Origin of the sequence: Helcococcus sueciensis DSM 17243, assembly GCF_000423145.1 — a bacterium.
In the GTDB taxonomy this organism is placed as follows: Bacteria; Bacillota; Clostridia; order Tissierellales; family Peptoniphilaceae; genus Helcococcus; species Helcococcus sueciensis.
Map to the genome: position 1 here is coordinate 1 of NZ_AUHK01000017.1, position 45,518 is coordinate 45,518.

Here is a 45,518-nt window from a genome sequence, read left to right on the forward strand (position 1 = left end):
TTTCAATATCTCTTGATGAAAATATTTTTTCTGAATAACAAAATATTAGAATTTGAAGCATTGTTAGAGGGTTAACTTTAGGTTTTCTGCCAAAATGTGAGTAGACTTGATGAAGTTTAGATAAATCCATCCTTTCAATGATATTTTTTACAAGCCTTAACTTTACATCATCTTGAACATACACATCTATGTTAAAATTTAACTTTAATTGAATCGTATCGTTAATTAGTGTAGAATTAATGAGTAACGATGTAGGTTTATTAATGTTTTCCATACTTACATTGTACCAAAAAAAGACGAGGACTTTTTAAGTTTCTCGTCTTTTTTGTGATTGGGACTTATGCAACAGCCCCTTTAAATTTAATATAGTTTAAGTAATTATTTATATCATATAAACTTTTCTAAACATAAAAATCCATTATAATATTTCTTTATGTATTTGAATAACTTCATCAAACAAATCTAAATATTCATTATCCCTATTATGAGTTATTAGAATTACTGTTTTCTCAGATTCTATAAGCTTTTTTGTTAGTTCTAATTCACTTTTTTCATCTACATTTGCAAAAATTTCATCAAGTATAATTATCTCTTTATCAGAATTTAAAGCTCTGGATAGAGCAATTTTTGCCTTTTGACCAAAACTGAAATTATTTCCAAAATATTCTATATTTCTATCACTAAAATCATCAACAATCTTTATATATTCTTTATCTACAAGATTATTCTTATTAGAAATATTTATATTATCTAAAACACTTCCCTTAAATACAATTGCAGAAGATGAATAAAATATTAAATCGCTTATATCCAAATCCAATATATCTACACCATTAATAAAAATCTCTTGTTCATTTGGTTTTAATTCTAAGGATATCAACTTTGCTAGAGTGGATTTCCCTGAGCCATTGTCACCAACAATAGCATATTTGCATGATTTATTAAATATCATATTTATGTCATTTAAACTAAATTTATCTTTAGTATAATTTAAGTTTTTTATCCTCATATATTTAAATTCATCTATAGTTTCTCTATTTTTAGATTTATCATTAAAATAAAATTCAAATTTTTCAATCAATTTTCTTGAAGATTTTATTGTAATAACTTGATATATTAAATCTCTTATAGGAATAACTATTAAATCTATGTAAGCAATTATAGCGATTAACGAAGACATTGATATATAGCCTAGTGAGATAAATATTATCCCACATACAAACGTCACTATATTGATAAAGTACAGGGATAGTCCAGACAATATATTTGTGTAAGATATATAGTTTGCTAAATCCAATTGCATGTCTTCATAAATTTCATTATTCTCATCAAAAGTTTTCAAAAACTTTTTACTTGTATCCTTATTAAATAGTTCACTAGCATTTAATAAATCTGAAGTTAACTCAATAAATTCTCCATTTTTATCACTAAAATTTTTCCTTTTTATATTTATTTTATCCCCAGTAATTCTAGGAATAAAAAATCCAATAAAAGAAGCAATGATAATAATTACAGATAAAAATAAATTCATATTTATCATATATATTAAATAGACAGCAGCTGTAACTAAACTGATTAATAATTGAATACTACATAAAATGTAATTTTCATACACTGTATCTATATCTTTAGTTAAATTGTTTATATATTCACCTTTTTTCTTTGAATTGATATCAATATGATCCATCAAAGTTATGGATTTAAAAATATTATGTTTAATAAAAACTCCGTATTCTTTTTTTAATCTATTCAAATTAATCTTTTTTAATAGTTCAAATAATAAATATAAAATAATTGATAATGCATATCCCAAAGAATATATTATTATCGTATTTTTTGACAAATTTTTATAATTATCGATTATCATTTTTGTAAATACTGGTATTAAAGATATGAAAGATATACTAATAAATGTAAATAATAAAATTTTAAAAATTAATAATATATTTTTTCTAAAAAACTTTTTAAAAATCATTCTTCTCTCCATTTTTCTTTAACTTTATCACTTTAAATAAAGTTAAAAAATTAAATAACTTGAATAAATTTTAATTTTTTCTATTTTTATACCAATTTATAAATCCTCATCTTTATTCATTATTTCATCTCTTTCTTCTTCAAAGTCCTTATATATTTGGTCAAGTTGATCTATATAGGATTTGTTTGTCATAGCATCCTTACATTCTTCATAACAATATATAAAGAACTTTTCTATCTCTTCATGAACTGACTGATCTGATACATAATAAATCATAAATATACTTAATAAAATCGCCTTTGCTACTTCAGGGTCAGCTTTTCCATAGTGAAGAATTTGATTATAGGACAAACTTAGTTCTTCTTTTGCTGAATAGTTATTATATATTATTTTACTATTTTCATCTTCATCAAGTATTTGGTAAAAGTTTTTAGACGAAAATAGTTTCCCCAATAAAATTCCTATTTTATTAATAGCCTCTGAAGCTGTGTTTGGATCGTTTATTCCTGGACTAAGTGCTCTTAGAGCAATTTCTACAATATTTGTAATTTCATGATGATAATCTCTTGTATCATTTTTTCTTATATTGATAATAATATTATCCGATATTTTTTTTAGTAATTTTTCTTTTTCTTCTTTATCAATATCTAATTTTTTTGATACATTTAATTCTCCAATATACATATTTTCTAATACATAGTCCCCTATCCTCTTATTTATAATTATCTCATACTCTGAGTCTTCTATTATTTTTATCATTTTATTTGCATTAATACTGTATAAATAGCCAGACTTGTTAGCATAAATTTTATGAGATTCTTCCCAGTTATCAATAGAAAATCTTTCTGCTAATCTTCTTCTTTCAGACTCTTTATCTATAAGCTTAGAAGCATTTGTATATAAGTTTTCAATTACACTATCTACTTTAATGTCTTTTAATACTCTTTTTACGAATAATATAAAAGATATCATAGTAACAATTGCATAAAATATTCCAATTGTACCAGAAATTAATGGTAGTTCACTTTCTATATTTTGAATCATAAATAATGAAAGAACAGTATAGAAAAAACCTCCAATAAATACTCCAAAAAGGCTTAGGACATTTGGTTTATCTATAAAGTCTTGGACTATCCTAGGAGTAAATGAATCAGAATATTTATTTAAAACAGTTAAAATTGTAGTAAAAGTAAAAGTTGATACAGTTAAAAATGTTCCACTTAAGTTAGATAAAAAAGATGATGTAACTTCTGGAGACAATAACAATATATTGGGCAGATTTAATTTTAATTCTGGATTTTTGTAGTCAAAAAACCAAGTAATAATCAAAAGAACAATAGATAAAAATATATATCTTGTAATTCTAATAATATTTCTATTGTTATCATATAATAGTCTTATTTTTTTCATATAACCTCTACCCTTCAGTTGGTCCTATTTATTCCCATTGCTATATATTTTTGGATAAAATGAAACAACTTACCTTTTCCTCTTATATTCCTTAATTTTATTAATCTATCAATACCATTTTAACATTTAAATAACATTTATTATTAGAAAATTTCATAAGGTTTTAATTAATCAAATAAAAAACGAGTTATATTCTAATAAATCTATAATAAATTTATATAAAAAGACTGCTGCAAAAATACTTTAGTATATTGCAACAGTCTCTCCTTTTTTGTTCATAAATATATTAAGGATTTATCGTTCCTTAGATATTGATTAATATTTATTATATTTATTTTTAAAATAGTCTATAAATAGTTGTGAAATATCTGAATCTATTTTTTTTACTAGTTTAAGACCTTTATACATATCAAAACCTGAAACTCCTGTAGAGCGATAGTTATTTAATACGATAGTTAGTATCTCTTCATCTTTGATAACTCTACCATCTTTATATATATTTCCTATTCTAGAGTCGAATGGTTTATCAAAGTCGATATCGTAAGTGATACCATCGTAAAAATCGAAATTGTAGTGAGATAGTTTTGGAATTATATAGTCTTCATTTATACTATATCCATTTGTATCCTTTACAATGTATTCGAAGTTTTTATTTAATCCTCTTCTAAGAGTTTTTCCATCTATTTCATAAACTTCCAATGTATTTGGATATCTTAAAGTATTTAATATTTGTCTGATTGTTAAATCTTTTTTGAATCCTGAAACTTCATTTGCTAGGGCGTTCATTGATACATCAGCTCCGGTTAATTCTAGTTGAATTTTATTTATAAAAGAAGCCAGTTCACTTCCATTTAAAGCCATTTCCAACCTATCTTTTGGTAGATAATCTTTATCTAAAGTGGAAATTTTTCTATCGATATATTCATTAATCTTATTGTTAAGAAGGACTTCTTCAGAGAATTTTTCTTCATCGAAATTTCCATCTATATTGCGTAATTTAACTTTTAAATCTTTTTTTTCTAAATTTATGTCTATTTCTGCATATTTCCCACCAAAAAATGATGGTTCAATAACTTTTGTACCTTTATAATCCACACCTAAGATTTCAAGATGTTGATGACCACAAAGAATTAAGTCAATATCAATTGCATCAATAATTCGACTTGCAATATTTTCTCCAGAGTTTTCTACTATTTCTTTTGTAATTGGATCAAAATCTATTCCACCATGATATAGGCAGATTTTATAATCACAGTCTTTGATATTTTCGTATGCTTTGACTAAGGAAGATAATGTGTCTTTTATCTCAAATCCAACTAAATTTTTCTCTTGTTCCCATACATTTACCCAGTCAGTTACTGCTCCGATAATACCAATTTTTTTACCTTCAATTTCGACAATTGCATGGTCTATTAAGTTAGTAATTTCTCCTTTTTTATCCAATAAATTGGCACAAATACATTTAGCATTCACATTATTTAAATAGTTTTTTAGATAATCATAACCGTAGTTAAAATCATGATTTCCTACAGTTATAAAATCTATACCAATTTTATTGACAATATCTGCAACTGCCTTTGAATTATTATTTTCGCTTAAGTAGTAAGCAAAGACAGAACCTTGCAGAATATCACCACAGTCTATAAATAGATTATGTTTTGATTTTACATAGTTATTGCTAGCATTAAACCCATTGGCTTAGTTTCCATGTCCATATAATCTGTTGGCATAAAATAACCATGAATATCAGATGTATAAAAGATTTTCATATTAATATCCTTTTACAAGTTTTGATCTGAATTTAGATGAGAAGTACTCAATTGTAAGTACTAAAACCATTAAACCTATAAGTATAGCTCCAACTTGTTTCCATTTATATCCATTGATTGCAAATATAAGTGGAGCACCGATACCGCCGGCACCAACTAGCCCAAGTATTGTAGCATCTCTAATATTTATATCAAATCTGTAAATAATTGTTGATAAGAACATCGCTGAAAGTTGCGGTAGTATACCAAAACGTATTTTTTCAAATGTAGTCATTCCTAAGGCTGAAAGAGATTCTAATATATCTTTATTGATATCTAAAATCGCTTCAGTAAATAGCTTAGCAAGCATCCCAATTGAAGTCATCGCCATAGTTAATATACCGGCAAAGGCTCCAGGACCAACAACCCTAATAAAGATTAGTCCGTATACTAGTGTTGGAATTGTTCTTACCAAGATTAAAAATAGTCTTGTAATATATGCAATCCACTTTGGAACAATATTTGAAGCCTGTAAAAAACTAAAAGGTATTGCAAGTATTGCACCCATAAGTGTCCCTAACAAACCAATTGCAAGCGTTTCGACTAGTAGGAATGGTATTCCTTGTTCTGTAAGATTAAATAATGACCAGTCCGGTGAAAATATCCCACTAAAGATATTTCCAACGATTCCCCATCCATTTATATTACTTTCAGAAGGTTGAATTCCTAAAAATGACCAAACTAAAAGACCAACAATAATGATGATATTTACAGCTGTTTTGAATCCAGTTTTCGGCTCATTTTCTAACTTTTTTAATATTTCTTCATTCATTTTGTTATCCTTAATTCAATTTTTTTCTAAAGTAAATGCTGACATTTTCTATAATTACAATAGTTATTAAGATGCATAATAAAACTGCCCCAAGATTATCATATTGTCTTAATCCGATATTATGTTTAATTAATATACCAATACCACCAGCACCAACATAACCAAGAATTGCAGCATATCTAACATTACCTTCAAAATTATATAATAAAGTTGAGATGAAGGTTGGTAATATTTGAGGCATGACCGATTTTGTAAATGCGATAGGTCTTGTATAACCCATAGACATTAAAGCCTCAAAAGCACCTAAATTAACATTTTCGATTTGTTCATAAGTTAATTTTCCTACATATGAAAATGAGTAAAGAAAAATAGCTACAGTACCTGCAAGTGCACCAATGCCAAAAATAAATGTAGCTATAAGTGCATTTACAATCGTAGGGATGGTACGCATTATAGAAAATACCAATCTAACTATCCAGTTTACAAAATTATTTTGCATCATATTAGATGCAGCAAGATATGCGAACGGCAAGGAAATTATTCCACCTAAAAATGAGCCCAGTAAACTCATCTTAACTGTTTCTAAAAGAGGATTTATTACTTTTGGTAAATAATTAAAGTTTGGACTAAATATTTGTGACAGTATAAAGCTAAATTGTTTAAAATTCTTTATTAGAACTGATAGATCAAACTTTGTAGCCTTAATTGATAAATAGATTAAAACTAATAAAATAGGCACTATCACTAAGGCTTTACTTCTCTTTTCATAAACAATAGTGTCATCTTTTAACATGTATTTTTTAGGAGGAAAAATTTTATCAAAAATATTCATTATAATCCCTCGTTTGTTTTTTCTTCTTTATTTTCATTTAGAATAACATCATCAATGACTTCTTCTACAGTTTCATCATTTTTAATTTCAACGTCATCTAATTCAATTTCACTAAGTTTTTCGCCATAAATATTTTTCAAAACATCATTATCTACTTTATCAGCAGGACCATCATAAACTATTACACCATCTTTTATACCAATAACTCTAGTTGCATAATCCAATGCTAAATCTACATGGTGAATATTTATCAATATAGCGATATTTTGCTCTCTATTAATTTTTGTAAAATAGTCCATTACTTGTGTTGCTGTTACAGGGTCTAAGCTTGCAACAGGTTCATCAGCAAGTATAATGTCTGGACTTTGTGCCAATGTCCTAGCTAGCGCCACTCTTTGTTGTTGACCACCGGACAATTGATCAGCTCGATTATATGCTTTATCTAAAATATCTACTTGTCTTAAAGCTTCTAACGCTTTTAATTTATTTTCTTTCGGATAAATTCCAAATATTCTTTGAAACATATTTAAATCAGGTACAAAACCTGCAAGTACATTTTTTATAACAGTCATTCTATCAACAAGATTAAACTGTTGAAATATCATACCTATATTTCTTCTAAATTTTCTTAAATCTTTTCCATTTAATTGACTAACATTTTTACCTTTTACAGTTAATGTTCCTTCATTTATGTCAATCATTTTATTAATTGTTCTAATTAGTGTTGATTTACCTGCACCAGATCTTCCAATAATCGCGATAAATTCACCTTCATGAATGGTTAAGTTAACATCTTTAAGCGCAGTAAAACCACCAGGATATACTTTACTTACATTTTTAAATTCTATCATTTTGATCACCATCTCTTAAATTAATAAGGCCCAGAGCAGATAACTGTCCAGGCCGTATAGAAATTGAGAAGCCTCGTATTCTATTATTGATTTAATTCTTTCATAATTTGTTGTGCTTGTCTTTCTTTATCGTAATCTTCTGATTTAGCTTTTTCATAACCTTCGTGATTGTAAATCTTGATTACTTCTTTACCTTCATCTGTTTTAGCTAATTCGATAAATGAATTCGCAATAGCTTCTTTTAATTCTTCTGTCATTTTAGGAGATTTCTTTGATACTGAAACTGTATCATTATAGATTGGATCAGTTACACCGATAACATTTGTATCTTCCCAAATTGTGTTTTTACCTTGATATTCTGCTTGCCATTTAGGTTCATTATCCATTCTTGCATCTGCGAAAGCAACTATAACGTCTAATTGACCTGTAGCTAATTGAGCCATTGAAGTATTGTAGTTATCCATTTCAACTACTGATTTTAAATCAGGTATTGTGTTACCGAATTTATCTTTTAGGTATAGATATGGGTAGATATAACCAGCTGATGAAGAAATTCCTCTTACACCCCATTTTGCATCTTTAATATCATCCCATGTTAATTCTTCACCAGAATTAACTTTTTTAGCTAATTCTTGACCTTTTTCAGATGGACCAGCGATAATAAGTGATCTGTAATATGTTACTTGTTTATCAGTTAATTCTGTAGGTTTATTTTCATTCCAGTCTTTTGCATTTTCAGAATCATTACTTAAACCTTTTCTTGTAGCTGTAAGTAATACTTCAGCTCCATCATCATACAATACATATGTTCCACCAGGGATTAAACCAACATCTACTGTACCAGATGATAATGCTTCACCTGTTGCTTCATATGTTGTACCAACACTGATATCAATTTTTTCAACTTCAAAACCTTGATCTTTAAGATGTTTTTTTAATAAATCACCTAAAGGTTTTGTTGCACTCATAATTTCTTCAGGATCTCTTGAAGGTACAAATTGTACTGAAATTTCATCAACTTTAGTTAATTCTCCTTCTTTATTTGAAGTGTCTTGAGGTTCATTGTTAGATGGACCACAAGCTACTAGTGAGAAAACCATAGCTAATGCTAGTAATAAACTGATTATTTTTTTTGACATATTCATTCTTTCCTCCGAATTTTTTTTGACAAATTATTTTTATTTGCCAAATAAAGTATAACATTAATTATAGTTTTTTTCATTTTTAATTTTTCTTAATTATGAAAATTAGTATGAATATTTTTTTTACTAGTTTTAAGATTTTCTACATAAAAAAGCACCTACTTTTGTAGATGCTTTTTATGGTTATTTTATAGTCTAAATGCTCAGATAATATGTTATTGTGTATTATATATTTTTCTAAATATAAAAGTTTTTTATATTAACAAAAAGAACTTAATTAATTACTTGAATTTATAAAAATATTAATATATTTATAATTAATATTACACCTAAATCCAGATATTCTTTTATTTATTATCAAATAAATATAATAAATCATTTTTATTTAAATTATTTGAAATATACATTTTATCATTTAAATAAATTCTATTTTCTGCAATCGAAAAGTAAATATCTTTATCAGACTTTATTTTTATAAAATAATTCCATCCTTTTAGATTAAGTAATTCTTTTTCTGAAATATCATAAGATAAAATCTTATCTAAAAATTTTTTATATTCTTTCTTTTCAAGTATAACATCTGATTTTTCTTTGGTCATAGTTGTTTCTACAATTATTTGATTTATACTATCTTCTTTAAGATTCAAAACATCACCTAATTTTAGATTGTTTTTTTTATCTTGACAAGCTATTAGTATAAGTAGTGTAAATATAACAGTAGCTATATATATTATCTTTTTCATATAATACCTCTATTTTTCAAAATATATTAATCCATCAAATGATGCTGATTTTATATTTACCCAAACATCATTATTTCTCCAACCATCATTCACAATTATATATTTTGTACTCTCAATATCACCATAATTTATTTCTGCATAGCCATGAGCAATTATCCAATGAAAACCAAATTTATTATCATTTGATGTTCCTACAATTACAGGTCTATTTCTATCTATCCTATTTACTAATCTAGAATATCGGAAATAATCTAATGATACTACTGAATTATTTATACCTTTATCTCTAAAATATCTATTTAACCCTTTTTTTAAATCTGAATATCCAGTAAAGCCATGCCCTACATATTTTTGCATTAAACTAATTAAATTATTTTCTGATATTTTTGAAGAACTTACATAGGCTTTATCTACATAATCATAATAGTATCGCATTGTAATTGCACTTGCAATTGCTCCACAATTATTTCCATCTATATACCATGCTTTTAATTTACCTGGCAATTTCTTTATTGTATTTAAATTACCATATGGCACTATATCATTATTATAATTTTTTGTGATAGTATTTATAATAACATAAATATTAAAATCAGAATAGTTTTCATCATTCTTTTTATAATTATAACAAAAGAATAAACAATATTTTTCACAATATCGATATGTTTATAGTTGCATGATTCAAAGTTCATATAAACTCGTTAAAAACTCATAATTTTTATATAGTTTATCTAGATTCATTATCTTAGTCTTAATAGTCTTTCCATTGGATCAGACTCTACTTCTTCAAATGGTGTTGTACAATTTTCTTTTACAATGTCATAAATCTCATACCACAATAGATTGGCTGTTTTTTGAAACTGACTAGACATCTGTACAAACGGTGATGCTATAACTCCACCAGTTGTAGGATGTTTTCCTAAAAGTCCAAATTGACTTATTGCCTCTTCACATTGAATGTATCTTGCAAATGCCTGAGAGTATGATTCTAGTAATCTTGAATTTACTAAATTTTTACAGTTTCTTTGTTTTAACCACTGCCAGGTTTCTTTATATATTTCATCAGCTCCAAGTGGTATTCTATTTTTTTGTTTTGCAGATAAATAATCACTAGGTGCTGGCATATCTGAACCATCAAGAACAGCTCCATCTGGTAAGTCTACTGCATCTATTTCTTCTGGAGTAAATGTTGGTATATCATTCATCAATATTTCTACTTCTTTTCCTTTTTGTATTTTTTCTATTGCAGGCTGTGGTTTACCTCCTGCTTTTACTCTTCTTCCTCCTCTATATGTTCCATCTTTAGCGATAGTATCACCTCCTAATACTTAAATATAAAATCTCCCTTCAATAAACAATATTGTTTACTGTAGGGAGATTTTTAGTTTAACTATGTTTGTCTAAAAATAGAAAAGATCCTCAAATTTCTTTTCTAAAGCAATGCAAAGTATCAAAGCTAACTTAGCAGTTGGGTTAAATTGACCAGTTTCAATCGAGCTAATTGTATTTCTTGAAACACCCACCTCATCAGCTAATTGTTGTTGTGAATAACCTTTTTCTTTTCTAACTTCTTTTAAATGATTTTTAAGAACTAGTTTATCATCCATAATCAATCACTACTTCAATGTTATAAGGTTAGCTGCAAATAAAGCAATTCCTATAATCGCCATAAGTATCCCCATTAACAATTGATTTCTTTCTTTTAATTTTGCATACTTTACAAGTTCTTTTGTTGATTCGATACTAAAATAAATACTTAGTATTCCATAATTAAAAGAATTGAAGAAAAAAGCTTCAATTCCAAATAAGATAGCAGTAACAGCTAGTCCGATTTGGCTGGAAACTTCACCTGCTTTTTTAAAAATATCAACCATCATCTCATCATGATGTTTATATTCTTCACGACTTCTTGCTAAAACTTCATCTCTCTTCATATTCATTCTCCTTTATAGTTTTGCCAAGTTTACTTGGTATTTATATTGTATCATGCCAAGTTTTATTGTCAATAGGTTAGAATAAATATTTTGTTTTTGATGACATTCTTTAATACCCCCTTTGAACCCGAGTTTTTGTGTGTGCTTGCCCCGCTCCGTTCCCATGGGACCTAGTCGTAGAGATTTTATCCCCCCTAGGGTCTATTAAATCTATCTCCATCTAAAACACTAATTCTTGAATGGCAGGATTTACAAAGTGCCATTAAGTTTGACTCATCATGATTTCCTCCACGTCTTAAAGGTAAAATATGATGTACTTCTTCTGCTTTAGTAAACCTCCCATCTTTTAAACACTGTTCACACAAAGGGTTATTGTTTATATATCTATTTCTAATTTTTCTCCACTTAGATCCATACCTTTTCTTTGTTAGTGGGTCTCTTCTATATTTTTCATAGTATCTATTAACATCTCTTTGATGTTTTTTACAATAACTACCATCTTCTATTAACTCAGGACAGCCTGGATATGAACATGGTTTCTTTGGTTTTCTTGGCATTATTATTCTCCATAAAAAAAGTCTTAAGGATAAAAATTCCCCAAGACTTAAATAATTATTATTTTCTACTCTAATACTACTACACTTAGCTACTATTATTCTATCAACTTTACTATATATTTTAGTATACAGTTAAATCATTATACAGTTTCTTATCAATTATTTCTTCAATTGACAAATCTTTTATTCTTACAGAATTTAATAAATCATTATATGAACTAAAGATACAGTAAACTTGCTCTTATACGTCAGTAAAGATATATCCTTCTTCTGAATAGCTTAAAGAATACATTTTGTCCAAGTAATAAAATTCGAATTCATGATTCATTGATATATCTTCTAAAAAAGATTGTAAATTATATTCATTAAATCTAGAATAATTTCCATATTTTTTATATGAACTAATAGTATGTCATTTTTTTCTAATAATAATTCTTCCATTTTATTTTCGATATCCATACCACTTTTTTACAATATTACTATTTCATAGAATAATCTACCCTAGTTTTATGATTTATCCATAAATAGTTCTAATTTAATTTACTTTTATATAAAATATCCAAATATTCTGGTAGATTATAAGGAGATACAATAAGAGATTTTAACCTGTATGCATTAACATTACCAGCAGATGGTGTATTGAATCTTTTAAATGCCTTTTCCCCAACTCCAAATTTATATGCTTGAAAGACAATTTTTGAGCAATAAGTTTCTTTTGTTGAGTTTATATCAAAAGAAATTCTATAAACTGATTTTGAATTTCTATATTTTCTATCTGCCCAGTTTGCCGCACTTTTACCCCAACTAGCATATCTTGGTCTATATACTTTTATCCAACCAGATGAATATTGCTTCTTAAATCTTAAGGGTGAAATAGTTCTAACGTAGCTATCTTTATTTGGTATATCCAATATAGTTCTGCTATTTAATGCAATCGCGGCATGTCCTGTTAAACCAAAAGAACTAGTCGAATTAGTAATTAAGACATCACCAGGATTCAACGTAAATGATGAACTGCTTTTATTACTATATTTATTAGCAACCTTAGAGTCATAGACTTTATAAAAAATATCACTATTATCTAGTTTTTTTTTCTAAAATTGCACTTTCATTTATTAACTTTAATACATCTTCGTATTTTACATCTTCGGCAATATATCCATCTTCAACATTCTTTATATATTCTTGATATGTAAATCCACCTTCAGCGAATACATTCGTTGAAAAAATAAATAAATATAATGCTAAAAGTACTAAACTTATTTTTCCTAAACTAAATTTAAATTTTCTCATGACATCTCCTTTTAAATTCAAATCTCTACTAAAAATATATTTTTTTTCTTTTATAACTTTTACTATGCAATAAACACAGAATTATAAGTCCGTGTTTTCCCTTTTAATTCTCAATAAAATAAATTGGTTTTTCTAAGACTTTACTTATAGTATATTCTGCATTTTCATTGTCATATATAGAAATATTTATATTGTTATAATCAAAATATTTCAACGGATTATATCCATGCAGTTCAAAAATATAATTGTAGTTTCTATCCTTCTTAAACCTTATTTTTGCAATATATCCTCCCTGCTTACTATCTCTATATATTTTCTTTTCTATTATCTCTTCTGCACTTATTCCTTCACTTGATATGTATTTGTCTACATTCTTTTCAAATAGAATTTTTGAAATAAATAAAATATATATAAGTATTAAAATAATAATTGCAATTATTGAGCCTGTTATCCATTTTTTCATAATTAATATTCCTTTTCTTCTTCATAATATTATATTTGAATTCGAGATTTCATTTTCCCAACTAAATTCCATATTTCTTTATCCATTAGTGCAACAACGTTTTTATTTGAATGTATATCTATACTATTGTTATGCATTTTTATATCCTGATTCTTTTTTAAATGAGTTTGTTTTCTTTGATTTTTAATCCTCTAAGTGTTTTATATATATTTGGCTGAGCTTCCACTTGTCTCATAAGTCTGGGAAAACTTCTAATTCTTTGTAGTCCATTAAAAGATAGAAAGAATTTGTAATATCATATTCTCTGTAATGCCCTGATTGGAAAATTTTTACTTGTGGATATGTGAAGTCTCTTTCCTTGGCTAGCTAATTATTTTATTCTATATTTAGTTCCTCGGCCTTGTCCAAATTTTTCTATATATCCTAAGTGAATTAAATTTTTAATAAGCTCTAAAACTTTATTTTTCCCAAATCCTGTCATTTCCATAAGGTCAGAGCTTGCTAGTTCTTTTTTTACTAGTGCGTTATATATTAGATTTTCATCAGTTGTTAATCCTTCTAAACCTGAAAAAATTGGTAATGTTATTTCTATAGAGTTATCATAAATTTTAAATTTTGGTTTTCTATTACTATTTCTATAAGCGTTTTTTATTCTTCTTATTCCTGTTCCAAAGCTTTCTATAATATCTAATCTAAAAAATACATTTCCAATGACAGGATTACGCATAATAGAAATTTGACTGTCTAGAAACTCTTTTTCCGATAGTTCTTTTGGCAGCCCTCCTGGTGATGATATAACAATCTGATTGTCAGTCATTGATATTTGTATGTATGATTGTCTCATCCAATCTCTGTGGACTAAGGCATTTGCAATAGTTTCTCGAAAAGCATTTTCTGGTATTTTCTCTTTTTTTTCTCTATATGCTCCATTAATTAATTCAAATTGATAATATTCTCTATATCTTTCAACAGCAAGGTCATATGCTTCTAAAATAGAAATTCCTTTTATTTGCTTTCTACTTAAGATAGTATCTTGGTCTTCTCCAAAACGTACAATATCAATTATATTAAATTCATTTTCATCAGCCAGCAAAGATCCTGCATTTGTAAAGTTTTCTTCTTTATCCATTAATTCAAGTGTCTTCAAAATATCTTTGTTTATATTTTGTATGCCTAACGTTTTTTGAAGCTTTTTTTCTAGATAAGAAAATTTTAAATTTTTATCCTGAGATGTTAAAATATCAAATGATTGGTTTTTCCCTAGTAATATTAAATTTTTTAACTCATGGCTATCAACTTCTACCGTTGAAGAATCATATCTCTTATATGTTTTTGATTTATAAAAATATGGGACTTGTAGTCCTGGTAAAATTACTAACTCTACTATCTTTTTCTTTTCGTCTATATTTATTAAGTAGTCTACTTTTGGTGAAATAGAGTCATTAATTTTATTCTCTATGTCTAAAGCTGCTTGGATTGGATTTTGTATTTCCTTTACATTGTCATTATCATCAATTCCAAAAATTATTCTACCACCATCATAATTAGCAAAAGCAGTAACTGTTTTTAAAAATGAATTTGTGATTTTTTCTTTTAATTCTAAATTAAATGTTTCTCACATTTTTTCCTCCTATTTGAATTATAACAAAAACAAACGCAAAAACAAACGCAAAATTTTACGTTTATTTTTGCGTTTGTTTTAAATCGTAAATTATTTAAAATATATTTTAAATGCATCTGCCTTAACTTGCTTAAAGGCGCAATTTATACTCTCGATATTAATCACGATAATACCTTCATATATTCCTAATTTCCTCTTCTATTTTAAATAGTCTACTGTATTTTATGAGTCGTCTTAGATTTTTGTTTGATGATTTAAATTATCTTTTTATGGCTTCTGTAAGAATTTGCTTATCTATTTTTTCTCCATCTATTATTATGTCACAAATTGTTCGGTCAATATCGTATACTGGGATAAAATTTCCTTACGGTAATTTTATTTCTCTCTGTCCTAGTTCGTATAAATATTTTTTTACATTGTAAACTTGTCGATCTTCATACCTCTTTTTGATATGGCTTGAATTTTAGCCTTAGGGTACAGATATGTGAAATACATTCGGAGTCCTATCTGATAGGTCGTGGTAGTATAGGGATGTTTGATGGGAAAATATTATCTTGTTACTATTTGATCATATTAAAACAAAATCGTCTATTACTTTTCCTTTTAATTGATATAGTCCTGGTCTTAATCTTTCTAAATGTCCAATTTTCGGAAGTCTGGACTTTTGCTTTTCGGAATTCAGATTTTGTATTATTAGTTATATTTTAAATTTATATATACTCCCTTCAATAAAAAAATAGCAGCCTTGTAAGCTACTATTATAGAAAGTACAAAATGAGTTAATTATATATTTTACGTTTTCACAAACATATCATTAGCTTTTTTAGCATTTCTCTAGTATTGGTAAACATATCATAGGGGGATTTATACTAATACGTATTCAGAAAAATATTATTTATTATATGGGAGATCATATGAAAAAAAAAACAGAATAATAACTTTATATGACTCTGATCATAAAATACTAAAAGAGATAAAATTAAATTTTTTAAATAAAGTTATTTTAATAGTTTTAATTTTCTCCATTAAAAAAGCACCTACTTGACTGAACCCCTCCATCCGTATTCCGGATTTTTGGTTCATGTCAACTTATGTAGATGCCTTACTTTTATTTTATCCATCCCAATTACTGTAACCTGCATTCTTAGAAAGTTCAATTTCTAAATAATTTGTTTTAACTTTATCATTTTTTTCATTAAAAAGAATCATAAATTTAATTAATTTTTTCATTTGAAATATAACACTCCATAATTTAGTGTTAAACACCATCAATCCTCAAATTTCCAAAATCCGGTGCCTGTTTCTGAATCATATTTTCTTTTAATTACCCCATCAATAACAGGTCTTAACTCAATCTCTGCAGTATATGACACAGTAAGCGATTTAATATGACCTCCTGCAATGCAGTGTTTTCCGTCCTCTTTGTAGGAAACTATAGCGTGTGTATGTTGATAGATTTCTCCATCTTCGTCAGAAATAACATTTCCAGTCATAGATACAAGTTCAAGCATACCACGAATTGTTCTAGTCTCAAACTCGTTATCTTCTGGTATAAGTGTCTGTATTTCAGCCTCACCTAGCCCTCCAATACCACTGAAGATAGCAGACATGATTTTTTCCTTCCTGCAGACATCTAAAATGCATCCTATAATTTCATCGCCTTTGTCCATTCTGATGTATACTGTGTCGTTTATTTTTCTGTAGTCCATGAGCTTATCCTCCATAAATTTTATCTCTTATAATCTCATTATACTTTATCTTATATTTCTTTTAATAATTTTAAAGCTAAATACAACTTTCCAAGATCATGATTAGCACTATGGAGACCTTCAACTTCATAAGAACTCTCATTTAAAACATCACCTGCTTCCAGAAAGTTATAAAGCTCAAATCCATAAAAATCACAAGCCGCTTGAACACCTGCAAGCTCCATCTCTACTGCTATACATCCCTCAGACTTTCTCTTTGAGACAAGTCCACGAGTTTCACGAATCATAACATCTGTAGTCCATACCTTTCCCTTGGTATAGGGAGCCTTCTCCTTGATAACAAACTCTTCAAGTTTATCGTGATTTTTAATATCAAGGTAATCTGAAGGAGCTACATAATAATAAGATGCTCCCTCACCCCTATAAGCTTCTGTGGGGATAATGTACTTTCCAAAAGTCTTGTCTTTATCAAGGCTACCACAAGATCCAAACATAATAAATTTATTTGCACCTGTAATCCAATTGACTTCTACACAATCTGTTGAGGCAAGGGCTGAACCAATCATTGTTAGGTAAAATGCAAATTCTTGACCTTCAAAGCTACTTTTATATACTGCCCTTGATCCATTTGCAGCCTCTATATTACCAATTTCTTGGCATTCAAAGTTATCAAGTAAATAATCTAGAAGTTTTTTTGAAAATATTATCAAGCATTTTTCTGCAATGTGTTTTTTTTTCACCATAAAAGTCTTTTAGACTTATAACTGGCTCTGTGTCTTTATCAAAACTGTCTATTATCATAATTTTACCTATTAATTTATTTAACCTTTCAAATTTTTATTAATCTTTCTCATACTTCTTGCTAAATCTTCATTCAACTAACTCTTTCCAATTTTGATAAGAACAACGGTCTCTGGTTTTCTTGGCATGATTCCTTAATAAAAAGGTCCATGATTTTTCCCCACAGGATTATAGATGTTATTTGTTACTATAAAAAAACATTTTTCAATATAAAAATCCTAGGCCATTTAATAACACCTTTTATTATTTTATTAATTTATTGTTGCGTAATTAAAATGTACAAGGAGGGTTTATGAATATATTATTAAATATTAAAAATTCTATTTTTTCATTTATTAATGTTCTTGGTAATCCATACCAGATTCCCTATATTTTAAGACCCCATTTTTGGCATCTTCTAAAGTATCATAGCCAAAGAAATACTGAGTTAGTTTATGATTAGCTGGGACTTCTATCATTTCACCCCTATATATAGAACTTGCATATACTAAAGCTAAAGGATCTTGTCTAATTATAACCTGGTTGTATTCTTGGACATAGTATTTTGTCGATTTATTACCGTCTATATGATCGAAGTCGACTTGTAGGATTTCATATACCTTGCTTTTTTCTTTTTTGTTTGTTACTAGACAGGTTAGAACACTCTTTGCCTGATAAGATGAAAGATTGCTATCGACTCCAAAGCTTTTAATTGACTTATCTAAATACCCCAGGCTCTTTTTTTCAAGCAAATCTAATGCTTCTTGGTCTAATAACTTTAAATCATATAGATATACTTCTAAACCTTTAACCTTATAACTTTTATTTTTCTTAGAGAGTCTATATTTTTCAGATTCAGCTTCAACTATTACAGATTCTCCCTCAATAAGATTTGAGTGTTTATCCAGCCTATAGCCTATATTTGATGGGCTGATGTCATCATCCCCTATATCTTTTTTGATAATTTCTGCCTCGCCATCCCCTGTCATACCAGTAAACTTTACATCTATATATTCAAAAGGATCAACGAGTGGTCTTGAATTAAGCTCAAACGAAACTAAAATCCAACCGATTACTGAAAGTATTAAAACTACAAAGATAGTTGTAGCAAAGCCTGATAAGGTCGATCTTCTTTGATGCTGCCTTTTAGCTCTTAATTCTCCCTTTGTCTTAGCATATGATTCTTCTTCTACCATCCTGACATTGAACTCTTCATTCTTATCTTCAACAAGGATGGCCTCATATCCACAATATCGACATTTAACTCTGGTTTGCTTTTCATTTATATCTACTTTACCCCCACATTTAGGGCAAATTAATTCAATTTTATCCATCGTCCCTCCTAGCCTATACTTATTTTATCAAATAAATAACAGTATTTGGGAAGGAAAAATGCATTTCACCCTATTTATAGGTAAAATCCTTGTAAAATCTACATTATTTTATTTTTGAGTACACTTTCCTTTGATATCTCAATTTATTTTTAAAATCATTGGCATGTTTTTCTATACTATGTCTTAATTTAATTGTTGTATGAAAAATGGAAGGGTAGAATTTTAGCAGATTTAAAACTTTCGTAAAAGTGATTTGCATCTTCATTGGTGGCTCTTATTAATCTAATTTCATCAATATTATGTACAACACAATCTCTAGTCATTTCATTAATATTTTCTTTAAAATCAAGAACATAAACCTTAAAATTTAATTTTTTTAAATGGCCTTATTCTTTTTTTGAATTGGTCTTGGTTCTCTTCCATGTCTTTTTGTTTCAATAAATTCAATCTTTGCTTTTGGCAGAAGTATTATCCTATCTGGTATTCCTATCATTAATGGGGATGTAAATTTAAGACAAATCCCTCTATTCACTTTTATCTTATCAACTAAACTTGATTCTATCACCATTTTTTAAATTGATATCTTCATGCTTTATAGTTATTGTGTGAAGATTTCTCCTATAACCTTCATATAAAGACAAATTTTAAATTTATGACTATATATTTAGCAAAACAATAAATTCAGAAAAGGTATCATCATATTTATCATATTTAACATATTATTAAAATAAGGGATTAAAAAAGCGATAAATGTAAATCAATGATAACATTATAAAACGTACTCGGAAGAAATTAGAAAAAAACGCAATAATCGTTGCTTACATTTATTAAAAATACTTGACAAGATAAGTTTACAAGTGTAAACTTATTTTAAGTGTTAGGTCTACAATTGTAAACGATAAGGAGAGAAAGACAATGGGTGTAATAGCATATAATACTTATATCACAGATGCTGAATGGGAGGTCATGCGTGTAGTTTGGTCAAATGATCGAGTAACTAGTAAAAAAGTCATCTCCATATTGCAAGAAAAAATGGACTGGACACAATCCACTATCAAAACGATTTTAGGTCGATTAGTTGAAAAAGGCGTACTAAATACAAAGAAAGAAGGTAGAAAGTTTATTTACACTGCCAATATTGAAGAGAAAGAAGCCGTAAGGGATTATGCAGAAGATATTTTTAACCGTATTTGCAATAAGAAAGTCGGAAATGTAATAGGAAGCATCATTGAAGATTATGTTTTAAGCTTCGATGATATAGATCGACTAGAAAAAATATTAGAGATGAAAAAATCTTCCGCAGTAGAAGAAGTGGATTGCAATTGTCCAGAAGGACAATGCCAATGTCATTTACATCATCATTACGAATAAGGAGGAATTTAAAATGAACAATAACAACAAACATTCATCCCACAGTAACCATAATCATGGCGACATGGATCATTCAAAACATGAGCACGTAAGCACGGAAGAACATGGAGAGCATAAGAATCAACATCAAGAACATCATGCTGGGCATGATCACAGCGGGCACAATGGGCATGATCACAGCGGACACAGTGGACATGACCACCATCATCACGGTAACTTTAAGGAACTTTTCTTAAAATCATTGCCAATAGGAATCATTATTATGCTCTTATCCCCTATGGCTGGGTTTGACCTACCATTCCAGTTTACTTTTCCATATTCTGATATTGTAGTAGCTATTTTATCTACTATATTAATTATTTATGGTGGACGTCCATTCTATCAAGGGGCAGTTGACGAATTTAAACAAAAAGAACCTGGAATGATGGCTCTCGTTTCTTTAGGTTTAAGTGTTTCATATTTATATAGTATTTATACTGTAATAGCAAGCTACGTAATGGGTGAACACGTGATGGACTTTTTCTTTGAATTTGCTTCATTACTATTAATCATGCTATTAGGTCACTGGATTGAGATGAAAGCTATTGGAGAAGCAGGAGACGCACAAGCAGAATTAGCTAAGTTAGTGCCGAAAGATGCTCATGTAGTATTAGATGACGATTCAATAGAAACACGACCAGTTGCTGACTTAAAGGTAGGTGATTTAATTCGTGTTCAAGCCGGAGAAAATGTGCCGGCAGACGGGATTATCGAGCGTGGCGAATCACGTTTAAATGAAGCTCTTCTAACTGGGGAGTCAAAAGCAGTAAAAAAAGGCCCTGGCGATGAAGTAATCGGAGGCTCAACAAATGGAGAAGGGGTTCTTTATATTAAAGTGAATGAGACAGGTGATCAATCCTTCATCTCTCAAGTTCAGAATTTAATCAGCCAAGCTCAAAGTCAGCCTTCCAGAGCAGAAAATATTGCGCAAAAGGTTGCAGGATGGCTCTTCTATATTGCAATCATTGTCGCACTAATAGCTTTTGTAGTATGGACGCTTATAGCGGACATCCCAACGGCAGTAAAATTTGCTATCACAACATTAGTTATAGCTTGTCCTCACGCTTTGGGTCTAGCTATTCCATTGGTTACCGCTCGTAGCACAAGCTTAGGAGCTAGCCGTGGCCTACTAGTAAAAGACCGCCAAGCCTTAGAAATAGCTCAAGATGCAGATGTGATGATTTTAGATAAGACAGGTACTTTAACAACAGGTGAGTTTAAAGTATTAAATGTTGAACTTTTTAATAACAAATATAATAAAGAGGAAATCATTGCCTTACTGGCAGGTATTGAAGGAGGCTCTAGCCACCCGATTGCTCAATCAATTATAAGCTTCGCCGACCAAGAAGGTATAAGTCCAGTATCTTTTGATTCAATTGATGTGATTTCCGGTGCTGGCGTAGAAGGCAAAGCCAAGGGCCATAGTTACCAATTAATCAGCCAAAAAGCATATGGACGTAATCTAGATATGGATATTCCAAAAGGAGCAACCCTCAGTGTCTTAGTAGAAAACGATGATGCTATTGGTGCTGTAGCTTTAGGGGATGAATTAAAAGCAACCAGTAAAGAGTTAATAGAAGCTCTTAAAAAGAACAATATTCAACCAATTATGGCAACAGGTGATAATGAAAAAGCAGCTCAAGGAGCGGCAGAAGACTTAGGGATTGAATATAGATCAAATCAATCTCCACAAGACAAATATGAGTTAGTAAAAACACTTAAAGAAGAAGGAAAAAAAGTTATCATGGTAGGTGACGGTGTCAATGATGCCCCTTCTCTTGCCTTGGCAGATGTTGGTATAGCTGTAGGTGCAGGAACCCAAGTGGCATTAGATTCAGCTGATGTCATCTTGACTCAATCTGATCCAGGAGATATTGAATCATTTATTGAATTAGCACACAAAACAACTCGTAAAATGAAACAAAACCTCTTTTGGGGAGCTGGTTATAACTTTATAGCTATTCCTCTAGCTGCTGGAATTTTGGCCCCTTTTGGCTTCACATTAAGTCCTGCAGTAGGAGCAATTCTAATGTCTGTGTCAACAGTCTTAGTTGCAATTAATGCTATTTTATTAAGATTAGATCCGAAAAAATGACAATTAACAGATCGAATGATTGAAACTCCTTAAAGTATCAAGATACAATAGTTTTACAGGATAAAAAGAGATGTAAGTACTGGCTCTTTGTAAAATCGTGTTGGTAGAAGTAGACGATTTTTCTACCAACACGATTTTTAATTTATTATAGAACTAATTTCTTTTAATATCCTAAAAGCCACCTATTTCGACAGTTTTATAGCTTGTTATTCTATTTTCTTGACATCATTACTAGAGCCTCCGCCGTAGCTTTCACCAAGTAATGCTTAACTGTAGACCCAATTCCCGTAGGGAATTGTTGGTCGAAGTTATACATGCAGCTCCCAAATCTATGATTTGGTGAGCGTGTCGTATACTCAATCTCATTTCATTGGGAAAACTTGGCATACCCATAGGGCACAAGTGAGACCTACCTCTGCTTCGCATCGATTAGCTTCGCTAATCACGTGATAGCAGGATTAGGGCTTCACCGAGTAGGGGACACATTTGCTATTGCTTCACTTCACTTTGTTCGTGAAAGCAATGCAACTGCCTCCACGTGCCTCGAGTCGACACCATGGATAAAAAGCCCATTTTTACGTTTCAGCAAACATATCAAGTTTTTTGTTCTGTTTAGTCCTTAATACTATTTATCTTCTTTGTAAACGCATCAAAATCAGAGTTAATATTTTGTGTCTTATTAAATATATCATATTCCTTTGCTGCTTTATCTTTAGCAGTTTTTGAAGAAATACTTCCTTTATTATTATCTGGAAGTACTTCATATCTTCTAAATTCTAAGAATTCATTGATACTTTGTGAGAACTCCTGCATTGTGAAAGTATTTTCTCTCTCTAACAAGTCTTCAATATAATCAAAGTAACCTGAAACATTTCTCTCCAATGCTTTGATTTCTTTTTCTGTAAGATAATTTTTTGCAACATAAGCATCCGACTTCAAAATCCTTCCATCTGGAGCTGACTTCCAAGTTTTTAGTCCCATATTTTCTTTGGTATGGTCTGCTGATGTGTTAATAATCTCGGCTGCTGTCTTACCAGTTATTGCATAATGAAACTTGTTTTGGACCATAGCATAGAAATTCCTAGTAATTTGAGATTTTTTATCATAATCAATTGAAACTTCAGCAAAAATATCGGTGATTTGTTGCCAAATTCTTCTTTCACTAGCCCTAATAGACCTAACACGTTCTATTAATTCTTTAAAGTAGTCTTTTCCAAAAGACTTTCCATTCTTTAACATTTCATCATTTAGTACAAAGCCTTTTATTATGTATTCTCTTAGGGTAGTGGTTGCCCAAATTCTGAATTTAGTAGCTTTTTTTGAGTTTACTCTATAGCCAACGGCGATGATGGCATCAAGGTTATAGAAATTGGTTAAGGTAGTTTGAGTTTTCCCCTTAATTGCGCCATGTTGAGTGGTATTTGCAATTTTTGCAATAACCACTTTTTCATCAAGCTCTTCTTCCTCAAAAATATTTGAAAGATGCCTACTAATCGTTGAAATATTAACTTCAAACAATTCAGCCATCGATTTTTGAGTAAGCCAAAATGTCTCGTCACTGTAAACTACATCAACTGAAATATTCTTATCATCTTCTCTATATAAAATAATCTTATCTTTTTCCATATTTTTCTCCTTATTTTGTATTGAAGCTATCAAGATAATTGTAGCATAAAAACATTTGTTCTTATACAAAAATAAGCCCTCAGACTTCACTCTGTAGGCTTATTAAAATAACGTATAAAAATGGAACTTCTAGCTTTTTACACCTTTAAAACTTTCATAAAATTGATTTGCATTTTCATTTGTGGCTCTTATTAATCTAATTTCATCAATATTATGTTCAACACAATCTCTGGTCATTTGATTAAATAATTGTTTTGCTATTCCGTTATTTCTATTCTCCGGTAATACATATAACCAATCAACATAACATATTCTATATCCATCTTGAAAACAAGAATAAAAATGATATTCTATTCTTCCGACAACTTTATCTTCATACATAGCCAATATTGAAGTACTTCTTTTTGTTAATTCATCATCTAATCTTTCATAAAGTTCTTCTTTATTTACATCTGATGAACACATAAGTTCTGGTTCCAATTTAATAGCCAATAATAAATAATCAAAATACTTATTAAAATTATCTTTGTTTAGCTTTGCAAAAGTATATTCCATAATTCGCCTCATCGATATCAATTGAACTTATATATTTATTTTTAATACCTTTCATCGGTAATGATATGACGAACTCCGATATGATTAGATTGAAGGTATTCTTTCATAAAAGAAGGATAGGCATTATATTTTTCAAGCTCATCAATTGTTATCCAGTGCATAGACTCTTTTACCCCACCCTTAGTAAGACTCTGGCTATTAAGATCCTTATTGCCCTTTGGTTTCATCATGTAATAAAAGGCAATCTCATGGCAATCGACGCCTATTAAATCAGAACTTCCAACAAAGAAATTCTCATGTATCACGGCAAGATGGTCTACCTCATATTCAACACCTGTTTCCTCAAAAACTTCCCTTTTTACAGCTTCTTCCGATGTTTCTCCTAAATGAACTCCTCCACCTATGGAGTAGTAATAATCATCAACGTCATTTCCCGCAAACAATACGCAATTATCTTCGACTATAATTGCTGCAGCCCTATATCTGAACCACTTATTTTCTTTTCTAAAACCACAATCATGCTCCACATTTATCTCCTTTAAAATCTAATTTATCTTATCTAATATCTCATTCTTCCCATTAATCTATTTGCTATTGTTTCATCTCACTTTGTTCGTGAAAGCAATGCAACTGCCTCCACGTGGATTGAGTGGTCAGTATGGATAAAATTTAATATTTTAAGTAATCGTCGTATATGAGAATATATTCATAAATATATTTATTATGTTTTAAATTATCTCTAAATTAAAATTTACTTATAATGTATAATTATTATTTGTATAAATAAAATACCATAAATATAGTATACAAGATTTATCGAAATTTATTTATTATTTTTGGTTTTGCTAACACATAGTCTTTTAAGTGTTCTTCAAATAAAACTTCTTTTTTCTTATCCAGTTTTTCTATTCGCATAATTTACATGCCATATAACAGGCAAGAAAATAACACTTATTTTCAACATTTTACACAATTCTTGCTTCTCATATTCCTTGGTACATATAAGAAAGTTTAAGTAAACAAAAAAGACCTACTAAAGATTTACTTTAATAGGTCTGAAATATAAAACTAGACTATTAACTTGTTATTAAGGATATTAAATAATTAATAGTTCCATTTTCAATCAATATATAGAGACCTAGTCCAATAAACACGACTGGTACAATTATTTTTTCGTACTTTTCTACAGTCTCTCCGATAGCAGATATTGAGGCGAGACTTTGAGATAATTTGCATAGAATCAAAATTCCTAACGCAAATATTACTAAACTTATACTAATCTCAATCAAACTCTTTCCTGTAAAATAAGGGATATAAATTCCTAAATTATCGCCCCCCATCGCCACTGTTAAGCTTGTAAATGATAAGATTTTTGATCCCTTTCCGGTAATTTTATCCTCAATGTCTTCTTCATCAATATCTTCATCCACAAAAATTGCTCTTATACCAAGACCTAGTGGAATTAGTCCAAGAAGCCCTATAATCCAATCTTGTGGAATAAAATTTAAAAAGTAAGCGGCAATAAGACTAACCAGTACAAGCAGTCCTGTACCTATATACTGTCCTGCATAAATTGATTTCAAGCCTTCCTTGCCTTGACTGGCGAATAAAATAGTCAAAACAACTAAGTAGTCAATTGATGTAGAGACAAAAACTAATAAAGCTGATACTATTGTTTCCATTATTTCTCCTTTCAAAATATTTAATTTTTATAGACAATCAAAATTGATTGCACACACATTGTGCCATGGCAGTTGCCAATGGAGACATTTGAAGAAATAATTTCACAATTTTCCCATCTTTCTTTTAAGTATTATTTAAACTCTACTTAAATTATCAAATTTTGTCAAGTATAATAATAGATATCCACTCGAACTACGAAGATTGTATATACATAAGATTAGATAGAACAAAAATTATTTAACTAATATTGAATCATCTCATTCACTATTTTAAAAGCTGCGTAGTCTTTTAATAAAAAATTAGTCAGATAATTATCTAGTTCAAACTTCATAAACTTGTTAATTTCAAGCTATTTCGAACCCTTAGACACCCATTCCCTTGGTCGTATCTTTCACCGAGTAGGGGACGCATTTGCTATTGTTTCACTTCACTTTGTTCGTGAAAGTAGGGTTAAGGCTTCCGCCGTCGAATCTTTCCAATCAAAGCTTAACTATAGACCCAATTCCCGTAGGGAATTATTGGTCGAAGTTATACATGCAACTCCCAAATCTATGATTTGGTGAGCATGTCGTATATTCGCTCGCATTTCTTTGGGAAAGCCTGGCATGAGACCTACCTCTGCTTCACATGATTAGTTTTGCTAATCACGTGATAGCAGGGTTAGGGCTTCAGTGGTCCGGACTTAACCGCTCAGCTACGGCTTCGCCTTGCTTTGCAGAGCCCTCTCACATGGACGTTGCTATATTGATTGTTGCGCGACTAGTCCCTTACAATCAATGCAACCGTCTCAACGTGCCTCGAGTCGACACTATGAATAAAATGTACATTTTTGCGTTTTGCAAACTTATCATAGATTTTTTTAGTGTTTCCTCGTATTAGCAAACATACCATGTGGGTCTATTGCCATAGTGTCATTTTTAGAAAAATATCGAGTTTTATATTTGTCTATATAATACAGTTTCATAAAATTTCTAACTTTATTTTGACATGAGAAAACCCCTCCATCCTTTTGTCCGGATTTTGGGGTTCACTTCAAACTTTTAGATTCTTTATTAAATAATATATATACTATCGTATTTTGATTAACATCAGAATTCTTCTAATGATGGGGGCAGTCCAGACCCAAAATACCAAGAAATTATAAAATTATAGTTTTTTATAAATTTAGTTTTTGAATCATTAGGAAATTTATTTTTATTTTCCTCCGTAATTATTCCCCAAATAAGCCAATGATTATCATCATTTTTTAAATACGCTATCATAGGACCAGGAAAATTAGAAGTAATTTTACCACTAGTTCTTAATATTTTATATCCTAAAAGCGTATTTTGTAATATACTACAATTTAATTCTCCCATATTATCAATGAAAAATATAATTGTTTTATTTTTCCCAATATCCTCCGAATAAATTACTTCATTAACTTCTTCATTAATACTTAAAATATATTTCTCAGGGGTATTTATTTTATGAAGTTTCCATAAAATAAATGCCACAAAAACTATTAATAATATTATAAATATTTTCTTTTCTTTTTTTGTCATTTTATTTTACCTTTTAAATTCTATCTTATGTTAATCTTTGCCATCTATACCGTTAAGCAATTTTCATAATTTTCGCAAGCAAAGCGAAGCGGAGATTATAGAAAATGCTTACCTACTTAGTGACACGACATACCAAAATATCTAAAGTGTTAAGCAATTTTCTTATTTCACATCGATTAGCTTTGCTAATCAAGTGATAGCAGGGTTAGGGCTTCACCGAGTAGGGGACGCATTTGATATTGTTTCACTTCACTTTGTTCGTGAAAGCAATGTTAGGGCTTCAGTGGTCCGGACTTAACCGCTCAGCTACGGCTTCGCCTTGCTTTGCGGAGTCCTCTCACATGGACGTTGCTATATTGATTGTTGCGGGACTAGTCCCTTACAATCAATGCAACCGTCTCAACATGGCTTGAGTTGACACTATGGATAAAAAGTCTATTTTTTCGTTTTCACAAACATATCATAGACTTTTTTAGTATTTTTGTCGTATTGGCAAACATATCATGGGGTTTTTGGTCATGGTATCGTATTAATAAACATGTCAATATATTCAATCTTTGAATTTAGAGCGATAAAACTAGTATAACTTTTTAATTTCGTTATAGCTAATTTTCTCTAAAGACATCAGCTACTTCCTTGCTAAATTTCTCAATTCTATCATTCTATTTTTTGACCCATTCCCTTTTCAATCAAAATTGCATTATAACTTTCCATATTAACTAATACCAATAATTCTTCCAAACTAGCATAATCTCTCATATTTCCTTTAAAATCAGGATTTTCTTCTCGCCACTCTTTAGCTCTTTTATTGAATAAAGACACATTAAGCATATCAGCCTCACTTGCATATTTAAAAGCCAACTGTGAATCAGTTAAGTCTTCCAAAAGATACTCCTTGATTGCATCTGTATGAATCTTATAATTTATTTTTGAGATCTCTCTATGTAAATTCCAATTGCATTGGTTGTTTCAATCCACTTTTTAGGTGTCATTGTAAATCTATTTAAACCTGCTTCACTTCTAAAAGTGTCGAATTGCACACGGTTAAAATTTGAATTATTTAGAAGTTCCCATAGGCCAATGAATTCTAAGGTATTTCTATTTATCATCCAGTTTTGAATTAAAAATCTAGGATCATCATCGTTTTTATACTTGGAAATATCAGTTAAAATAATATAATCATTTTTAAAGTCTTCGGTGTAGACTTCTATCGAAAATCCCTGAGCTTGAATAGTATCTTTTTTTATCTTTGACATTTTTTCCTCCATTATTATAAAACAATTTCTTACCTTTTATTTGAACTGTTTCAATTTCCAAAATAGTTGGAGCTGTCAATAATATTATATCATTTATAAAACATTTGTTCTTGGGAAATGCTTTTGACAATTCGATTTAATAAAATAAAAAATTGGCACCATTTATAAATCTAACTTAAAAATGATGCCAATACAAAATATAATTAGTTATTAAATATTTTATTAAGTTCAGCTTTTAGCTTCTCTTTTAATGCCATTAATTCAGTATCTGATGGACGATTCAAATCACTATACATTAATTCCATAGGATACCACCAAACTGGACCTTTTCCTTTATTACCATAGTTTTCTATATCTCCCGCTACCCTTGGAAACAAATGCCAGTGTAGATGTGAATCTCCATTACCAAGTAGTTCATAGTTAATTTTATCTGCATTAAAACTTTTATATACAGCCTCCCCTACTAATGACATTTCTTCTAAGAATTTCAATTTAAAATTTTTTTCTAATTCAAAAAGTTCTGTCTTATGTTGTTTACATAAAAAAATCGTATATCCCTTAAAATGTTGATTATCTCCTAACACAACATAACCGGTTTCTAATTCTTTTACGAAATATTGATTCTCATTATTATTAATCATTTCTATTCTTTCACATATTAAGCACATATTTTTCCCCCAAACAATTTCTAATTTGTCCTTGTCATCAATACCAGAGCCTCCGCCGTAGCTTTCACCAAGCAATGCTTAACTGTAGACCCAATTCCTGTAGGGAATTGTTGGTCGAAGTTATACATGCAGCTCCCAAATCTATGATTTGGTGAGCGTGTCGGATACCCACTCGCATTTCCTTGGGAAATCCTGGCATACCCATAGGGCACAAGTGAGACCTACCTCTGCTTCACATGATTAGCTTTGCTAATCACGTGATAGCAGGGTTAGGGCTTCAACATGCGTTGTCTTTTGCTTGGGTACATAATTTTTTATCCTCGTCATTCTTGTAGGAACACAATTTATTAATGTCATTGTCTTTGGCATTTTTTCTTTTATCTTTGAAATTATTAGAATCTTGACTATCTTTAACTCCTGTTTTGAAATAGAATGTTAAGTCATAAGGATGAACTTTTCCGTCTTTATCAATTCTTCCCGCCACGACTTTATCAACTATGCTTTCAAATACTGTTCTATTAATTTCCTCTATAATTTCTTTATTTTCTAAGACCTTTTTAAATTGCTTTAATCTTTCTTTAATAGAGTTTTCATCTTTGATAGTTAGCTCTAGTGTTTTCTTTTCATCAAGTAATTCTTCTTTTTGTTTTGTAAGTTTTTTATACTTTTTAGCATAAACTTCTTCGTCTATACTATCTTCTAAATGAAGATCAACTAACTTTCTTTCTTGACTAATGATTCTGTTTAATTGGTTTTCTAACTTTTTCAAATCTTTGACTAAAGTATTATCATTTATTTCTTCTTCTACAATTTTTAAAAAGTCATCTATTACTGTTGAATCTGCATGGCATAATTGCCTATAGCTTTCAACAAATGCTTTTTCTATTGCTGCTTCTTGTATTCCTTTTGAATGAGGACAATATTTTTTACCTTTTTTTGTTGACTTTACACATTGCCAGTTAATTTTTTTGTAAATTGAACTTGTGTGCCAAGTTCTTCTTGAAAGTATTTCTCCACAAAATCCACATTCCAGCATACTTGAAAAAGCGTATTGTCTTGATAGTTTCTCTCTTTTTCTATCCTTATTAGCAATGGTGTTTCTGTTTTGTGCTCTCCTGAGTCTAATCTCTTGTGCCTTTTCAAAATCTTCTCTTGATATAATTGGCTCGTGATGATTTTCAATATGATATTTATCAGATTCACCAAAGTTTGCTAGTCTTCTTTTTGTTATGGGATCAACTGTGAAGGTCTTTCCCATTAGTATATCGCCAATATACTTTTCATTTTTAATTACTCCTAACACTGTAGTGTCAGACCATTTTGTTTTACCTCTAGGAGTGAGATATCCTTGTTCTTCTAATTCCCTGCCAATGACTGAACCACCATTGCCCTCTAAATATCTTTTAAAAATATATCTGACAATTTTAGCTTCTTCTTCATTTATAGAGATGCTTTTTGTTATAGGGTCATAATCATATCCAAGGCAACCTTGAAAGCCAATAAGCTCCCCTTTTTCCATTTTCATTTTCAGTCCTTTTTTTACATGGGCTGAGGTATTTTCTACTTCTTGTTGAGCTACTGAACTTAATATTGTTAGTAATAGCTCTCCATCCATTGTCAAAGTATCTATATTCTCTTCTTCAAATACTACACCAACATTATTTTCCTTTAGAAGCCTTACATATTTCAAAGTATCTAATGTGTTTCTAGCAAATCTTGATATAGATTTAGTAATTATCATGTCTATATCTCCATTTTGACAATCACTAATTAGCCTCATGAAATCTACTCTTTTAGTAGCAGTTGTTCCTGTTGTTGCTTCATCTGCATATATACCAGCTAAAGTCCAGTTTTTATTATTTTTTATTAGATTTGTGTAATAATCAACTTGCGATTTATATGATTCAAGTTGGTCTTTACTATCTGTACTTACTCGACAATATGCTGCAACTCGTTTTAAATCTAAATGCAGTGCATTTCTATTTCTTGCTCCTGTATTTGAAGCTTTTATTACTTTTACTTTAGTATTCATTTTACCTCCTTCCCATTTTGTATCTTTCTACAGTGTTATTATATCACAAGATTAACTACTTTCTATCCATATTCTTATAATCATTTTCTAACCTGTTCTTAATTTTTCTATATTCCTTATCATTAATTAATTTAAGATCATAAAGTCTACATAACATAGCAACTCTCATACTATAAATGTTTATTGCTTGCATTTTAACCTCCTATGTAAGTTATTTTTTTACCTTGATAAGTGGATTAAATTTAAAAAATGCTAATCTCACATAATCAATTTCAAGAATATTCACACTTCAAAGTATTTTTATTTTTATAGAAAGATGACAAAATACCCCTTACTTTATAAAGTGAAATTTGCCCTCTTTGGTAACCAAAATTTTTATTTTTTATAGTATTTTTGAGTTTTAATGATTAATTTGAACATAAAAAGAGGACTTATGCTACTAGGCATAAATCCTCTAATCTAAATTTTCCTGCTCAAAGACTTTAATATTTCTTTCCATCAATTATTTAATTTCCATGATTCCGCTTTAGCTTTTGCATTGATAAGGTCAGAATAAAGTCCATTATTTTCAATCAATTTTTCATGATTTCCACATTCTACTATTTCTCCATCTTTTAAGACTAAAATCTGATCTGCATTTCTAATGGTTTTTAGTCTGTGGGCAATCATAATGACTGTTTTATTTTTTGTTAATGTTTCTATTGCTTCTTTAAGTTTATCTTCATTTTCTGGGTCAATATTTGCTGTCGCCTCATCAAAAATAATTATGTCTGCATCTTTTAGCATAGCTCTTGCAATGGAAATTCTTTGTTTTTCTCCACCTGAAAGACTTGCTCCACCTTCTCCGATGATAGTGTTATATCCTTCTGGTAAAGCTTCTATAAATTCATGACATCTTGCTTTTTTTGCAGCTTGAACTACTTCTTCATGGCTTGCATTTTGTTTTCCAAATTTTATATTATTTTCAATTGTATCTTCAAATAGGTATACATCCTGAAAGACCATTGAAATAGAATTCATTAAGTTTTCTATCTTATAGTCTTCTATATTTTTTCCACCAATTAAAATCTCGCCAGAATTTACATCCCAAAATCTTGCAATAAGATTACAAAATGTTGTCTTACCAGATCCAGATGGTCCAACAATAGCAGTCATAGTATTTTCTTTTATCTCTGCTGATACATTTTTTAAAATTGGTCTATCATCATAGGAAAATGATACATTTTTAAAGACTATGTTGTGATTTTTTATTGGCTCTGTAATACTTCCTTCTTTCATATCTTCCATATCATTTACATAAGAATAAGAATCTATTGCATTCTCAACCATTCTTAGCATTGCCATAGCAGATCCAGATGTAATAAGCCCGTCAAATATTACAAAACTTGCTATAAGTATCATAATAGTATTGACTATTTGACCATTTTCAACAAAATATAATCTTATTGAAATAAACAACATCAAACAAATTGTTATAGCTATTATGATTTTAGCTAATAAACTATATGGCATTATAGTTTTTTCTAAATCAAAAGAATATTCACTAGCACTATCAAAGCTCTTGTCAAGTTTTTTATTATTACTTCCTCGTAGATTATATGATTTTATAATTTGCATTCCTTGCAATGTTGATAAGACTTCTTTGGTAAGTGATACCTGAATCTCATGAATCTTATCTGCATTTTTACTTGACCTTTTTTGCATACGAGCAATGATCATTAAAAATACAATAGAACCAACTATTGCTACAATACCTACCTTATAAGAAAACAAAAATAAGGATAAGATAAAAACAATAGCATTAAGCATGCCACCGAAAACCATAATACACAAAGTTGGAACCCAAGTCTCTACATTATCTAAGTTAGTAGTCGCAATAGTTGTTAAATTTCCTAAACTTAAACTTGAGAAGAATCCCATGGGAACTTTTTTTATTTTTTCACCTAATTCAATTCTCTTGTGTCCAGCCATAAAATATCCAGCATGTGTTTGTTTGAGCATAGAGGAATTTTTTGAAATAATTACTCCGGCTATACTAATTAATAAAAATAAACTTGATATTCCTATTGTTTTAAAGCTTATATCCTTGTTTACTATCCCAAAAAACGCATAATAAATGGCTGCAAATTGTAGAGCATTAAAAATAGAACCGAAAAAATTAGCAAAGATTGATTTTTTTAGATACACTTGTTCTTCAATAGAAAAATTCCATATTTTTTTAAAAACACTAAGCATTTTCTTCTCCTTTCAAGGCAGTTTCCCAAAGATTGTGATAATCTTTTGATTCCTTCAAAAGATCTTCATGACTTCCTTTACATGCAAGTTCTCCATTTTTAATTACAAATATATTATCTACATCTGTTATTGTCTTTAAACGATGGGCAATTATAATTAGAGTTTTCCCTTTGACAAGTTCTGATATTGCATCTTGAATCAAGGCTTCATTTTCAGGATCGATATAAGAGGTCGCCTCATCTAAAATAACTATTGGAGCATTCTTTATCATAGCTCTTGCAATTGATATTCTTTGCCTTTCTCCTCCAGATAAATGTTTACCAGCTTCACCTACTCTTGTATCATATCCATCTGACAGCTTCATTATAAAATCATGGCAGGCTGATTTCTTACATACTTCAATTATTTCCTCATCACTAGCATTTTTATTTCCTATTCTGATGTTATCTTTAATTGACATATCAAAAAGAAAATTATCTTGTGCTACATAGGAAATGATAGTAGATAGCTTTTCAAGGGACATGTCTTTAATATTTACATTTCCTATACTTATAGAACCACTATCTACATCCCAAAATCCTGAAATTAGTTTTGCAATAGTCGACTTTCCCGAACCCGATTCACCTACTAAAGCATTCACAGATCCTTCTTCTATATTTATATTTATATTATTTAGGACTTGCTTATCTTTTTCATAAGAAAAATCTACGTTTTTTATCTCTATATTATAATTTTTTATATCCAAATTTTCATTTTTATGAGATAATTCTCTCGCAGAAAGTATATTTTTAATCTCTTCGAAAATAGTTGACATTCTTCCAATATCATCTTCAAAAGTCATTACTCTCATAATATTTTGGATAGTCCCAAAAGAAAGGATTATCAATGTTAAAAATACACCACCATCTAGTGAACCATTCATACAGAAATATAAACCAAATGGTATAATTGTCAAAATACCAACTGGAGCAATAGACATACTTATCGCATAGTCTCTTGTATTTTCTCCCATCCAATTATAATAGTAATTTGCCTTTTTATACACATTGTCCCTGTATTTTCTATAAGATTTTTCGCCTTGATTAAATGTTTTAATAACCTCTATTCCATTTATATATTCAACCACGGAATTATTCATATCTTGGCCAATTTTAACTGCTTGTGGAAACTTTACCTTCATTCTTTTCATGGGCCCTGCCATAAAAAATCCACCAATAACTAATGGAATTAAAGATATTAAACTTAGTCTATAATCTAAAATTAACATGTAAACAAATAATATTATAGGTCCGATTAAATTAGCTGTCATCTCAGGTATCATATGAGCCAATGTTGTTTCAGTATTATCGACTTGATTTACAATTATGTCTTTTAACTTACCAGTAGATTCATTCAATATATCTCCTAATGGCATATTAAATAATTTTTCCATAAGGCTTCTTCTTATATCTCGTATTATTTTATAGGCTGTTTTATGAGAAATCATTGTTGACAAAAACATAAACACTTCTTTGATTATAAGACATAAAAGTATAAAGAAAATTTTATTTATATAGTAATAAAAATCTTGGCTACCATCAATTAATGATATAATCATCTTACTTAGAATAATATATACAAAAAGATTTGAAATTACTCCAAGTATTGCAAACAATACAGAAATAAAATATGGTGCTTTATTTTTCTTAATGTAATTTTTTAATAGATCCATAAATTTAACTCCTTTCATCATCTTTTTTCATTACATTTGTAAAATAAGTCTCTACCATTTCAGTTAGATATATCTTATTTTTTGTAAAATTCTCACGTGCATTCAAAATTTCGCAAGCTATCAATCCAGAATTTATAATATTAATCATAAATTCAAATGTATCATCAGAAGGTAACTCGTTAAACAAAGTAGAAAACAATTCTTTAAATACTTGTATGGACTCTTTTTTTATTTTCATATATAGTTCTTTCAGATCATCATTTTCTTTTAACTCACATAAAAACATAACATAAAGCTTTACATAATCATTATCTGCAAGTATCTTGTCTATAATCATTCTTGAAAACAACTGTGGACTTAATATTAATCCTTCATCATAACTTGATTTTTGAATAATATCTTTTCTATTTAAATTACCTTCCATCATAATGTCGTATAAGATTTCATGCGTAGAACCATAATGATGATACAAGCCACCTCTAGAAAGCCCAGTAGCTTCCATAATGTCATTCATAACTGTATTTCTAAATCCCTTATCCAAAAAGACTTTAATAGCTGCTTGTCTAATCTGCTTTTTTCTTTCATCAGCTTCCATTTTCATTTCATAAATAACCTCCAAACCGACACTCTTGCCGGTATTATTGTATCAACTCTGATAATCATTGTCAATAGCTTCGCTTATACTTCTTTATTAATTTTTTTTAATGCGGTATAATTAATAAAACCTAATAAACGCTTAACGCTTATAACTTTAATAGCAAGCACAGTAAGTGAGTACCCACTTACGAAAAATTGATGAAGCAGAACCTTTATGGACTGCTTCTTTTTTTATCAATTTTACCTTGTTAGGGAGAACCCTAAGACCCCAATATTTTATAATAAGGAGATATACTATGGATAATAGAAAAAGAAAAAAGCAACTTAAAATATATTTAACAGATGAAGAGAAAAAATTTTTTGAAAAGAAAATGAAACTTGCTAATTGCAAAACTATGTCCCATTTTCTTAGAAAATGTGTATTAGAGAAAGAAATTTATGTAGTAGACCTAGAACCATTTAGAGATCTCCAATGGCTACTTTCAAATGCAACAAATAATATAAACCAGATTGCAAAAGCTACTAATACAACTGGTGTTATTTACAAGAATGAAATTGAATCTATGAATAAGCAGATAGAAAAGTTATCAAGAGAAATATGGCAGATCCATTCCCTACTTCTTAATAAATCAAAATGAAAGTTCTGGTGATTAGTATGGCAATTACAAAAATACATCCTATAAAATCAACTCTAAATTTGGCAATAGACTATATAACTAAGAGTGAAAAAACTGATGAAAAAATTTTAGTATCTTCATTTAAATGTCACCCATCTACTGCCCATATTCAATTTTTGAAAACTCGAGAAGATAATGATACTAAGGGTACAGTTTTGGCTAGACATTTAATCCAATCTTTTCTACCAGGAGAGGTTGATCCTATAAAAGCTCACGAAATTGGAATGGAATTATGTAAGAAAATTTTAAAAGAAGATTATGAATTTGTTCTTGCAACTCATATAGATAGAGGACATATTTAGCAATTAAAAATAAAGCTAATCCTACTAAAAAGCGTGTAGGAAATGTTATTGATATATCTACAAATTAAAAAGCACAATCTTCTAAAGGCTATGAAGTTTGGGCAAGAAAACATAATATCAAAACAATGGCTGACTCGATAATTAAGCTTAGAGAACAAGGAATTAACTCTATCACACAACTCGATGATCTAATCAAAAAATCTGCTGATGATAGACAAGACTTGTTAGATAAAATAAAGAAAATTGAAACTGAGATGAAGAGTTTATCCCAAGATATGGAAAATATAAATACTATAAATAAGTATCGTGAAATCTACAATAACATAAGAAAAATCCTGATGATAAACAATTTGCAGAAGAGTATTATAGTGAACTTTCCGTCTATAAAATAGCCGCTAAAGAAATTTTAGAAAACTATAAAAAGCTTCCAAATACAAAAGAAATATTAACCAAACTCGATAAATTGCAAGAAAAAAAGAACACCTTTATGCAAGAGTATTCTTTAAATAAAGAACAATTTTCTGACCTTGTTCAGTATAGGAAAAACTATGAAAATTATTATGGAAAAGAACTGGATAGGTAACATCTTCACTTCTTTCTCTTATAAATTTTTACTATTTTCGATTTCTCTAAAAGAATCCCAAAGATATCTAGTCAATGTTATGCTAGCACCTACAGAAAGTTCTGCATGCTTTTTACTCAAAGCTTTAAAATTCCTTTCTCTTCCATGTCCGCTTCCATAATGATTTCTAAGATCGTTAATTCCGGAAGCAAGTCCATTTAAACTCCCTGTAATTTGCTTTACTATTTTGTCTTCAGTTTCGTCAATTATCATGCTTTCATTTGGAATTTTTAAACACCTAAAGGTTTCTTTAACTAATTGTGTTAATTTTAAGTTATCTTTTTTATTCTCTCCTAAATTATTACAAATTTCCTTACAACAACTTTCAAGTAATTCCTTTGATTTCCCTATTGCTTCTGTGGGATTTCTATCCACCATTTCTAGCATTAAATCAATTTGAGAATTAATATATTCAGATGAGAATTTAATTTTCAAAACTTCTGCTTCTGACATAAGATTTGAGCTATTTGATAATTCTCGATTAATAATATCTTTACACTTAATGTATAGAGATTTGAATGAAGTTCCTCTATTATTTTTTTTATTTTCTTCTATCTCATCACTAAAATAAACAGAGTAAAACTCTAAAAGATCTTTATATAGTTTAGCAATTTTATAAGAATCACCCTCGTTTGTAAATTCTCTAAGTGACTTTCCTTTTGACAAATGATATTTTTCACATAATCTTATCCCTATACTTTGAAATGTAAACTCATCAAAATCATTCGTAGAAAAATCTAGAACATAGCCACCTCTATTAAATAATTCATCAAGATATCCTTTTTCTATATAACTAAGCATAGTTAAACCTACTTTATAATTCCTAGTAATGAACCTAATTTGTTTATACCTTCAATAAAATCTGGAAGTGTTGCTATGGAGCCGATCATAAATTTTAACGAATTAAAGCTCGTTTTTAATAGATTTTTATTAGGATTTGCTTTGACTACTTCTCCTTTTATCAACTCCATATTTCCCATTAAAATACTTCGTTTATCTTCGTCATCTATATTTTCCAATAGGATTTCCAATTTTGATATTTCTTCATCAATTTCATTCTTATTTAAGTAATTATTTTGTATTGCATCTATAGATGAATTATCACTAGCTAAATTTACCTGAACACCAGAACTATTTATGTTAATTTCATATTTATTATTGTCATCGTAACCCATATCAGTTGCTATATCTTTAATATATTCTTCAATCCCTGAAATAAATGGACAAACCATTCTATTCCCAAAGCTTTGTGCCATATCTTGATACTTGTTGCTATTAGCGTAAAACCACCCAAAGTTAATGGTGTTTAAATTATTTTCTAAAATGTATTTAAAAGTAGAGTATAAAAGATACAATCTTCTTCCAGTATTACTTCCCAAATCTAAACATTGTCTACCATAAGATGAATATACATTATTTATACTTTCCTCTAAATCACCTATATCATATTTGAAACTTTCAATATAATTTTTTATCAAAGATGTCTTATCTACATAATCTATAAATTCTCTTAGGAGGTCGATTTGTTCCCTATAATCTGCATTAATTACATCTGAACCTAATCCTCTAAATTTTCTACTGATTTTTCTTAGTTCTTTCTTATTAATCTCCATCTACAATCTCCCCACAAAAAGGACAATATCCACCCTCAAGTTTTTTTATGCTACTAATTTTTGCTTTTTTCTTGCAACACTCATAATATTTTTCTTCAAAATCTCCAGTTTTTCGTCCTATAGGTATCTCTGGCTGCTTTTTAATTTTCTCGGTTTTAATTCTAATTTCTGAGTTTTTGAAACTTTTTTTCATAGTGGCTGAAAATTCATTTAATATATCAGCTACTTTGTTCTCTATCATCCTCTCCGCTAGATTTATTGTTTCATCATCCAAATAGTCTTGGTGTTTTAAACCACAGTTCGGACACCAAATATCTAAATTTGTGTCATCTTCTATATCATCTACAAGAAGCATAAATCTCTCTCCACAAGATGGGCACTTTAATAAAACATAACCATCAGAATCCGCTGGAATACTTATTTCTAGCGTTTCAAAATCTTTCATCATTAACTACCTCTACTAATTAAATTTTAATAACTTTCTATTATCAAAAGCACATTCTAAATCATATTCAAGATTTATATTAAGATATATCTCTATCATTTCTCCTATATTCAATAATATCTCCAATATCACATTGAAAATACTCACAAATCTTCCCTAATGTTTCTAAACTTACATTTTCATCTTTTCCCATCTTGGCTATTGTCTTGGGAGTTGTTGCTATTGCACATTGTAAGTCTGTTTTTTTCATATTTTTATCTATTAATAACTTCCATAATTTATTATATGAAAATCCCATATCATTCTCCAATTCTATATTTTATCTTTCTAAAGGTATAGATTAACTACCTAATTATAGCATATAACACAGATTCATTTCAATTATATGATTCACTGCGTTAAACTGATTAAAAAAATAAGGGCAGTCCGAAGACTACCAATGTTCACCTCTCTGCACCTTTGCTGTGGTCTTTCTTATTTGATTTAGTTTTATCGTCTGTCTTAAAGCTTTTTATTTGCCCTAATATGGACTTTTTATCCTTGTCTTGACTCTTTACTTGTTCTTTTGCTTTTAAGAGCTTAGAAGACAAAATACGAACATTTTTATGTTCTTTCCCGTTGTTATCAATACTTGTTTTTTCTTGCCCAAATATTTTAACAAAATCTCCTTGTTTTAGGTTCTCTAGATCTTTTGTCTTGTCTATAATATTCCAGACAGTGTCTGGAATATTACATCTCATTAATTCTATTTGATAAAATTACAACTACACCAAGAACCTTATCAAACTTCAGATCTCCAATATACTTATTTTCACTGAGATATACATCCCACAAGGATCTTAGGTATGAATCTTCTTTTATGTCCTCGATTATTTCCTCAGAGTCTTGCATTATCTCATCACTTCCTCTTTTGTCGGAAGTTCTTTCTATTGCTTCTTTTAAAATTTTATAATCTATCTCATCTTTTTTCAGCTTGTAGAGGGTGTATAGGTCGTAAAAGTCTCTCATTCGTGTCGTTGCTATATTTCTTCTAATTATGGTTTCATATTTTTCTGCTAAAATTGTTTCTAATGGATATGCCATTATTTTTATAGCGTCTTTGCTAAAGATACATGGATAGGTGTATTCTATTTCCCTTGGTGTTATTGCATCTCCCGTTGTTAGATCAAGTTTCATTGGGTTTTTAGTTTTTCCAACATTTGCTATTAGTGAAATTCTAAAGTTTTCGTACTCATCTTCTTCTCTTATATAAGAGATGTCTTTTATTTCAAATCTTATTCCATCATCTACATTTATATTTATAATTTCTTCTACGATTTCTTTTATTTTTTCTTCTTTTAGGGGTATGCCTTTTATGGTTGTGTCCATATCCATAGTTGTTCTATTCTCAATTCCAATTAAGGAAGATATTAGGAATCCTCCCTTTATTACAAAATTACTTTTGTATTGTGATTTAGAAAGTCTTTCTAAAAATCTTTCAAAGAAATATATTTGCAGAACTTCTTGGGATTTCAAATTTTTCTTTTTTGCCAGACTTCTTATCTTGCCCTTTATACTCTCGATATTAATCACGATAATACCTCCATATATTTCCTAATTTCATCTTCTATCTTAAATAGTCTACTGTATTTTATGAGCCGTCTCAGATTTTTATTTGATGATTTAAAGTATCTTTTCATGGCTTCTGTAAAAATCTGCTTATCTATTTTTTCCCTATCGATTATGATGTCGCAAATTGTTCTTTCGATATCGTAAACTGGTATGAGATTGCCTTGTGGTGATTTTATTTCTATCTTTCCTAGTTCGTATAAATCTTTTTTTACATAGTGAACTTGTAGGTCTTCGTACCTCTTTTTGATATGGCTGGCATTATAGCCTTGAGGTACAGATATATGAAATACATTTGGAGTTCTGTCTGATAGGTCATGAAGGTATAGGGCTGTTTGATGGGAAAATATAATTCGATTACTATTTGATGATATTAAAACAAAATCGTCTATTACTTTTCCTTTTAATTGATATAGTCCTGGTCTTAATCTTTCTAGTTGTCCGATTTTTGTTAATTCTGATAAATTATGCCTAGTATATCCAAGTTCTTCTGCTTCTTTGTTGGTAATCACTACATTTTCTTGTATGTAATTTTTTAATGTATCCATAGTCCGCCTCCTCTCATTTATGCTTTTATTATATGTTATAAAAGCGAATATGTAAAGTTGCTTTTGAGTTTTCCATTTTTTGAAAAAGGATGTAACGAAACATTACTTCCTTTAATAAAAAAAGAGCAGCCTTTTAAGCTACTCTTGTAGAAAGTACAAAATGAGTTAATTATATTTTTTGTGTTTCCTCATACCAGTTGTAAAACTACTCTTACGTCCATGTAGTTTTTTTGAGTCTTTTTGACGTATCCTTCTTCATCTTTATCGAAGACAAAATGCTTATAAAACTGCTTAAAATGCAAGATTTCTAAATTTACATCTTTTGTATCAACGCTATAGCTTCAACGTGCGCAGTTTTAGGGAATTGGTCAAAAGCTTCTATCTTTTCGATTTTATATCCATACTCTCTGAATAGTTGTAAGTCTTCAACTTGAGTTACTGGATTACATGATATATAAATGATTTTGTTTGCTCCCATTTTTGCAATTTTGGATATAGCTTCTTGATGAATTCCAGCTCTTGGTGGGTCAACAACAACTATGTCTGGAGATTGTGTTAATGAATCTATTTCCTTTAATACATCATTTGCTCTAAATTCAACATTTGTGAGATTGTTGATTTCAGCATTTTCTTTAGCTTTTTGAACCGCTTCTTCAACTATTTCTACTCCTATAACATGTGAAGCTTTTTTTGCAAATATTTGAGAAATAGTTCCTGTTCCGCTATAAAGGTCAAATACTGTTTTACCTGAAATATTTCCAGCAAATTCTACTGCTCTATTGTAAAGTTTTTCTGCACCTTTTGGATTTGGTTGAAAGAATGAAAATGGACTAATATTGAATTTTAATCTATTTATTTCTTCTGTTAAATGGTCTTCTCCCCAAATATGATTTATTTTATCAGGAACTATTGCATCTGCAATGGAGTCTGAAATTGTGTGGAAAAATGAAATTATTCTACCATTTAGATTTAGTTCTAAAGCCTCTTTAATATATTTTTCTAATAAATTATCGGTGATTTCATCACTACTTTTTGTAACCAAGTTTAGCATAAATGCATTTTCATAAAATGAATATTTTATTACGAAGAATTTTAAAGATCCTTCTCCCTTAGTTTTATGATATTGTTTTAATCCTTGGTCTCTAAAAAACGTCTGTGTAAATTCTCTTATTATGTTGAAATCATCATTTACTATACTTCCACCGTCATAGTCAGCTATTTCATAAAATTTACCTAATTTATGCATACCTAAAACTAATGGTCCACCTAGATATGAATCTCCAAATGTGTATTCCATTTTATTTCTATATCCATTTATAACTGGAGAGGGATTCAATGGAATTTCTTTTTCCCAATGTAATTCTTCATAGACTTTATTTACCATCTTTTTTTTGAGTTCTAACTCTGTTTCATATTCTAAATTTTCAAATTTATTCCCACTCATTTCATCTGGATTTACTCCATTGTCAAGTGTTTCAAGCGGTGATTTTTTAGTTATTTCTATAAGTTTAGCTTTGTAGTAGTCTCCTTTTAACTTACCTGTACGAATGACTACTTCCTGACCTTCAACTCCACCTTTAAATCTATATAGTTTTCCATTTTCCCCTTTTGCAATGGAGTAATTTGGCATAGTGTTTTTTTCAATAATTACTTTTTCTATCCCCATACTATTTCTCTTCTAAATATTTTTTTACATCAGGACCTACAAATATTTTATCTCCATCAAAAAGTATTGGTCTTTTTACAAGCATTCCATTAGTTGATAAGAGTTCGTATTTTTCCTCTAAATCCATATCTTCAAGCTTATCTTTTAGATTATTTTCTCTATAAATAGTTCCTGAAGTATTGAAAAATCTTTTTATATCAAGACCTGATTTTTCATGCCAGTTCTTAAGCTCTTCTTTTGTTGGATTTTCAGTATCTATATTTCTATATTCATATTCTATATTTTTTTCTTGTAATATTTTTTCTACACCTTTACATGTTGTACATCTTTTATAACAAATAAGTTTCATAATTTACCTACCATTTATTTCCTTTATCAAATTGTTCTTTTATTTCTTCTCTTGAGTCGTCTACCAATTTAACATGGCAATAGTTTATTGGTATATTTTTTGATCTCCATTTTTCTTCATACTCAGTAATGATATTGTCCGGTTTTTCATCCATAGTTAAATCATAAGAATAATCCAAAATTTCATATCCCATTTCCTTAAAATATTCTAAAGAATCTATGAAAAATTCTCTGTCATCTGTTTTAAACTCTATTTCTCCACCTTTTTTTAAATAGTATTTATACATATTTAAAAATCTAGGATGCGTAAGTCTTCTTTTATGCTGTCTCTTTTTAGGCCATGGATTACAAAAATTGATATATATTTTAGATATTTCATCTTCTTCAAAATATTGAGGAGCATTTTGAGCAAGAGCTCTTACACCTCTTATATTCTTCATTTCACTATCTTTAAAATCTCTAGCTGCATATACAAATACATTTGAATCCATTTCAAGACAAATAAAATTTTTATTTGGTTCTCTTTTTGCCTTTTCTACAATAAAAGCACCATAACCACCACCTATTTCAAGCTCAATTTCATTGTCATTTCCAAATATTTCTTTCCATTTTCCTTTATTTTCTTTTGGGGATAAATATATTAATTCATTTTCTTCAAGCTCTGGTATCGCCCACTCTTTATATCTTAATCTCATATAATTCTCCTTATTTAGATATTATATCAGATTTAAATTTAGATAATATAAAAAGAAGGATAGAATTGACCTGAACCCCAAAATCCGGAATATGGATGGAGGGGTTTTTGTATGCCAAAATACACAAAAGAATTTAAAATAAAATTAGTTATGGAGTACTTGACAGGTGAGTCTGGAGGTTATGAAAATGTAGCTAAAAAATATGATATTCCATATTCAACTATGAGAAACTGGATAGATAAATATAAAACAGGAGGTTTTGATAAATTATCTAAAAAATCAAAAAATAATAGATTTACTAGTGAATTTAAGCTATCTGTAATACAATATAGGCAAATCAATAATACTACGCTTAGAG

At 29.2% G+C, this 45,518-nt stretch carries 48 protein-coding genes and 5 pseudogenes; 5 read left to right on the top strand and 48 right to left on the bottom strand.

Annotation, left to right across the window (positions count from 1 at the left end):
* From G534_RS0104700 to G534_RS07965, 26 genes and pseudogenes are all read right to left on the bottom strand, one after another.
* Nucleotides 1-274 (bottom strand): transposase (locus tag G534_RS0104700; protein WP_169513547.1); only part of this gene is annotated, 274 nt, incomplete at its 3' end.
* 144 nt (nt 275-418) lie between these two features.
* Complete coding sequence (locus tag G534_RS0104705) at nt 419-1,975, bottom strand: ATP-binding cassette domain-containing protein (protein ID WP_027348105.1); 1,557 nt, start codon at nt 1,973-1,975, stop codon at nt 419-421.
* 96 nt (nt 1,976-2,071) lie between these two features.
* Nucleotides 2,072-3,385: a DUF2254 domain-containing protein gene (locus tag G534_RS0104710; RefSeq protein WP_034596007.1), complete on the bottom strand. Its 1,314-nt coding sequence runs from the start codon at nt 3,383-3,385 to the stop codon at nt 2,072-2,074.
* Nucleotides 3,386-3,700: 315 nt separating this feature from the next.
* A complete protein-coding gene (locus G534_RS08880; protein WP_276196097.1) occupies nt 3,701-4,246 on the bottom strand; it encodes a 5'-nucleotidase C-terminal domain-containing protein in 546 nt (181 codons plus the stop codon).
* A 261-nt stretch (nt 4,247-4,507) separates the two neighbouring features.
* Nucleotides 4,508-5,038 (bottom strand): annotated as a pseudogene (locus G534_RS08885) (metallophosphoesterase); the annotation flags it as partial.
* A gap of 117 nt (nt 5,039-5,155) precedes the next feature.
* A complete protein-coding gene (gene phnE / locus G534_RS0104720) occupies nt 5,156-5,965 on the bottom strand; it encodes a phosphonate ABC transporter, permease protein PhnE (RefSeq protein WP_027348107.1) in 810 nt (269 codons plus the stop codon).
* Nucleotides 5,966-5,975: 10 nt separating this feature from the next.
* Nucleotides 5,976-6,797: a phosphonate ABC transporter, permease protein PhnE gene (gene phnE, locus G534_RS0104725; protein ID WP_027348108.1), complete on the bottom strand. Its 822-nt coding sequence runs from the start codon at nt 6,795-6,797 to the stop codon at nt 5,976-5,978.
* Nucleotides 6,797-7,648 (bottom strand): phosphonate ABC transporter ATP-binding protein, encoded by an 852-nt coding sequence (gene phnC / locus G534_RS0104730; protein WP_027348109.1) that lies wholly within the window; start codon nt 7,646-7,648, stop codon nt 6,797-6,799. Before phnC ends, phnE (G534_RS0104725) begins: the two co-directional genes overlap by 1 nt.
* A gap of 83 nt (nt 7,649-7,731) precedes the next feature.
* Nucleotides 7,732-8,793 carry a PhnD/SsuA/transferrin family substrate-binding protein gene (locus tag G534_RS0104735; protein ID WP_205617659.1) on the bottom strand — a complete coding sequence of 354 codons (1,062 nt, stop codon included), beginning with the start codon at nt 8,791-8,793 and terminating at the stop codon, nt 7,732-7,734.
* A gap of 344 nt (nt 8,794-9,137) precedes the next feature.
* Nucleotides 9,138-9,533 (bottom strand): hypothetical protein, encoded by a 396-nt coding sequence (locus G534_RS0104740; protein ID WP_027348111.1) that lies wholly within the window; start codon nt 9,531-9,533, stop codon nt 9,138-9,140.
* Between the two features lie 9 nt (nt 9,534-9,542).
* Complete coding sequence (locus tag G534_RS0104745; protein WP_027348112.1) at nt 9,543-10,070, bottom strand: cysteine peptidase family C39 domain-containing protein; 528 nt, start codon at nt 10,068-10,070, stop codon at nt 9,543-9,545.
* Between the two features lie 203 nt (nt 10,071-10,273).
* Nucleotides 10,274-10,738 (bottom strand): P27 family phage terminase small subunit, encoded by a 465-nt coding sequence (locus tag G534_RS0104750; protein ID WP_457076142.1) that lies wholly within the window; start codon nt 10,736-10,738, stop codon nt 10,274-10,276.
* A 195-nt stretch (nt 10,739-10,933) separates the two neighbouring features.
* Entirely contained in the window at nt 10,934-11,140 is a 207-nt protein-coding gene (locus G534_RS0104755) for a helix-turn-helix transcriptional regulator (protein ID WP_004816384.1), read from the bottom strand.
* A 9-nt stretch (nt 11,141-11,149) separates the two neighbouring features.
* Nucleotides 11,150-11,467 (bottom strand): DUF6442 family protein, encoded by a 318-nt coding sequence (locus tag G534_RS0104760; RefSeq protein WP_027348114.1) that lies wholly within the window; start codon nt 11,465-11,467, stop codon nt 11,150-11,152.
* 194 nt (nt 11,468-11,661) lie between these two features.
* The gene (locus G534_RS0104770) at nt 11,662-12,024 is read right to left on the bottom strand and encodes an HNH endonuclease (protein ID WP_027348115.1); all 363 of its coding nucleotides are present in this window, start codon (nt 12,022-12,024) and stop codon (nt 11,662-11,664) included.
* A gap of 530 nt (nt 12,025-12,554) precedes the next feature.
* On the bottom strand, nt 12,555-13,025 hold the full coding sequence (locus G534_RS07945) for a hypothetical protein (protein ID WP_051177432.1): 471 nt from the start codon (nt 13,023-13,025) through the stop codon (nt 12,555-12,557).
* A gap of 76 nt (nt 13,026-13,101) precedes the next feature.
* A complete protein-coding gene (locus tag G534_RS0104785) occupies nt 13,102-13,317 on the bottom strand; it encodes a hypothetical protein (protein WP_027348116.1) in 216 nt (71 codons plus the stop codon).
* Nucleotides 13,318-13,420: 103 nt separating this feature from the next.
* Nucleotides 13,421-13,780, bottom strand: a complete 360-nt coding sequence (locus G534_RS0104790; protein WP_027348117.1) for a DUF3139 domain-containing protein — start codon at nt 13,778-13,780, stop codon at nt 13,421-13,423.
* Nucleotides 13,781-14,150: 370 nt separating this feature from the next.
* The gene (locus G534_RS08810; protein ID WP_205617660.1) at nt 14,151-14,909 is read right to left on the bottom strand and encodes an ATP-binding protein; all 759 of its coding nucleotides are present in this window, start codon (nt 14,907-14,909) and stop codon (nt 14,151-14,153) included.
* Between the two features lie 177 nt (nt 14,910-15,086).
* A pseudogene (locus tag G534_RS08930) lies at nt 15,087-15,374 on the bottom strand (AlbA family DNA-binding domain-containing protein); the annotation flags it as partial.
* Nucleotides 15,375-15,562: 188 nt separating this feature from the next.
* Nucleotides 15,563-16,095: pseudogene (locus tag G534_RS08545) on the bottom strand (type IV toxin-antitoxin system AbiEi family antitoxin domain-containing protein).
* A gap of 574 nt (nt 16,096-16,669) precedes the next feature.
* The gene (locus G534_RS0104810; protein WP_027348118.1) at nt 16,670-17,110 is read right to left on the bottom strand and encodes a PPC domain-containing DNA-binding protein; all 441 of its coding nucleotides are present in this window, start codon (nt 17,108-17,110) and stop codon (nt 16,670-16,672) included.
* Nucleotides 17,111-17,160: 50 nt separating this feature from the next.
* The gene (locus G534_RS07955) at nt 17,161-17,853 is read right to left on the bottom strand and encodes a nucleoside phosphorylase (RefSeq protein ID WP_240470418.1); all 693 of its coding nucleotides are present in this window, start codon (nt 17,851-17,853) and stop codon (nt 17,161-17,163) included.
* A 393-nt stretch (nt 17,854-18,246) separates the two neighbouring features.
* A complete protein-coding gene (locus G534_RS07960; RefSeq protein WP_034596010.1) occupies nt 18,247-19,224 on the bottom strand; it encodes a TFIIB-type zinc ribbon-containing protein in 978 nt (325 codons plus the stop codon).
* A 188-nt stretch (nt 19,225-19,412) separates the two neighbouring features.
* Nucleotides 19,413-19,547 carry a hypothetical protein gene (locus G534_RS08890; RefSeq protein WP_276196096.1) on the bottom strand — a complete coding sequence of 45 codons (135 nt, stop codon included), beginning with the start codon at nt 19,545-19,547 and terminating at the stop codon, nt 19,413-19,415.
* A gap of 53 nt (nt 19,548-19,600) precedes the next feature.
* On the bottom strand, nt 19,601-19,792 hold the full coding sequence (locus tag G534_RS07965; protein ID WP_240470419.1) for a VRR-NUC domain-containing protein: 192 nt from the start codon (nt 19,790-19,792) through the stop codon (nt 19,601-19,603).
* Between the two features lie 347 nt (nt 19,793-20,139).
* Between G534_RS07965 and G534_RS0104830 the strand changes: the two genes are divergently transcribed.
* The gene (locus tag G534_RS0104830) at nt 20,140-20,595 is read left to right on the top strand and encodes a CopY/TcrY family copper transport repressor (RefSeq protein ID WP_027348119.1); all 456 of its coding nucleotides are present in this window, start codon (nt 20,140-20,142) and stop codon (nt 20,593-20,595) included.
* A gap of 13 nt (nt 20,596-20,608) precedes the next feature.
* The gene (locus G534_RS0104835) at nt 20,609-22,729 is read left to right on the top strand and encodes a heavy metal translocating P-type ATPase (RefSeq protein WP_027348120.1); all 2,121 of its coding nucleotides are present in this window, start codon (nt 20,609-20,611) and stop codon (nt 22,727-22,729) included.
* Between the two features lie 612 nt (nt 22,730-23,341).
* Here the strand turns inward: G534_RS0104835 and G534_RS0104845 are convergent.
* The 12 genes and pseudogenes from G534_RS0104845 to G534_RS0104900 all read right to left on the bottom strand — a co-directional run bounded on the left by G534_RS0104845 (nt 23,342) and on the right by G534_RS0104900 (nt 36,640).
* Complete coding sequence (locus G534_RS0104845; RefSeq protein WP_027348121.1) at nt 23,342-24,355, bottom strand: virulence RhuM family protein; 1,014 nt, start codon at nt 24,353-24,355, stop codon at nt 23,342-23,344.
* 129 nt (nt 24,356-24,484) lie between these two features.
* Nucleotides 24,485-24,910, bottom strand: coding sequence for a GNAT family N-acetyltransferase (locus G534_RS0104850; protein ID WP_027348122.1), 426 nt, complete (start codon nt 24,908-24,910; stop codon nt 24,485-24,487).
* A gap of 41 nt (nt 24,911-24,951) precedes the next feature.
* Complete coding sequence (locus tag G534_RS0104855) at nt 24,952-25,437, bottom strand: NUDIX hydrolase (protein ID WP_027348123.1); 486 nt, start codon at nt 25,435-25,437, stop codon at nt 24,952-24,954.
* A 549-nt stretch (nt 25,438-25,986) separates the two neighbouring features.
* Complete coding sequence (locus G534_RS0104860) at nt 25,987-26,592, bottom strand: CadD family cadmium resistance transporter (protein ID WP_027348124.1); 606 nt, start codon at nt 26,590-26,592, stop codon at nt 25,987-25,989.
* 1,089 nt (nt 26,593-27,681) lie between these two features.
* Nucleotides 27,682-28,137, bottom strand: a complete 456-nt coding sequence (locus G534_RS0104865; protein ID WP_027348125.1) for a hypothetical protein — start codon at nt 28,135-28,137, stop codon at nt 27,682-27,684.
* A gap of 628 nt (nt 28,138-28,765) precedes the next feature.
* Nucleotides 28,766-29,393 (bottom strand): annotated as a pseudogene (locus tag G534_RS07970) (KilA-N domain-containing protein).
* A 203-nt stretch (nt 29,394-29,596) separates the two neighbouring features.
* Entirely contained in the window at nt 29,597-30,061 is a 465-nt protein-coding gene (locus tag G534_RS0104875) for an HIT family protein (RefSeq protein WP_027348126.1), read from the bottom strand.
* Nucleotides 30,062-30,338: 277 nt separating this feature from the next.
* Complete coding sequence (locus G534_RS0104880) at nt 30,339-32,093, bottom strand: recombinase family protein (RefSeq protein WP_027348127.1); 1,755 nt, start codon at nt 32,091-32,093, stop codon at nt 30,339-30,341.
* A 55-nt stretch (nt 32,094-32,148) separates the two neighbouring features.
* Nucleotides 32,149-32,286, bottom strand: a complete 138-nt coding sequence (locus G534_RS08755) for a hypothetical protein (RefSeq protein WP_169513548.1) — start codon at nt 32,284-32,286, stop codon at nt 32,149-32,151.
* A 305-nt stretch (nt 32,287-32,591) separates the two neighbouring features.
* Complete coding sequence (locus G534_RS0104890) at nt 32,592-34,328, bottom strand: ABC transporter ATP-binding protein (protein WP_027348128.1); 1,737 nt, start codon at nt 34,326-34,328, stop codon at nt 32,592-32,594.
* Nucleotides 34,321-36,039: an ABC transporter ATP-binding protein gene (locus G534_RS0104895; protein ID WP_027348129.1), complete on the bottom strand. Its 1,719-nt coding sequence runs from the start codon at nt 36,037-36,039 to the stop codon at nt 34,321-34,323. Before G534_RS0104895 ends, G534_RS0104890 begins: the two co-directional genes overlap by 8 nt.
* 4 nt (nt 36,040-36,043) lie before the next feature.
* Nucleotides 36,044-36,640 (bottom strand): TetR/AcrR family transcriptional regulator, encoded by a 597-nt coding sequence (locus tag G534_RS0104900; RefSeq protein WP_027348130.1) that lies wholly within the window; start codon nt 36,638-36,640, stop codon nt 36,044-36,046.
* Nucleotides 36,641-36,932: 292 nt separating this feature from the next.
* Here G534_RS0104900 and G534_RS0104905 point away from each other — a divergent pair, with 292 nt between their 5' ends.
* Together G534_RS0104905 and G534_RS08550 are read left to right on the top strand one after the other, a co-directional pair.
* Nucleotides 36,933-37,274, top strand: a complete 342-nt coding sequence (locus G534_RS0104905; protein ID WP_027348131.1) for a plasmid mobilization protein — start codon at nt 36,933-36,935, stop codon at nt 37,272-37,274.
* A 17-nt stretch (nt 37,275-37,291) separates the two neighbouring features.
* Nucleotides 37,292-38,198, top strand: a pseudogene (locus tag G534_RS08550) (relaxase/mobilization nuclease domain-containing protein).
* A gap of 18 nt (nt 38,199-38,216) precedes the next feature.
* Here G534_RS08550 and G534_RS0104920 read toward each other — a convergent pair.
* The 10 genes from G534_RS0104920 to trmB all read right to left on the bottom strand — a co-directional run bounded on the left by G534_RS0104920 (nt 38,217) and on the right by trmB (nt 45,160).
* Nucleotides 38,217-39,038: an abortive infection family protein gene (locus tag G534_RS0104920; RefSeq protein ID WP_027348132.1), complete on the bottom strand. Its 822-nt coding sequence runs from the start codon at nt 39,036-39,038 to the stop codon at nt 38,217-38,219.
* Nucleotides 39,039-39,046: 8 nt separating this feature from the next.
* Nucleotides 39,047-39,850 (bottom strand): hypothetical protein, encoded by an 804-nt coding sequence (locus G534_RS0104925; protein ID WP_027348133.1) that lies wholly within the window; start codon nt 39,848-39,850, stop codon nt 39,047-39,049.
* Nucleotides 39,840-40,298 (bottom strand): hypothetical protein, encoded by a 459-nt coding sequence (locus G534_RS0104930; RefSeq protein ID WP_034596012.1) that lies wholly within the window; start codon nt 40,296-40,298, stop codon nt 39,840-39,842. Before G534_RS0104930 ends, G534_RS0104925 begins: the two co-directional genes overlap by 11 nt.
* Before the next feature lie 76 nt (nt 40,299-40,374).
* The gene (locus G534_RS0104940) at nt 40,375-40,593 is read right to left on the bottom strand and encodes a helix-turn-helix domain-containing protein (protein WP_027348135.1); all 219 of its coding nucleotides are present in this window, start codon (nt 40,591-40,593) and stop codon (nt 40,375-40,377) included.
* 145 nt (nt 40,594-40,738) lie between these two features.
* Complete coding sequence (locus tag G534_RS0104945; RefSeq protein ID WP_051177433.1) at nt 40,739-41,035, bottom strand: hypothetical protein; 297 nt, start codon at nt 41,033-41,035, stop codon at nt 40,739-40,741.
* Complete coding sequence (locus G534_RS0104950; protein WP_027348137.1) at nt 41,025-41,867, bottom strand: nucleotidyl transferase AbiEii/AbiGii toxin family protein; 843 nt, start codon at nt 41,865-41,867, stop codon at nt 41,025-41,027. The genes G534_RS0104945 and G534_RS0104950 overlap by 11 nt, the downstream gene beginning before the upstream one ends.
* Nucleotides 41,864-42,451 carry a type IV toxin-antitoxin system AbiEi family antitoxin domain-containing protein gene (locus G534_RS0104955; RefSeq protein ID WP_027348138.1) on the bottom strand — a complete coding sequence of 196 codons (588 nt, stop codon included), beginning with the start codon at nt 42,449-42,451 and terminating at the stop codon, nt 41,864-41,866. Before G534_RS0104955 ends, G534_RS0104950 begins: the two co-directional genes overlap by 4 nt.
* Nucleotides 42,452-42,764: 313 nt before the next feature.
* A complete protein-coding gene (rlmD, locus tag G534_RS0104960; protein ID WP_051177434.1) occupies nt 42,765-44,117 on the bottom strand; it encodes a 23S rRNA (uracil(1939)-C(5))-methyltransferase RlmD in 1,353 nt (450 codons plus the stop codon).
* A gap of 1 nt (nt 44,118) precedes the next feature.
* On the bottom strand, nt 44,119-44,466 hold the full coding sequence (locus tag G534_RS0104965) for a Spx/MgsR family RNA polymerase-binding regulatory protein (protein ID WP_027348140.1): 348 nt from the start codon (nt 44,464-44,466) through the stop codon (nt 44,119-44,121).
* Nucleotides 44,467-44,473: 7 nt separating this feature from the next.
* Nucleotides 44,474-45,160, bottom strand: coding sequence for a tRNA (guanosine(46)-N7)-methyltransferase TrmB (trmB, locus tag G534_RS07985; protein ID WP_051177435.1), 687 nt, complete (start codon nt 45,158-45,160; stop codon nt 44,474-44,476).
* Between the two features lie 111 nt (nt 45,161-45,271).
* On the opposite strand from trmB, the gene G534_RS0104975 reads away from it, so the two are divergent.
* Nucleotides 45,272-45,518 (top strand): transposase (locus tag G534_RS0104975; RefSeq protein WP_027348141.1); only part of this gene is annotated, 247 nt, incomplete at its 3' end.

Excerpts from the sequence above, each read along its gene's own strand:
- G534_RS0104705 (WP_027348105.1), bottom strand. The coding sequence starts at position 1,975 with ATGATTTTTAAAAAGTTTTTTAGAAAAAATATATTATTAATTTTTAAA.
- G534_RS0104710 (WP_034596007.1), bottom strand. The coding sequence starts at position 3,385 with ATGAAAAAAATAAGACTATTATATGATAACAATAGAAATATTATTAGA.
- G534_RS08880 (WP_276196097.1), bottom strand. The coding sequence starts at position 4,246 with ATGGCTTTAAATGGAAGTGAACTGGCTTCTTTTATAAATAAAATTCAA.
- phnE (WP_027348107.1), bottom strand. The coding sequence starts at position 5,965 with ATGAATGAAGAAATATTAAAAAAGTTAGAAAATGAGCCGAAAACTGGA.
- phnE (WP_027348108.1), bottom strand. The coding sequence starts at position 6,797 with ATGAATATTTTTGATAAAATTTTTCCTCCTAAAAAATACATGTTAAAA.
- phnC (WP_027348109.1), bottom strand. The coding sequence starts at position 7,648 with ATGATAGAATTTAAAAATGTAAGTAAAGTATATCCTGGTGGTTTTACT.
- G534_RS0104735 (WP_205617659.1), bottom strand. The coding sequence starts at position 8,793 with ATGAATATGTCAAAAAAAATAATCAGTTTATTACTAGCATTAGCTATG.
- G534_RS0104740 (WP_027348111.1), bottom strand. The coding sequence starts at position 9,533 with ATGAAAAAGATAATATATATAGCTACTGTTATATTTACACTACTTATA.
- G534_RS0104750 (WP_457076142.1), bottom strand. The coding sequence starts at position 10,738 with ATGAATGATATACCAACATTTACTCCAGAAGAAATAGATGCAGTAGAC.
- G534_RS0104755 (WP_004816384.1), bottom strand. The coding sequence starts at position 11,140 with ATGGATGATAAACTAGTTCTTAAAAATCATTTAAAAGAAGTTAGAAAA.
- G534_RS0104760 (WP_027348114.1), bottom strand. The coding sequence starts at position 11,467 with ATGAAGAGAGATGAAGTTTTAGCAAGAAGTCGTGAAGAATATAAACAT.
- G534_RS0104770 (WP_027348115.1), bottom strand. The coding sequence starts at position 12,024 with ATGCCAAGAAAACCAAAGAAACCATGTTCATATCCAGGCTGTCCTGAG.
- G534_RS0104785 (WP_027348116.1), bottom strand. The coding sequence starts at position 13,317 with ATGAGAAAATTTAAATTTAGTTTAGGAAAAATAAGTTTAGTACTTTTA.
- G534_RS0104790 (WP_027348117.1), bottom strand. The coding sequence starts at position 13,780 with ATGAAAAAATGGATAACAGGCTCAATAATTGCAATTATTATTTTAATA.
- G534_RS08810 (WP_205617660.1), bottom strand. The coding sequence starts at position 14,909 with ATGGATAAAGAAGAAAACTTTACAAATGCAGGATCTTTGCTGGCTGAT.
- G534_RS0104810 (WP_027348118.1), bottom strand. The coding sequence starts at position 17,110 with ATGGACTACAGAAAAATAAACGACACAGTATACATCAGAATGGACAAA.
- G534_RS07955 (WP_240470418.1), bottom strand. The coding sequence starts at position 17,853 with ATGGTGAAAAAAAAACACATTGCAGAAAAATGCTTGATAATATTTTCA.
- G534_RS07960 (WP_034596010.1), bottom strand. The coding sequence starts at position 19,224 with ATGGATAAAATTGAATTAATTTGCCCTAAATGTGGGGGTAAAGTAGAT.
- G534_RS08890 (WP_276196096.1), bottom strand. The coding sequence starts at position 19,547 with ATGACTAGAGATTGTGTTGTACATAATATTGATGAAATTAGATTAATA.
- G534_RS07965 (WP_240470419.1), bottom strand. The coding sequence starts at position 19,792 with ATGGTGATAGAATCAAGTTTAGTTGATAAGATAAAAGTGAATAGAGGG.
- G534_RS0104830 (WP_027348119.1), top strand. The coding sequence starts at position 20,140 with ATGGGTGTAATAGCATATAATACTTATATCACAGATGCTGAATGGGAG.
- G534_RS0104835 (WP_027348120.1), top strand. The coding sequence starts at position 20,609 with ATGAACAATAACAACAAACATTCATCCCACAGTAACCATAATCATGGC.
- G534_RS0104845 (WP_027348121.1), bottom strand. The coding sequence starts at position 24,355 with ATGGAAAAAGATAAGATTATTTTATATAGAGAAGATGATAAGAATATT.
- G534_RS0104850 (WP_027348122.1), bottom strand. The coding sequence starts at position 24,910 with ATGGAATATACTTTTGCAAAGCTAAACAAAGATAATTTTAATAAGTAT.
- G534_RS0104860 (WP_027348124.1), bottom strand. The coding sequence starts at position 26,592 with ATGGAAACAATAGTATCAGCTTTATTAGTTTTTGTCTCTACATCAATT.
- G534_RS0104865 (WP_027348125.1), bottom strand. The coding sequence starts at position 28,137 with ATGACAAAAAAAGAAAAGAAAATATTTATAATATTATTAATAGTTTTT.
- G534_RS0104875 (WP_027348126.1), bottom strand. The coding sequence starts at position 30,061 with ATGTGCTTAATATGTGAAAGAATAGAAATGATTAATAATAATGAGAAT.
- G534_RS0104880 (WP_027348127.1), bottom strand. The coding sequence starts at position 32,093 with ATGAATACTAAAGTAAAAGTAATAAAAGCTTCAAATACAGGAGCAAGA.
- G534_RS08755 (WP_169513548.1), bottom strand. The coding sequence starts at position 32,286 with ATGCAAGCAATAAACATTTATAGTATGAGAGTTGCTATGTTATGTAGA.
- G534_RS0104890 (WP_027348128.1), bottom strand. The coding sequence starts at position 34,328 with ATGCTTAGTGTTTTTAAAAAAATATGGAATTTTTCTATTGAAGAACAA.
- G534_RS0104895 (WP_027348129.1), bottom strand. The coding sequence starts at position 36,039 with ATGGATCTATTAAAAAATTACATTAAGAAAAATAAAGCACCATATTTT.
- G534_RS0104900 (WP_027348130.1), bottom strand. The coding sequence starts at position 36,640 with ATGAAAATGGAAGCTGATGAAAGAAAAAAGCAGATTAGACAAGCAGCT.
- G534_RS0104905 (WP_027348131.1), top strand. The coding sequence starts at position 36,933 with ATGGATAATAGAAAAAGAAAAAAGCAACTTAAAATATATTTAACAGAT.
- G534_RS0104920 (WP_027348132.1), bottom strand. The coding sequence starts at position 39,038 with ATGCTTAGTTATATAGAAAAAGGATATCTTGATGAATTATTTAATAGA.
- G534_RS0104925 (WP_027348133.1), bottom strand. The coding sequence starts at position 39,850 with ATGGAGATTAATAAGAAAGAACTAAGAAAAATCAGTAGAAAATTTAGA.
- G534_RS0104930 (WP_034596012.1), bottom strand. The coding sequence starts at position 40,298 with ATGATGAAAGATTTTGAAACGCTAGAAATAAGTATTCCAGCGGATTCT.
- G534_RS0104940 (WP_027348135.1), bottom strand. The coding sequence starts at position 40,593 with ATGGGATTTTCATATAATAAATTATGGAAGTTATTAATAGATAAAAAT.
- G534_RS0104945 (WP_051177433.1), bottom strand. The coding sequence starts at position 41,035 with ATGAGATGTAATATTCCAGACACTGTCTGGAATATTATAGACAAGACA.
- G534_RS0104955 (WP_027348138.1), bottom strand. The coding sequence starts at position 42,451 with ATGGATACATTAAAAAATTACATACAAGAAAATGTAGTGATTACCAAC.
- rlmD (WP_051177434.1), bottom strand. The coding sequence starts at position 44,117 with ATGGGGATAGAAAAAGTAATTATTGAAAAAAACACTATGCCAAATTAC.
- G534_RS0104965 (WP_027348140.1), bottom strand. The coding sequence starts at position 44,466 with ATGAAACTTATTTGTTATAAAAGATGTACAACATGTAAAGGTGTAGAA.
- trmB (WP_051177435.1), bottom strand. The coding sequence starts at position 45,160 with ATGAGATTAAGATATAAAGAGTGGGCGATACCAGAGCTTGAAGAAAAT.